General features: G+C 39.3%; 28 protein-coding genes. 24 read left to right on the top strand and 4 right to left on the bottom strand.

What is annotated here, in order from left to right; translation table 11 throughout:
* Positions 1-8 precede the first annotated feature (8 nt).
* From LVD51_RS13140 to LVD51_RS13130, 3 genes are all read right to left on the bottom strand, one after another.
* On the bottom strand, positions 9-554 hold the full coding sequence (locus tag LVD51_RS13140) for a hypothetical protein (protein ID WP_236971842.1): 546 nt from the start codon (positions 552-554) through the stop codon (positions 9-11).
* 121 nt (positions 555-675) lie between these two features.
* Positions 676-1,215, bottom strand: a complete 540-nt coding sequence (locus LVD51_RS13135) for a hypothetical protein (protein WP_236971841.1) — start codon at positions 1,213-1,215, stop codon at positions 676-678.
* A 353-nt stretch (positions 1,216-1,568) separates the two neighbouring features.
* Positions 1,569-2,282 (bottom strand): MBL fold metallo-hydrolase, encoded by a 714-nt coding sequence (locus LVD51_RS13130; RefSeq protein WP_236971840.1) that lies wholly within the window; start codon positions 2,280-2,282, stop codon positions 1,569-1,571.
* A gap of 98 nt (positions 2,283-2,380) precedes the next feature.
* Here LVD51_RS13130 and LVD51_RS13125 point away from each other — a divergent pair, with 98 nt between their 5' ends.
* From LVD51_RS13125 to LVD51_RS13080, 10 genes are all read left to right on the top strand, one after another.
* Entirely contained in the window at positions 2,381-4,018 is a 1,638-nt protein-coding gene (locus LVD51_RS13125; RefSeq protein ID WP_236971839.1) for an NAD+ synthase, read from the top strand.
* A gap of 433 nt (positions 4,019-4,451) precedes the next feature.
* Entirely contained in the window at positions 4,452-4,985 is a 534-nt protein-coding gene (locus tag LVD51_RS13120) for a phosphatase PAP2 family protein (RefSeq protein WP_236971838.1), read from the top strand.
* A 14-nt stretch (positions 4,986-4,999) separates the two neighbouring features.
* The gene (locus LVD51_RS13115; protein WP_236971837.1) at positions 5,000-6,514 is read left to right on the top strand and encodes an ArnT family glycosyltransferase; all 1,515 of its coding nucleotides are present in this window, start codon (positions 5,000-5,002) and stop codon (positions 6,512-6,514) included.
* Between the two features lie 198 nt (positions 6,515-6,712).
* A complete protein-coding gene (locus LVD51_RS13110) occupies positions 6,713-8,293 on the top strand; it encodes an aldehyde dehydrogenase (NADP(+)) (protein ID WP_236971836.1) in 1,581 nt (526 codons plus the stop codon).
* A 40-nt stretch (positions 8,294-8,333) separates the two neighbouring features.
* Positions 8,334-9,986, top strand: coding sequence for a UxaA family hydrolase (locus LVD51_RS13105; protein ID WP_236971835.1), 1,653 nt, complete (start codon positions 8,334-8,336; stop codon positions 9,984-9,986).
* Positions 9,987-9,999: 13 nt separating this feature from the next.
* Positions 10,000-10,953: a dihydrodipicolinate synthase family protein gene (locus LVD51_RS13100; RefSeq protein ID WP_236971834.1), complete on the top strand. Its 954-nt coding sequence runs from the start codon at positions 10,000-10,002 to the stop codon at positions 10,951-10,953.
* A gap of 66 nt (positions 10,954-11,019) precedes the next feature.
* Positions 11,020-12,507: a sodium:solute symporter gene (locus LVD51_RS13095; RefSeq protein WP_236971833.1), complete on the top strand. Its 1,488-nt coding sequence runs from the start codon at positions 11,020-11,022 to the stop codon at positions 12,505-12,507.
* Between the two features lie 54 nt (positions 12,508-12,561).
* Positions 12,562-13,413 (top strand): fumarylacetoacetate hydrolase family protein, encoded by an 852-nt coding sequence (locus LVD51_RS13090; RefSeq protein ID WP_236971832.1) that lies wholly within the window; start codon positions 12,562-12,564, stop codon positions 13,411-13,413.
* Between the two features lie 266 nt (positions 13,414-13,679).
* Entirely contained in the window at positions 13,680-15,143 is a 1,464-nt protein-coding gene (locus tag LVD51_RS13085) for a Gfo/Idh/MocA family protein (RefSeq protein WP_236971831.1), read from the top strand.
* Positions 15,144-15,228: 85 nt separating this feature from the next.
* Entirely contained in the window at positions 15,229-15,879 is a 651-nt protein-coding gene (locus LVD51_RS13080; protein ID WP_236971830.1) for a 3-keto-disaccharide hydrolase, read from the top strand.
* 88 nt (positions 15,880-15,967) lie between these two features.
* Here LVD51_RS13080 and LVD51_RS13075 read toward each other — a convergent pair whose 3' ends face one another.
* The gene (locus tag LVD51_RS13075) at positions 15,968-16,888 is read right to left on the bottom strand and encodes an AraC family transcriptional regulator (RefSeq protein ID WP_236971829.1); all 921 of its coding nucleotides are present in this window, start codon (positions 16,886-16,888) and stop codon (positions 15,968-15,970) included.
* 667 nt (positions 16,889-17,555) lie between these two features.
* Between LVD51_RS13075 and LVD51_RS13070 the strand changes: the two genes are divergently transcribed.
* The 14 genes from LVD51_RS13070 to LVD51_RS13005 all read left to right on the top strand — a co-directional run bounded on the left by LVD51_RS13070 (position 17,556) and on the right by LVD51_RS13005 (position 41,133).
* Positions 17,556-20,915 carry a SusC/RagA family TonB-linked outer membrane protein gene (locus LVD51_RS13070; protein WP_236971828.1) on the top strand — a complete coding sequence of 1,120 codons (3,360 nt, stop codon included), beginning with the start codon at positions 17,556-17,558 and terminating at the stop codon, positions 20,913-20,915.
* An 11-nt stretch (positions 20,916-20,926) separates the two neighbouring features.
* On the top strand, positions 20,927-22,564 hold the full coding sequence (locus tag LVD51_RS13065; protein ID WP_236971827.1) for a SusD/RagB family nutrient-binding outer membrane lipoprotein: 1,638 nt from the start codon (positions 20,927-20,929) through the stop codon (positions 22,562-22,564).
* An 82-nt stretch (positions 22,565-22,646) separates the two neighbouring features.
* Complete coding sequence (locus tag LVD51_RS13060; RefSeq protein ID WP_236971826.1) at positions 22,647-24,023, top strand: PhoPQ-activated pathogenicity-related family protein; 1,377 nt, start codon at positions 22,647-22,649, stop codon at positions 24,021-24,023.
* Between the two features lie 30 nt (positions 24,024-24,053).
* Positions 24,054-26,384, top strand: coding sequence for a hypothetical protein (locus LVD51_RS13055; RefSeq protein ID WP_236971825.1), 2,331 nt, complete (start codon positions 24,054-24,056; stop codon positions 26,382-26,384).
* Positions 26,385-26,396: 12 nt separating this feature from the next.
* The gene (locus tag LVD51_RS13050) at positions 26,397-28,559 is read left to right on the top strand and encodes a hypothetical protein (RefSeq protein ID WP_236971824.1); all 2,163 of its coding nucleotides are present in this window, start codon (positions 26,397-26,399) and stop codon (positions 28,557-28,559) included.
* A gap of 11 nt (positions 28,560-28,570) precedes the next feature.
* The gene (locus LVD51_RS13045) at positions 28,571-29,674 is read left to right on the top strand and encodes an acyltransferase family protein (RefSeq protein ID WP_236971823.1); all 1,104 of its coding nucleotides are present in this window, start codon (positions 28,571-28,573) and stop codon (positions 29,672-29,674) included.
* Between the two features lie 9 nt (positions 29,675-29,683).
* On the top strand, positions 29,684-31,327 hold the full coding sequence (gene pafA / locus LVD51_RS13040) for an alkaline phosphatase PafA (RefSeq protein WP_236971822.1): 1,644 nt from the start codon (positions 29,684-29,686) through the stop codon (positions 31,325-31,327).
* Between the two features lie 222 nt (positions 31,328-31,549).
* Positions 31,550-33,544, top strand: coding sequence for an FG-GAP repeat domain-containing protein (locus LVD51_RS13035; protein WP_236971821.1), 1,995 nt, complete (start codon positions 31,550-31,552; stop codon positions 33,542-33,544).
* Positions 33,545-33,553: 9 nt separating this feature from the next.
* Positions 33,554-34,633, top strand: a complete 1,080-nt coding sequence (locus LVD51_RS13030) for a polysaccharide deacetylase family protein (protein ID WP_236971820.1) — start codon at positions 33,554-33,556, stop codon at positions 34,631-34,633.
* 7 nt (positions 34,634-34,640) lie between these two features.
* Entirely contained in the window at positions 34,641-35,774 is a 1,134-nt protein-coding gene (locus LVD51_RS13025; protein WP_236971819.1) for a sialidase family protein, read from the top strand.
* A 1-nt stretch (position 35,775) separates the two neighbouring features.
* Positions 35,776-37,086: a hypothetical protein gene (locus LVD51_RS13020; protein WP_236971818.1), complete on the top strand. Its 1,311-nt coding sequence runs from the start codon at positions 35,776-35,778 to the stop codon at positions 37,084-37,086.
* 5 nt (positions 37,087-37,091) lie between these two features.
* Positions 37,092-38,339 carry a purple acid phosphatase family protein gene (locus tag LVD51_RS13015; protein WP_236971817.1) on the top strand — a complete coding sequence of 416 codons (1,248 nt, stop codon included), beginning with the start codon at positions 37,092-37,094 and terminating at the stop codon, positions 38,337-38,339.
* A 50-nt stretch (positions 38,340-38,389) separates the two neighbouring features.
* Positions 38,390-40,297, top strand: coding sequence for a metallophosphoesterase (locus LVD51_RS13010; protein WP_236971816.1), 1,908 nt, complete (start codon positions 38,390-38,392; stop codon positions 40,295-40,297).
* Positions 40,298-40,299: 2 nt separating this feature from the next.
* Complete coding sequence (locus LVD51_RS13005; protein WP_236971815.1) at positions 40,300-41,133, top strand: glycerophosphodiester phosphodiesterase family protein; 834 nt, start codon at positions 40,300-40,302, stop codon at positions 41,131-41,133.
* Positions 41,134-41,781 lie beyond the last annotated feature (648 nt).

Raw genomic sequence — 41,781 nt, 5'->3', positions numbered from 1 at the left:
AAATATCATTATTCTGTCTTGGTTTCTCTCTCCAACCTAGTAAATACATCAACTGGCATAATACTTTCGTATAAACCTGCATCCTCATTGGGTTGACTTTCTTCGGTGGTGTTGTGTTGGTCGATTTTAGGTCCGTACATATTGGCTATTCTGGCATAGGGATATACACTGAGGGTGTAAAACAGGGCAAATCCAAGAACCCCCATCCATTTTTTATAGGCAAAGGGGAATAGATTGTGCAAATATTTATAGTTGAGATAGAAAAATATAGAAATCCAAAGAATGGGATTACTGATAATATAGAGCCAGAATGGATTTTTTGCTATAGATACAATCATAGTCATTATGTAAATTATAGGACCTAAGAATACCAAAAGACGATGAGATTTGGGTAATTTCACTAAGACGGATTCCCGCATTAAGTCGAATGAGATGGCCGTCGCTACAAAACAGAGAAATACCAAATAGGTGTTGGTTGTGAGGTTGTCCAATAACCATAATCCCCAGAGAGGGATGAGGAGAAGACTATAGGCGATGACTTTTAGGTGATTCATGATTTAAGTATTTGTATAATAACGATTTAAATGGCATAGATGTAAGTCGTTTCTTTAGAATTACCCTGGTTTTAACAACGGTGTCCTAGGCCTTCAAACCTAGGACTAACTTTAAATATCATTATTCTGTCTTGGTTTCTCTCTCCAACCTAGTAAATACATCCACGGGCATAATACTTTCTTGTACACCTGCATCCTCATTGGGTTGACTTTCTTCGGTGGTGTTGTGTTGGTCGATTTTAGGTCCGTACATACTGGCTATTCTGGCATAGGGATATACACTGAGGGTGTAAAACAGGGCAAATCCAAGAACACCCATCCATTTCTTATAGGCAAAAGGAAATAGGTTGTGTAAATACTTATAGGTAAGAAAAAAGAATATTGAAATCCAGATAATGGGTTGGCTGAAATAAAATAACCAATTAAATGGTTGAATGACCACCAGTGTGATTAAATAGATCGCTGGGCCTAAAAACACTAGTGGTTGATGAGGCTTGGGCAATTTAATCAATACGGTATTCCGTAGGATATCAAAGGAGATGGCCGTCACAACAAAGCAGAGAAAAACCAAATAGGAATTACTGACGATATTATCCAACAACCAAGATCCCCACAATGGAATGAGGAGTAGACTATAAGCTATGACTTTTAGGTGATTCATATTATGGTAGATATTAGATGATTAAATGGATAGTCTTGCTGGCTAGTCTTTTGGGGAATCATCGTTGTAATAATGAAAAACAATCTAGTCTTTGATGGAAAGGTTGATTCGAAGATTTACTTTCTTCATATTCAAAATTTTAAGTGAGTGTTGTATAAAAATATAATTTCACTTACAATATAATGAATATTTTTTATTGTGTGATTTATTGAGCATTCAATTTTAAAATTTACGTTTTTTTAAATATTTACATTTGATTATTAAATAATGTAATAATTTAAAATTGAATATGAGTTTTGGCGAACCCAATGAATGTTTTACATAGCAAAAAGCTAAGCCTATCCATTTAAGTCTTATCTCCATTCCATTAAGGCGGCATTGAGTGCCTCTTCCACCCGAATTCGAGGACGGTGAAAGTATATCATCCCATGACCGGGCAACATAATGTCGGTATCTATTTTCGAGAATTTCAAAAGCGATAAAATGTATTTTTCCTTGTCAAAATCGATGGATCCACTCCAACCAAAGTGACCACTGAGCAAGGTGCCAATTACATCTCCGCTAAAGACCAATCTCCGCTCTTCCCATTCTAGAAAATAGGCCGTGCATCCCATCGAATGACCAGGTAGATGCATGGTCTTTATCTCTATGTCCAACAAACGCAGTACTTCGCCATCTTCAGCGATATAGTCCATCGTAGTAGGATTGAAGGTCTTGTGATAGAGGTATCCGCAACAGCGGTCATCTCCATTGGCAATGGCGTCTGCCGTATCTGGTAGTCCGATCAATTGCACCCCTCTCGATTTAAGGATGTGAGCACCGCCGGCATGGTCGAAGTGGGCGTGGGTGAAGAGGCAGTAGACTATGTCCTGAGGATCTAAACCCCAATATCTCATGTTGTCGAAAATTTGGTCCATGGTGTCGCCACAACCACAATCAAACATTATAAGACCTTTGGGAGTTGAAAGAATGTAGGAATTGCCATCGTTCCACAAGGCATCGGGCGCATCGAAGGTGATGCCGTTGAGATCGCCCCCTACTTGAAACAAGTTGTTAAGAATTTGCATAATAGAAATTTAGACTATCGTTGCTTTAAAAATTATCTGTACTGGTTCGAATATACTATTTTTGCGACGTTATCAAACAATCATTAAAAGACAGAATCGTGAATATAGCTATTGCCCAGATCAATTATCACATTGGAAATTTTGAAGGAAATTATCTCAAAATGAAGGCCGCTATTGAATCGGCGGAGAAACAAGGGGCAGATATTGTCTGTTTTAGTGAATTGGCGACTACGGGATATCCGGCACGGGACTTTTTGGATTTTGATGATTTTATAGACTTGTCCAATCAATTATTAGAAAAGTTGGTGAAATTGTCCAATAATATTGCCATTGTAGTAGGAGCGCCCACAGTAAACCCAGTTTTGGAAGGTAAGGATTTGTACAATTCTGTGTATTTCTTAAATGAAGGTAAGATTGAATATGTACAACACAAGGCTTTGCTTCCTACCTATGATATATTTGATGAAAATCGCTACTTTGAAGCGGGCAATGAATTTGGCATAGTTCATTTTAAAGGCAAAAAAATTGCGTTGTCGGTTTGTGAAGACATTTGGAATGTGGGCAATGAAAATCCGATGTACACCATCTGTCCATTGGACGAAGTCATGGATGAAAATCCAGATTTTGTAATAAATGTTTCCGCCTCGCCTTTTGATTATACCAAGGCTGAGGACAGAATTGCTGTACTCAAAGAAAATGTCGATCGATACAAGATTCCATTTTTCTATATCAATCACTGTGGAGCACAGACCGAATTGGTATTCGATGGTGGATCTTTGGTGGTTAATCAAGAAGGAAAAGTGGTAGCTGAAATGCCCTATTTTGAGGAGGCTTTATCGGTATTCAATCTTTCTGAAATTACCAGTGCACGGGAGGAAAATGTACAAGATAAAACCAAGATTACCCTTATTCACGACGCCATAGTTCTAGGGATTAAGGATTATTTCAATAAACTTGGGTTCAAAACAGCGGTGTTGGGTTTGTCTGGAGGTATTGATTCTGCGGTTACCTGTGCTCTCGCTGTGCGTGCATTGGGTGCTGAGAATGTAAGAGTGGCCTTGATGCCCAGCCAGTTTTCATCTGACCATTCGGTTAAAGATGCCATGGATTTAGTCGATAATCTGGGAATTCAATCCAATATATTGAATATTGAGTCTTCCTATCAGGCCATTTTAGAGACCCTGAATCCCGTGTTTGAAGGGCGTCCCTTTAATGTGGCAGAAGAAAATATCCAGGCTCGTATTCGAGGTCTGTTTGTAATGGCGATCTCCAATAAATTTGGCAATATATTATTGAATACTTCCAACAAGAGTGAAGCGGCTGTGGGTTACGGTACCTTGTATGGCGATATGGCTGGAGGATTGTCGGTTTTGGGCGATGTGTACAAGACCGAGGTTTTTGAACTTGCGCGATACATCAATAAAGATTCAGAAGTGATACCTGTCAATTCTATTGTTAAGCCACCATCGGCCGAATTGCGCCCTGACCAAAAGGACAGCGATTCCTTGCCAGAATACGATATACTGGATGAAATATTGTATCAATATATCGAAGAAACCATGAGTCCACAAGATATAATTGATCGTGGCTATGACGAGGCTTTGGTGGCTAGAATACTGCGATTGGTCAACATCAATGAATTTAAACGATATCAAGCGCCACCCATCATCCGCGTTAGTCGCAAGGCTTTTGGCATGGGGCGGCGAATGCCTATTGTCGGAAAGTATCTTTCTTAATTGTAATTGATGAATTGATAATGTAAATCATTTGTAAGTCGGTTTCGCTTTATGTAGTCTAATCCTAAAGGTGGATAGTTTATTAATATATTTCTTTCATTATTTACGACAGGGAAATATCATTGATGGATTTTCTTGAAGAATATAATTTTCTGTTTATAATTTATTAGCATTTTGGTAAAGATTTGATAAAGAGGTATAAAGGCTCTTTGTCTGGGGGGCGAATTAATTTAGTCCTCGAAAATTTGGAGGAAGGTTTTGGCTGTTAATGAAATGGTAGTCGTCCTATCCCCCGTTTTGTTGACTCCCAAATATTCAACTCTTTATGTTGCCTTTATTCAATCGCCTCAGACCTTTTATAATCACGGTTTTTGTATTCCTGTTTGTAAGTGTTGTATTAATAGTTTTATTTCCCAAAGCCCAACTGCATTTGATGCTCAATTCTTTGTGTGGTAGAGGTTTCGATCGATTCTTTGTGTATTTAACCTATTTAGGCGATGGTGTTGTGGTGCTGGTTTTGGCCATGTTGGCCGGTTATAGTCAGGCCAAAAGTAAGATCAGATTTCTCTTTCTAGGTTTTTCCATTTGTCTGATTGCCGGATTGTTGGCTCAATTTTTTAAAAAGGTAGTATTTAATGGAATGCCTCGACCCATGGGGTATTTTACCGAAGGAGCCTTACAATTGGTAGATGGGGTAAAAATACATTCGTGGAATACCTTTCCTTCTGGTCATACTACTTCCATAGTGACCTTAATGCTGTTTTGTGCGTATTTATATGGTAAAAAGCCTTGGATTCAGGTATTGTTTGCGGTTTTTGCATGCGGAGTCGCTTATTCAAGGGTGTATTTGTCTCAGCATTTTTTGGAAGATGTTGTAGGGGGAAGTGTGCTGTCCATTTTAGTTTTCTTTTTGTTTGCTAGAACCCTGTATACATGGTTCGAATTTGCCGATGTAAGGTGGGCATAGATTAATCGTAGAATATGTCGAATAAAAGGATACTGTACCTTGTATTAATTAGCCATTTTGCCGTCAGGCTTATCGCTGCTCTGTCGACAGAATTAAGTGTGGACGAAGCTTATTATACCATGTACGGTCTGTATCCGAGTTGGAGTTATTTTGATCATCCGCCCATGGTGGGATGGATGATTCGGTTGACTACATTAAATTATTATTGGAATACAGAATTCACGGTGCGAATATTGCCCTTAGTGGTGGGAACGGCCAATCTGTATTTAGTCTATCAAATTGGCAAGCGATTTTTCAATGAAAATATTGGTCTTATGGCCCTGGTAATGAGCGCTGGGTCTATATACAATAGTGTGGTTTTAGGATTGTTTATTCTTCCCGATACCCCACAGAGTTTTTTGTGGTTATTGGCCATGTATTTCTTTCTCAGCTATATAGAAAATCAAAAAATACATTGGTTGTGGTATTTTTCTTTTGCAGTGGGGCTTGGTTTGCTGGCCAAATATCACAACGTGTTCTTGTTGCTGGGAGCTGGATTGTATTTTATATTGAAATCTCCGCAATCACTGCGGTCCGTAGTGGTGTGGTTGGCGTTGTGTTTTCCCATGTTGTTTTTTCTACCCGTACTGTATTGGAATTATCATCACGAATGGCTGTCGTTTAATTTTCACGGCAATCGAGTAGGTAATGATAGTTTTAAAATATTGTGGGATTATTTCTTTCAAGAAATAGGAGGGCAGATTTTATATAACAATCCATTCAATTTTGTGATGGTGGTTTTGGTCGCTGTTTTTGGCTTTAATTACAGGAGGCGGGCATTTAAAAACAACAAATTGGTATTCTTGCTGGCTACAGGTCTTCCTTTGGCTCTGGTTGTAGTATTAATGTCTTTGTTCAATAAGACCTTGCCCCATTGGAGTGGGCCAGCCTATTATTCATTGTTCTTAATAGCGGCTTTGGGCTGGCATTATTTTCAATGGTCAAAGAAGGTTTTATATTGGAGCTACGGTTTTTTTGTGTTTTTCCTACTATTGGCTTTGGTCCAAATACATACTGGGTTCTTAAACCTTTCATCCACGGTCGATGATCCTCGAATGGGGCGCAATGATTTTAGTTTAGATCTATATGGATGGCATCAATTGAGCGACAAAATGGATGATTTAATAGCCTTAGATCAGGAGGCTGGATTATTGGATAGCAATGTGGTAATATATACTAGAAATTGGTTTCCCGCCGGCCAATTGGATTACTATATTGGTTACCGAAAGAACCGCACTCTTTTGGTTGATGGAAATATGAATGAAAAACACCACTACTATTTTGTCAATCAATATCGCCAGTTAGATACCTTGCCTCGATCGGCTTATTTTATTTCGTCTTCGAGATATAACTACAATATGTCCGATGAATTGAAGGAGAAATACCGTGTAATAGGTGAGCCGAGGAAGATTGTCATCACTAGACGTGGGAGGCCAGTCTATTTTTATTCAATTTACTTATTGTCAGATCTTAAGAGCGCCGAAAAATAGCTTGAAATAATATAATTTTGAGATAGTAATTTCTATTGTGTTTCAGTTCCTTGTACTCAAGTATGGAATAAGGCAGAGACTTTGTCTTAACAAAGTCAAAATAATACCAGTATTAGAAAAATATTACAAACAATGGCCCTGCCTTATTCATCACTTTTACCATAAGGTTTATTAATTTAAAAATAAAGTATAAGATACATGTCAAATATTATTGATCAACAGCGAATAGGTTATGGTGTTTCCAAGGAAGGAGACCAATTGTTTCAGTCATATGATCCTGCGAAATCCTCCAAAATTGGACCGGATTTTGCCGATGCAACTCCGTCTGAAGTCAATCGAGCTTGTGCATTGGCCAGTCAGGCTTTTGAAACATATCGCAAAACTTCAGGAAAAGACAAGGCGGCATTTTTGGATGCCATTGCCGATGAAATAGAAAATGTAAAAGAAACTTTGGTCGAAGTAGCCAATGCAGAGTCGGCTTTGGGATTGCCCCGATTAAATGGCGAATGCGGGCGGACTACTGGTCAATTGCGTTTTTTTGCTAAAATATTGAGAGAGGGATCGTGGAGACGACCCATTATCGATTGCGCCACGGCGGAACAGAGTGGAAGCCAAGGCGATATCAGACAGATTCAAATCCCTTTGGGACCGGTAGCTGTTTTTGGAGCGAGTAATTTCCCATTGGCATTTTCTACGGCTGGTGGCGATACCGCATCTGCTTTGGCAGCTGGTTGTCCCGTGGTATTCAAAGCTCATCCTGCTCATCCTCAAACATCAGCGCTGGTAGCAGAGGCCATCCTAAAAGCCGCACAAAAATTGAATATGCCAGAAGGTGTTTTCTCAATGGTATATGGCAATGCCCATCAAGTAGGAGGTACTTTGGTGGAAAATCCTCATATCACGGCCGTTGGTTTTACTGGGTCGTATAGAGGTGGTAAGGCCTTGTTTGAATTGGCCAATAGAAGAGAAGTGCCTATCCCTGTATATGCTGAGATGGGTAGTGTAAATCCGATTTTCTTTTTGCCCAATGCCATTGCTAAAAACAGTGCAGAGATGGCCAAAAATTTTGCTGGATCAATTAACTTGGGAGTAGGACAATTTTGTACTAATCCAGGGGTGTTTGTCACTTTTAAATCCGCCGAATCTACTGAGTTTGTCAATCAATTGGTAGAGGTGTTAGAAGCACAGCCAGAAGGGGTAATGTTGACAGAAGGAATAGCCAAGGCATATTGTTCCGGTGTAAAATCGCTAGAAAATGTAGCAGGAGTAGAAAAATTGTTGTCGGTAGACTACAGTGAAAGTATTAGAGTGAAGCCGGGATTATTTCAGGTAGACCTCGCTACCTTAAAAGCGAATCCATCGGTGTTGACCGAGGTTTTCGGTCCTACAACCCTCCACATAAGTATTGAAGAGTCAGAATTGCCCGAGTTATTGTCATTGCTTGAAGGTCAAATCACTGCCACTATTTTTGCCGAGGAAGGCGATGAAGCTACCGCAGCTAGTTTGGCAGAGAAATTAGAGCAATTGGCCGGCCGAACTATATTCAATGGCTTCCCGACCGGTGTCGCTGTCAATTATAGTATGGTTCACGGTGGGCCCTATCCCGCTACCACCCAACCTGGAACAACTTCAGTAGGAGGTACAGCTATTTTGAGATTTACCAGACCAGTTGCCTATCAGGCCTATCCTGAAGCATTGCTGCCCGATGAATTGAAAAATGAAAATGTATTGGGTGTTTGGCGATTGCTAAATGGTGAATGGTCAAAAAATAATTTATAATTCCCTTGAACCTCATTAAGTTCAATACTAAATAATAACAATGAAGAGTGTTTTGCAAATACATCCCTCTGATAATGTATGGGTAGCCTTACAGGATTTGAAGGAAGGACAAGTAGTGGAATATAACGGAAGTTCTATCACTTTAAAAAACGATATCCAGGCTAAGCATAAATTGGCCACTAGAGATTTTAAAGTATCGGAAGAAGTGTGGATGTATGGATTGAAGGTGGGAGAAGTAACTGCCGATATTCAAAAAGGAGAGTTGATCCACACCGGTAATCTCCGACATGCAGTATCCGGATATGAAGTCAATGACGATGCAGGTCAGTATCAATGGACACCACCTAATGTGGATAAGTGGAAGAACAGGCAATTCATGGGGTTTCACCGCGAAAACGGTCGAGTGGGAACTGCCAATTATTGGTTGGTTATTCCATTGGTGTTTTGTGAAAATCGCAATGTTTCGGTTCTGGAAAAAGCATTTAAAGATGTTTTTGGAGCTGGAAAGGAGAATTTCTACACCAATTATTTAAGCAATCTTTGTGCTTCTCATGAAGCGGGTCAATCCCTTAACGGCAATGGTGCTGATGTATTGGAAGAAGTGGCTCTGCCCAAATATCACAACTATTTTAAAAACATATCTGGTGTGCGATTCTTGCAACATCAGATGGGCTGCGGTGGTACTCGTGAAGATGCGGCGACATTGACTGGGTTGTTGGCTGGATATATCGCTCATCCCAATGTGGCTGGTGCTACTATATTGAGTTTGGGGTGCCAAAACGTCCAAGAGGAAATGATGGTGGCTGAAGTGGAAAAAAGAATTCCCAATACCAATAAGCCCTATTATTTCTTTGAACAGCAGAGATATGATTCTACCGAACAAATGTTGTTGGATGCTATACGTCAAACTTTTGATGGTATGGCTGAAGCCAATAAACAAGATCGACAGCCTGCTGGTTTAGATCAACTTATTTTAGGGGTTGAGTGTGGTGGTTCTGATGGATTTTCCGGTATTTCGGCCAATCCATTAGTAGGCAAGGTGTCTGATCGTCTTGTGGGTTTGAATGGCAGTGTGATTTTGTCTGAATTTCCCGAATTGTCAGGGGTGGAGCAATCCTTGATCAACCGATGTGTGGACAAAACTGTGGCCACCAAATTTAAAGAACTCATCTATGCATACGAGAGAAGTGCTGAGGCTGTAGGTTCTGGATTTGATTCCAATCCCTCAGCTGGAAATATCAAGGATGGATTGATTACCGATGCGATTAAATCCGCTGGTGCCGCATTAAAAGGGGGCCATTCCCCGGTTCAAGATGTATTGGATTATCCTGAAATGGTTAGTAAAAAAGGTCTGACCCTACTTTGTTCTCCTGGGAATGATGTAGAATCCACTACAGCTATGGCTGGTTCTGGAGCCAATTTGATATTGTTTACCACTGGTTTGGGAACTCCTACTGGAAACCCTGTAACTCCAGTTATAAAAATATCTAGTAATACACATATTTACAATAAATTACGTGATTTTATCGATTTCAACGCCGGTGAAATTATTACAGGAACCAAGGATTCCGAAATATTAGCCGATGAACTTTTAGAAATGATTATTGCCACTGCTTCTGGTGAATATACCCCTAAGGCAGTAGCGCTAGAACAAAACGATTTTATCCCTTGGAAACGAGGTGTATCTCTATAAAAAACTATAAAAAATGAATTCAAATAATAATATAATTACTATCCCTCAGGGAATTTGGCCAGTAATGGTTACTCCATTGACTGAAGATTTAAAAATTAACTACCCTGGTTTGAAAGCTTTGATTCAATGGTATGAGTCAGCTGGTGTTCACGGTTTATTTGCCAATTGTTTGTCCAGTGAGATGTATGAGTTGGATGAAAATGAGCGTTTGGATCTAACTCAAGCCGTGGTCGATACGAGTATTGTACCCGTATTGACTACAGGTACCTTCTATACTGATGCCCATGAGAATGCGGCATTTATCAACAAGATAAGTGAAACCGGAGTGGACGGTGTGGTCTTAATTACCGGTTTGTTGGCTGGAGAAGATGAAGATGATTCTGTTTTGGAGGAATCGATTCGGGTTATTTTGGAGGAAACAGAGGATATTCCGTTGGGATTGTACGAGTGTCCAGTGCCTTATAAAAGATTATTGTCGCCTGCTTTAATAGGAAAATTGGCGAAGGAGAATAGATTTATTTATTCCAAAGATACTTCTTGTGTGGCAGAAGTAGTGGTTGAGAAAATTGAAGCCGCCAAAGGTAGTTCCCTGGCCATATACAATGCCCATACTCCTGATGCATTGGATTCAATCCGCAATGGAGGAGCGGGTATATCGCCAATTGGAGCTAATTTTTATCCCGAATTGTACACCTATTTATGGGAAAATGGCAGAGGAGAAGATATTTCAGATGATTTGGTGGCCGTAGAGCAATTTTTAGTGGAAAACGATGGAATAGTTCATCACAAGTATCCTTTGTCTGCTAAATACTTTTTGCAACTTAGAGGTTTGCCGATGGCGGTAAATACTCGGAAAGATGTACCTGAATTGGAAGCTGCTGATATTACAGAGATCGAAGCATTGTATCAACGGTTTTTAACTCTGTGCGATCGAATCGGGATTCAGCAAGCAGAGGTAGTGGCATAAGCCATTGGGCTTTTTTTGTGAATAGGAATAGGATTTTTTTAATTTTGAATATATAAAAGCAATCATATGAATTGGTTAGACCTTGTTGTATTTTTTGTGTACCTAGCAGGTATAACACTTTTTGGGGCATCATTTTACAAACACAATAAGTCTTCTGAGGCCTATACTACAGGTAGACATAATTTTCCAGCATGGGCAGTGACCATGTCCATCTTTGCTACTTTTGTCAGTAGTATTAGCTATTTGGCATTGCCTGGCAACGCCTATCAAACCAATTGGAATGCCTTTGTATTTAGTCTTTCTCTTCCTATAGCTGCCTTGATTGCAGTAAAGTATTTCGTTCCTCTTTACAGAAAAATCAACAGTCCTTCAGCTTATACCTTCTTGGAGGCACGATTTGGGGTCTGGGCTAGAGTTTATGTGTCTGCCTGCTATTTGATGACTCAAGTTATGCGAGTGGGTACTATATTGTATCTTTTGGCCATCACCATCAACACCATTACGGGCTGGAGTATAGCCGTCATTATATTGATCACCGGTATTACGGTATTGATATACTCCATGCTAGGAGGTATTCAAGCTGTGATCTGGACCGATGCTATTCAAGGTATTGTGTTGATCGGAGGTGCTTTGATATGTACGGTTTATTTGTTGTTTGCTATACCTGGAGGTATGACTACCGTGGTAGAAGTAGGTAGTGAGGCCGGCAAGTTTAGTCTGGGTAGTTTTGGATTCGAATTGGATAAGGCCACTTTCTGGGTCGTACTGATATACGGGGTGTTTATCAATCTTCAAAACTATGGTATTGACCAAAACTATGTACAGCGGTATATTGCCTCATCTTCGGATAAGGAAGCGGGAAGTTCTGCACTTTGGGGTGGATTGCTCTATATCCCGGTTTCATTGTTGTTTATGTTTTTGGGGACATTGTTGTATGTGTATTATCAATCAGATGCAGGAGTGCTTCCTCCAGAATTGCAGAGTATGGACCAAGCGGATAAAGTATTTCCCTTCTTTATTGTCAATCAATTGCCTTCTGGGATCACTGGACTTTTAATAGCTTCCATTTTTGCAGCTGGAATGAGTACGGTATCTACATCATTCAATAGTGGAGCCACTGTGATATACACCGATTATTATCAGCGATTTTTTAATAAAAATGGCAATCACAAACCCATTGTAGTGTTGTATATAGCCTCAGCAGCCATTGGGGTATTGGGTGTAATTGTTGGATTGGCCATGATCAATGTGGAAAGTGTATTGGATGTGTGGTGGAAACTCGCTTCGGTATTTAGTGGTGGTATGTTGGGATTGTTTTTATTGGGAGCCTTTACTCAGACTGCAGTCAAAACAGGAGCCATTGTCGGTGTGTTGGCCGGTATCGGAGTTATTATATGGTTAAGTGTTGTTCCTTTTCTTATGGGGACGAGTGACGACCCCGTTCTGCACAGTTATTTGACCATAGTCATTGCAACAGCTGTTATCTTCTTGTTGGGTTTTGTGGTCTCTATGTTCTTGGGTAAGAAAGATGAGTCTAATTTGAAAATAGATTAAAATATATAATCCTGAAATTTTAAATGATTTTTTGCAATTGTAAAAATTAAACCAATGAAAATATATAATACAAAAGAGGAAGGCATTATCGTATTCTTCAAAGACCAATACTATTCACTTAAAGAATATGGATGGGATGATTTGGTCAATCAAGTGCATCTACGAGCGAAGGTCAAACTTATCCTCGATGATCGATTGCCTTTGGTCAATTTTGATATAAGTAAGTTGACTTTGTTGCCACCGATTGGACAGCAAGAAGTTTGGGCTTCTGGGGTTACTTATTTACGCAGTAAGAACGCTAGGATGGCAGAATCTCAATCCAAGGAAGGAGGAGATTTTTACGATAAAGTATATGTTGCAGAGCGACCGGAACTGTTTTTTAAGTCTACCGCAGCGCGGGTAGTTGGTCCATTGGGCGAAGTCAATATTAGACCGGATTCTACTTGGGATGTACCCGAGCCTGAATTGACTTTATTTATTACCAGTGAAGGAAGTATAGAGGGATATACTGCTGGCAATGACATGAGTTCGAGAAGTATAGAAGGACAAAATCCCCTCTATCTACCACAGGCTAAGATGTATGAAAAAAGTGCAGCATTAGGACCATGCCTTTATGTGCCTAAGGAGTCGGTGTTTAAGGCCAATACTCAAATTCGACTAAAAATCAGTCGAGGAGGAGAAGTATGTTTTGATGAGTCCATCGGCATAGATCAGATGAAGCGCAATGAAGTGGAATTAAAAGACTATTTAATGTATGGTTATACTTTTCCAGTAGGTGTGTATTTGATGACAGGTACTGGGATTGTTCCCCCAGATAGTTTTACTTTGGCTGCTGGAGATGTGGTGTCTATTAGTATAGACGGTATTGGTGAATTGGTAAATACTGTGGCAGTATTACAGAAGTAAAGCAGGGTTTGAAGTTTTGTTTTTTATCATAGGATAAAATAGTATCGTTTTAGGCTATTTTAGTCTAATAAAGCATTGGCGTAATCTATTAAATTTGGGTAAATTGGTGAGTAAGGTAATATGAATAGGTGGATTGGCGTATATTTATTTTATGATTTGCCTACTTATTAAATAATCCAATTAAATACAAATTCTTGTCGGATTGTTTGCTCATGAATAATGGAGTGAATAATGGACTGAAATTGATCACTTTAAATGTTATTAAAATGAAAAATGAAAATGTAGAATCCCACGACCAACATAAGCGGCGTGAATTTTTAAAATCAGCTGCAGTGTCGGCGGCTGGATTCATGATCGTGCCCCGTCACATCCTAGGAGGTAAAGGATATTTGGCTCCCAGTGATAAATTAATGGTTGCAGGTATTGGAGTAGGTGGCAAAGGTCGGTCTGATTTGCGTCATTTTTACGAAAGTGGCAAAGCGGAGATTGCCTATTTATGTGATGTAGATGATAGACAAAGTGTAGAGTCAAGAGAGCGATTTCCCAAAGCCAAGTATTATACGGATTGGCGTGAAATGTTGGAAAAAGAGCATAAGCACATCGATGCAGTTTCGGTGTCCACTCCTGATCATACTCATGCCGTGAGTGCATTGGCTGCCATGCAGCTGGGCAAACACGTCTATGTTCAAAAGCCCATGACTCATGATATCTTCGAAGCTAGAGTATTGACTGAAGCCGCTAAAAAGTATAAGGTGGTGACTCAAATGGGGAACCAGGGTGCTTCTGGTGATGGTGTTCGACAATTGGTTGAATGGTATGATGCCGGTGTGATCGGTGATGTACATACAGTTAAATGTTGGACGAATAGACCGGTTTGGCCTCAAGGTATTCCTTGGTCTACAGAAAAGCCACCAGTGCCCAAGGGACTTAATTGGGATCTTTGGTTGGGTACGGCACCATATAAAGATTATGTAGACAATTTGATCCCAGGTAGCTGGCGAGGTTGGTGGGATTATGGAACTGGGGCATTGGGTGACCTGGGTTGTCATTTGATGGAGGCTCCATTTAGAGTTTTGGATCTTCAGTATGCCACCGATGTTCAAGCCAGTGTGGGAAGTGTGTATGTAGCTTTTGGCAAACGAGGATTTTTCCCTGATAGTTGCCCGCCTTCAAGTAGCGCAACATTGACCTTCCCCAAAACCAAGAAGACTAAGGGGCCTATCCAATTTCATTGGATGGACGGAGGTATTAAGCCGGAAAGACCTGAAGAATTAGGAGCCAACGAGCTCTTTGGAGATGGCAATAGCGGTATCTTGTTTGAAGGGACTAAAGGTAAGATGATGGCCAGCGAATATGCTGCCAATCCTAGATTACTTCCATTGTCTAGAAATGAGGAAGTGAAAGTAAAACAAAAATTGGATCGTGTTCCCGGTGGAGCTGACGGCCACTATGCTCAGTGGGTAGAAGGGTGTATCGCGGGATATGGCAATAAAGAATTGTCTGCTTCATTTGACAAATCTGGACCGTTGACCGAAGCGGTTCTAATGGCCAATTTGGCGATTAGGGTTGCTGATATTCCTAAGCCTAGAACCAATCGACGTGGATTTGATTACCCTGGTGCTAATACCAAATTGGAATGGGATTACAAAGATATGAAAGTAACCAACTACGATGAGGCCAATCAATACGTAAAACGAGAATATCGTTCGGGTTGGTCCTTAGGTGTATAAATTTTAATAGAATATATTTAAAAACTCCCCTAATTTTATTTAATATTAGGGGAGTTTTGATTTTTTAAGAATATAAAAATGGAATATGTATAGATTTAGTTTGCTCATTCTCATTGTGTTGAGTATGGGATGTAATCGCTCGATGACCCAAAATGCTATGGACAGCGACAAGGGCTGGATTTCATTGTTTGACGGTCAGACCTTAAATGGTTGGAAGGTCGGTACCAATGCGTCTAGTTTCTCCATAGAGGATGGTTGTATTAAGGTCAATGGACCCAAAGCTCATTTGTATTACGTAGGAGATGTGGAAAATCATAACTTTAAGAATTTTGAATTCAAGACTAAGGTGAAGACTATGTCAAACTCAAATTCAGGGATATACATTCATACCAAATACCAAGAGACTTCTTGGCCCAAGATAGGGTACGAGGTCCAGGTCAATAATACCCACGGCGATTGGAAAAAGACGGGAAGTTTGTATGATGTAATTGAGGTGGCTGAGCGATATGTAGGAGATGATGAGTGGTTTACAGAGTACATTAAAGTAGAGGGGAAGAGAATCATTATCAAGATCAATGATACCGTGGTAGTGGACTATACTGAGCCAGATAATCCGAAAAGAGAGGAGGGGGATAGACAGTTTAGGGTGTTGACCAGTGGTACATTTGCTTTTCAGGCACACGATCCCAAAAGTATCGTCTATTTTAAAGACGTTATGGTAAGGCCTTTGCCTTAGTCAATTATAAAATGTAATTCGTTTAATTTGCGAATGTTACAATAAAAGTGAAGCAGTTCTCAGTGAAATGAGGACTGCTTTTTTGGTATTAGTTGTGTTCTAGATCTCTGATTACATTGGGGTGAAGGTTGGAGATGCTGTTGTTTTTGGAGTATTCTTTGTAGTAATCGCTGGGTGCCTGTCCGGTCAATTCCTTGAATTTGCGATTGAAGTTGGATAAGTTGTTGAATCCACTTTCATAGCAAATCTGAGAAATACTGAGATTGCCATCGAGTATGAGTTTACAGGCATGACCTACCCTTAGTTCGGTAACGAATTCAATAAAGGTCTTAGAGGTTCTTTTTTTGAAATACCGGCAAAAGTAATTGGGGGATATGTGTACGTGTTGAGCCACTTCGTCAATGCTAATGCCATTTTTAAAATTAGAAAGGGTGTATTGGTATATTTCGTTAATCTTATCATTGGGATCCATTTTGTAGTCGTCGATAAATCCCTGACTCGACAGTGGTTCCAATTCTTCTGATAAAGCGAGGATGTCTAGTATTTGCAATAACTGTAAGATGCGTTTAGTGCCTTTAACCTGCAAGATGGTTTCCATTTGCTGAGAGATAATGGCATGGGTCTTGCCTTTTATTTTTAATCCTCGTTTAGATTTTCTAATTAATTCTTTAATGTGTTTGTTTTCCGGTAAGTCCAAAAATGTACTTCCCCAAAAGTCTTCTCTAAAATGAATGGCTACGGCTTCAATATGTTGGTCTGACGACTTTTCAAAATACACATCGTCGTTTCGCCACATATGGGGGAGATTGGGGCCGAGAAGGATTAAATCACCATCGCTAAATCGATCGATACTGTCTCCGGCCAGTCGAGTTCCCGAACTTTTTCTAATATAAGTAAGTTCGACTTCGGGATGATAATGCCAGTAATTATATAGAAAAGGATATACATTTTCTCTGACACTAAAAGAGTGTTCTGCATTGGAATCTACTTTTCTTAAAATCGGTTTCATATAGTATTTTTACCCATTAAAGTGGATGAATATAGCAATTTTAAAATGTAAAGTCAAAATAGTATTGTAGTAATTTTTGTGTGCATCTACTTTTGTCTCTGAATTTTTGTGTGAGATTAATGGTAATTAGAGGAAGGATTTGTGTTGGAATAATATTGTGATGTGAATATATAGTGAAATTATATTTTTTTATTTTATGTGTTTGAGTAGTGTTATTGTGTGTTTGGTGTTATTATTGAAAAAATCTATATTTAGATTTTGTTTAAGTTGATTTTTTTTAAAATTATAAACAAATGTTAATTAAGGTAAATTAAATATAAAATATTCTTATTTCTCAATCTCAGCTATTTAAAGTATTTTTACTGTAGGCAATAAAGTATCAAAAGATAGAATAGTATGTGTTTTGGATAGTATCTACAAATGACCTAGGTGTTAACAAATTTAACTTTGGAGGGTGAAAAATATTGACTTAGGTTCAAAAAAAATGGGTATTTGAAATTTGGATACTGTGATTTTTTTTTAGGTCAGGTGTTTTTTGCCAATAAAGGAATGGGTTATGTTAAGTTAACAATACCATTGCATTAAATTATGGATATGAGTTTGCGATATTTCGCATTTCATAGTATATAGGGCTTTTTTTTTAACTAACACGAAAAAACAATTATTGATGAAACTAAGTGTACAAAAAATGGGTGTCGTATTGTCCCTGTTGTTTTGTTTGTTGCTTAATCCAAATTTATCCTATGCGGATATTGGTGCAATAGACGAATTGACTGGTACTGTGGTCGACGAAAACAATGAGCCTCTAATTGGGGTGAATGTGCTGGTAAAGGGTACCGCCAATGGTACTTCAACCGATTTTGATGGGAATTTTGCATTGAAGGATGTGGCCTCTGATGCTGTTTTATTGGTGTCTTATATAGGATACTTATCACAAGAAGTGCCTGTAAATGGTAGAGCTTCCATTCAAATTCAATTGGAAGTGAATTCTGCTACTTTGGATGAAGTAGTGGTAACGGCTTTGGGTATTTCGCGAGAGAAAAAATCTTTGGGTTATGCTGTTGAAGAAATCGATGGTGGCTCATTGAATGAAGTAATACAGGAGAATGTGTTGAATGCATTGTCTGGTAAGGCTCCTGGTGTAACTATTAATAGTTCAGGAGGAAATGCTGGATCTTCAGTAAGTATGATCATTCGTGGAGCAACTTCATTGTCTGGAGACAATCAACCTTTGTTTGTGATTGATGGAGTGCCTGTCCAAAATTCATTTGCAGGGAATACTTCAGAGGTAGGGAGTAGAAATATCGTGGATTATGGGAATGCTATTTCTGATTTAAATGCCTCAGATATTGAAAATGTATCTATCTTAAAAGGTGCAGGTGCATCTGCCTTATACGGTTCAAGAGCAGGTAATGGAGTTGTATTGATTACCACTAAAACTGGTCAGAAAAATCAAAAGATGAAAGTTTCTTTGAATAGTAGTGTGGTCTTCGATCGACCATATGAGTATTTGAAGTATCATAGTTTGTTTGCAACAGGTGTGACTCCATTTACTGAAGAACAATGGGGACAATTGACCGGTGGACCATTGGTTATTGAAGAAGGTAGTGCAGCTAGATTAGGACCACAATTGGATATAGGACAAAGTGCCATCCAGTTTAACAGTCCTTTGGATGCTGATGGAAATCCCGTTCCTTCTTTGTTGAAATCTTATCCTAATAATGTAGAAAACTTCTTGCAAACTGGTATTACCAATACCAATAATATAGCCATTAGTGGTGGTAGTGCGACTAGTTCTTTTAGAGCCTCATATACTAATATGAACAATGAAGGAATTATCCCAGGGTCTGATTTGTACAGAAATTCATTGAATTTAAGTGCTAATTATGATATTAATAAGAGATTGTCTTTTAATACCAATATCAATGTGGGGAGAACACACTCTAACAATGTACCTTCAGGTAATAGAGGAACGAATCCATTGCAATGGGCTTATGCGGTATCACCTCATATAGACATCACTACTCTTCAAGATTATTGGGCTGTAGAAGATATTCAACAATATCAAGTGCCTGATCACAACAATCCTTATTTCTTGGCTTATGAAGTGGATAATTCATTCAATAGAGATCGAGTTTATGGAAACATTGGCTTGGATTATAAATTAACTGATGATTTAACAGCGACTTTTACCTATGCCTTGGATCGATTGAGTGAGGAAAGAGAATCTATTATACCTTATAGCTATGGTAGAAATCAACAAGGAGCTTACGGTATTTCAAAAATAGCACGATCAGAAAGTAATGCTTCATTGTTGTTGACCTATAGAAAATACGTGAGTGACTTTTCATTCTCAGCTTCTGCAGGGGGTAACTTAATGTATCAAAAAGCGTCTTCTTCTTCTCAAGAAGGTAGTAGCTTGACCTTGCCTGGTCTATATAATGTATCTAATATTCTACCGTCTAACTTGGAATATAGAAGTTCTTGGAGCCAAAAAGCCATTAATAGTGTATATGGATTGGCAAGTATTGGTTATAAAGACATGGTTTACGTAGATTTATCAGCTAGAAATGATTGGTCGAGTACATTGCCTGAAGCGAATCGATCATATTTTTATCCATCAGCTACAGTAAGTGCATTGTTGAACAATATATTTAATATGGGCAATAATGTAGATATGGTGAAATTAAGAGCTGGTTGGGCACAAGTGGGTAATGATACAGGTCCTTATAGATTGTTGGCTACATTGGGTAATGCTGGTGCATGGGGTGATGTTTCTCGATTGTCTACTTCAGGTACTTTGTTGACGCCAGACTTGAAACCAGAAATCGTTACTTCACTTGAGTTTGGTGGAGATTTGATTCTTTTTCAAGACAAAATTCGATTTAGCACCACTTATTATAATTCAGACAATGAAAATCAAATCTTGCCATTATCCTTGCCGCAATCATCTGGTTATTCTACTAAGTTGATCAATGCTGGATTGGTGTCTAGTAGAGGTTTGGAATTGTCTATAGGATCAACATTGATTTCAACAAAAGATATAGGGTTTGATGTAGATCTTAATTACAGTTTCAATAGAACTCGAATTGAAGAATTAGCTGACGGTATCGATTTTTATAATTTTTGGACCGATGCCAAAGGAGGAGCTTATACTTGGGTAGGTGATGATATAGGAAATATCTACGACAGAAAATTAGTAACAGTAGAGGATGAAAGTTCACCTTACTACGGTTGGCCAATATTAGACGATGGTGGATCTTGGAATAGTAAAAGTGGGGTTAACGATTTAGTGAAAATCGGTAACTACAATCCAGATTTCATTATTGGGCTACAATCTTCATTTAGATATAAAAATTTCACCCTTTCTGCAAGTTTAGATTGGAGACAAGGTGGACAATTTGTTTCTCAAACATACAGATACTCTGAGTCTGATTTTGCTACACAACGTCAATTGGATGAAATTATTAATCCTAACGATGTTAATGGGAATATTGCAGATTACTTGAAAGCCAATGCCGATGAGTTAATTGTTAATCAAACAGCTAGAGTTGGTGGACCAACTCCTGAATTAGGTGGATATGAGTTTTTCTACGAAGACTTAGGATTGACATTGGGAAGTGGGGTGTTTAACCCTGGTGTGATTCCGGAATATGATGCTGATGGTAATTTCTTGGGTTACTTTGAAAACTTAGGTGGAGAAGGAACGAAAATGATTCCTTTAGCGGACAACTATCCTTGGGACTTTACTAAAGCTGCGATGTTTGATGCTTCTTTTGTGAAATTGCGTGAAATTTCATTGACCTATCAATTTCCAAAAGCTTGGATGTCTAACGTGAAAATGGATAATCTTGCATTGTCTGTATATAGTAGAAATATCATTTTGTGGACCAAAGCTGATGTAGGTATTGATCCAGAGAGAGCATTCCAGCCAGAAGGGAATGGTTCATTTAAGCAAGGGATTGAGAGATATAATGTAACTCCATTTGTATTGCCGATTGGAATCAAATTATCTGCAAACTTCTAAAAAAAATAATAATGAGAAATAGTAAAAATATATTTGTATTAGTTCTATTCTTAGGATTGACATTGTCTCTTCAGTCTTGTAAAGATTTGACAGAGTTGAATATCAATCCCAATGGAATAGCTATAGAAAAAGCAAATGCCAATTTGATTTTGGCGACAGTGTTGACTGAAACGGCCAAAACCTATAACAGTATGGGCTATGGTACAGGAGCAGGAATTATGCAACACACTCAAAAGGATGCTTGGTTTGGTAGTCACAATAGTTATGACTGGGGTCCTCAAGACTGGGGAGGTTATTACAACATCCTTAGAAATAATAAAGCGGTATACGACAAAGCTGTAGAAGGAGATTTGAAATTTCATCAAGGTGTATCTTTGGTGATGAAAGCCTTCTTATTTGGTCAAATTGCTGACCTTTGGGGAGATGCACCATATCTTAATGCTTTGAATGGTATAGACGGTGGTAATGAAAATTTGTTGCCTGAATACGATTCACAAGAAGTGATATACAAAGGTGTAATTGCCGATTTGAAAGAAGCAGCTCAGTTGTTGTCTTCGCCTAAAGATTCTTATAAAGAGATCTTGCCGAGTGCAGATGTTTATTACAACGGAGATCCTGTAAAATGGCAAAAATTTGCCAATTCATTGCTGTTGAGATATTTGATGAGAGTGTCCAATAAAATGGATGTACAAAGTGATTTTGTAAGTGTTGCACAAAGTGGTGATATTTTTCAAAGTAACGACGACAGTGCCCTTATGCCATTCTTAGGGCAATCAGATAGTGACGCTTGGCCTGCCAATGCTGATCCAAGATTTGATGATACTAATGGATCTAACTATAGAAGAATTCGACCCGCAGCTACTTTAGTAGAGTCTTTGAGATCTAAGAACGATCCTAGAATTGCGGTTTGGTTTGAAAAAGTGGAAATCCCTACGCAATTTATCACAGAAGAACAAAAAGGTACTATTGAACACAATACCATTATTGATGGCATAAGATATTTTGAGCAAGATTCTGTGTCGTTGGTTGCGGTTAGTACTAATCAAGATTATGTTGGTTTACCTACTCATTTAGGATTGCCTTCTGGTTTTAATTATAATCCAACTCCAGGTCAGACTTCAGAGAACAAATTTGTATCTTATCTTAATGAAATGTATCGAGATGCAAGTGGTGATCTTTTGAATGCTCGATTGATGACATACACAGAAGTGAATTTCCTTTTGGCAGAAGCCGCACATAAAGGATGGTTGAGTGGTGCTGAAGGCTATTACAATGAAGCAGTGACTGCTTCTTTGGAAGAGTGGGGTGTTGGTGATGCAGCCGCAGACTATTTAGCTCAAGCCAATGTAGCTTATGATGGTAGTTTGGAGCAGATTATTGAGCAAAAATGGATCGCTAGTTGGACAGCTGCTCAAGAAGCATGGTTTGACTATAGAAGAACTGGTTTACCTGATCTTCAAACAGGTTCAGTTGCCGCTCGTTCTGTATTGCCATTGCGATATATCTATGGAAGTAATGAATTGAACTTTAATTCATCAAATGCAAGTACAGCAATTGAGAGATTAGAGACCACTAACTTTTCTCAAAATGAGAAAAACAGTGCTTGGTCTAAAACTTGGTTAATTGCCGGTACTGGTAAACCATACTAATGGTTTGAAGTAATCATTTATATTAATTTTATATAAGATCCGGCTCTGTCAAAGAGCCGGATTTTTTCTTAAAACTACAATTATGAAATCACTACCTATTTTATGTCTTTCCTTTCTATGCTTGGGGTTCTTATTATCCTGCCAAGAAAACCCTGCAGCTACTGCTCCTGTAGAAGCCACCAACGCCGACAACGCTCTAAGGCATTACTTACAGCATGAAGACAGTACCTATGAGTGGGTAGCTGAAAATGTAATCAAAGAAAATGGAGTCAGTATCCATCAAGTAAAATTGACCTCTCAAAAATGGCATGACATCGTATGGGAACATTCCCTGACCATTATCGTGCCCGATGATGTCGTAGAATCCGAAGCGCTATTGCTAATAACCGGAGGAAATAACAAAAAATTAAGTCATCCTAGCTTAGATGACAAACACGTAAAAGGCGCGTTGAAAATCGCCACAGATAACAAAGCCATTACAGCGGTGATTAAACAAGTGCCCAACCAACCCCTCTTTGACAACTTGACCGAGGATGCGCTTATCTCATTTACCCTACATAATTATAAAAATGATGGCGACTTTACCTGGCCATTACTATTCCCCATGGTCAAAAGTGTGGTCAAAGGGATGGATGCTATGCAAGAATATTGTAATGAAAAAATAGGAATTCAAATCGATGAGTTTCTTTTGACTGGATTCTCGAAAAGAGGTTGGACAACTTGGTTGACTGGAGCCAACGATGATCGAGTAAAGGCTATAGCTCCTGGTGTGATCGATGTATTGAATATGCCAGTGAACGTAGATTATCAAGTCGCCTCATGGGGTGATTACAGTATAGAGATACAAGATTATGTAAGATTGGGCGTCGCTCAAGATATTGCATCAGAATCTGGACAAGAACTGGTGAAAATGATCGATCCCTATTCCTATAGAGCTCAGCTAGACAAGCCAAAATTGTTGCTTATAGGAACCAATGATGCCTATTGGCCAGTAGATGCAGTTAAAAACTATATTGACGAAATACCAGGGGATAATTATATTTTTTATACGCCTAATGCTGGACACGATTTAGCTGGGGGACAAGAAGCATTTGAAGTGCTGTCTGAGTTTTTTCACGATCGTGTAATTGAAGATGAAACCCCTACCATTGAATACCAACACAAAGGTCACGACAGTGGTTTTAATTGGTCGGTGACTTCAGACGAGCCAGTGGCTTATATTGAAAAATGGACGGCAACATCCAGCGATCGCGATTTTAGAGATGAAGAATGGGCGGTTGAAAAAATAAATCTCAACAATGCTAATAGCTTTGAGACCAATGTGGACAAACCCAAAGAAGGGTTCACAGCGACATATTGGAATTTGGTTTATTCTGGAGATGTAGAAAAAGAATACTCTTTAAGTAGTCGAATGTACGTCATTGGAAAAGATGATTTATATTTGGAGAAACAACAATAATTTATTCTAGCTTATAAAACCCCTCTAATCTTGAGAAAAATTTTATTATTTCTTGCCTTTCTGTGTTTTGTGAATATAACCTTTGCTCAGCAATCCACAGTTCTAAAGTCGATTTATCAAACCACTCCGGTATTTAATGAAATGAAAAATACTGGTATTGATTTTCTACAGGAAGAATTGTTCATTCGCGGTGTAGATAGTTTGAACCTTGTATCCAAAGCTGATGCTGCTGATCTGTTAATCGTCGATGCAAATTTTAAAGATTGGCCTAAGGGAATGAAACCTCTATTGACCAAATATCCATTGCCTGGTAAGGCCGATAGTTATCGGGTATTGTCTCACGATGGTCAAGTATATATTCAGGGTAGGGATTTTAGAGGGACTTTGTTTGGGATAGGTTTCTTTTTAAGAAAGGTGAATTTTACCCAAGGCTTGGAATGGAAAGGTCATTCGACTTCAGTACAGCCATACAAGGATATCAGAGGTCATCAGTTGGGATATCGAAATACCGCCAATTCTTATGATGCTTGGACGGTTGACGAATATGAACAATACATTAAAGACCTTATTGTATTTGGTTCTAATGCTGTAGAGATCATTCCTTTTCACGAAGATAGCCCTATTCATTTTACCCTGTCCAATTGGGATATGAATATTGAAATTAGTAAAATATGTAACAAATACAATCTCGATTATTGGATGTGGGCACCGATTCAGTTTGACTTGAATGACGGGGAAAAGAGCGAAGCTTATTTGCAAAAAGCGGATTCTTTCTATAGAGAATTGCCGAGATTAGATGCCATATTTGTACCTGGAGGAGACCCTGGCAGCAATCCACCAGAATTGGTATTGCCAATGATGAAAAAAATGGCAGATCTTGCTCAAAAGTACCATCCTCATGCCAAATTATGGTTGTCAATGCAGGGATTCAAGCCCGAAGAGACTCAATATGTATATGATTTCTTAGACGAAGATCATACGGCTTGGATGGATGGTTTGGTCGCAGGGCCGAGTAGCCCCCCTATGTCGGAAACCAGAGCTGCCATTGCTTCGGAGTATAAATTGAGACACTATCCCGATATTACCCATACGGTGAGATGTCAATACCCTAACTGGTGGTGGGATCCCGTCTTTAATTTCACCTTGGGGCGTGAACCGGTGAATCCCCAACCTTTGCGATATCAAAACATATTCTTACACACCGCTGATTATACCGATGGATTTATCACTTATTCCGATGGTATGCACGACGACTTAAACAAGATGATTTGGTCTGGATTGGGCATGGAAAGAGAGAGTGATATATTGGAACTGGTCAGAGATTATGCCAATTACTTTATCGATTCACAGCAATCCGATGATATTGCCGATGCTCTGATGGCCTTGGAGACGAATTGGGACGGAGCGGCCAAGTACAATGGAAGTATTAATTCAACTTTGGCCTTGTTTGAAGCCATCAATGAAAGGGGGCAATTGGATGAAGTATGGGAAGCTTGGCGATGGAAGATGTACTTGATGCGCGCCTATTACGATGCCTTTCAACGCAAGCGATTTATATATGAAGAAAAATTGGAAGGGCAAGCCAATGAGGTGATGATGAAGAGTGGTACATTGTCATCTGAGGTCGTAATAGATTCTGTGTATCACATATTGGAGAAGTCTAAAAAGAAATTTAAAAAAGATCCATGGCGAAATAAAATTTATCACTTAGGCGACGATTTGTTTGAAGTCATTGGCTACCAACCTAGTGTGCCATTGTATCAAGCTCGAAATCCAGAGCGTAGTGGAGTGATTGAGTTTATTGATCGTCCGTTGAATAACAAATGGTGGATAGAAGATGAATTTGAGAAAATGGCTGAATGGAAGGAAGCCGATAAAATAGCGCGATTAAAAACCATAGGTAGCTGGGAGAACCCCGGTCCTGGTAGTTTTTATGACGATATAGGGAATATATATAAAAGCAATCATGTCGTAAAGATTACAGCACCGCAAAACGATGCTTTGTTAGAGTTAAGTGAAAATCCAGGATTTGACTGGTGGGAATCTGGCTATAGCAAGGCTCGATTGGCATGGATGATTAATATGAATTGGCCTAAGGCCATGAAATATGGTGGATTGGATATCAATGCCCAGTATTCTATTAGGATGACAGGGGTAGGACAAATCCAGACCATTGCAGATGGTGAAGAGTTGAAATTTATAGAGGAGCGAATTAAGACCGGTGAAGTTGTTGAAATTTCTGTTCCCAAAAAATTGACGGCCGATGGCAAACTTACAATAACATGGAAGGAATTGGAGGAAAGTCATTTAAACTGGAGGTATCAATCTAGGTTAAATGAAGTTTGGTTGATTAAAAATTAAAAACAGAAGATTATGTTGAAATTGAAAAGTTTAATGTTCGGTATGTTGATGTTTTGTGTCTCGGTGGCGATGGCACAAAGTTTCAAAGATCTACCTTACTTACAACCTATTTCAAAAAAGTATGGGCTTAAATTGGCCGATTCCGAATTGAAGATCAGTAAGATTGTAAGTGATAGAGATCGCAATGTATTTGCATTGACCAATAAAGGGGTATATATAATACTCGAAGATCTGTTGGTCAAGGATAGGCGGTATAGTCCATTGGAAAATCTTATCCCCCAAGATATAACGGTTCAGAGTGGTACTGGTATTTTGTATTATCTCTACGATGATCATTATTTGTCCAATGCTCATGCGGGGACAATATATCAAAAATTAGATGCCAATGTGTATGAACAAATGGCGGTATCGGAGAGTGGTAAAGTACTTTTGACTGGAGGAAAACAGTTTGCTATGTTTACTGCTGACGGTTCTACCGTAGGCAGAGAGGCCGAAAAAATTATTGATATTCTCGCTGAAGGCGATGACTTTTATATCCATACAGAATATGGAATATCCAAATACAAAGATGGTCGTTTTGAACCATTGGTGAGCAGTGATGATATTCTTAGTTGGACGGTAGGAGATGGACAGCTATACGTAGGATCTAGCCAAGGTATTTATTCGGTAGGTGTGGAATCGGGTGATGAAGTACAGGCCCTAACCGGTAAATTACCTGTAGTCGAAGTACATTCTATGACCTATGCCCAAGGTGTATTATGGGCTGGAACAGATATGGGAATGTTTTCCACTACTGATTTAAAGGAATTTGACTATTATGCCTCCAAGCGATGGTTGGTCGAAGATAAAGTGGCAGATCTTTGTGTAGACAGAGATGGCAATGCCTATGCCTTGACTGGAAATTCTATATCTGAGGTTTATTTCAAATCGATGACATTGGAAGAGAAAGCTGAATATTTTTATAAAAAAATAAGAAAGAGACATCTTCGTATGGGGTTAATCGGAGAAGTAAAGTTTTCAACTCCGGGAGACATAACCACGGCGCAGATGGTGGATACGGACAACGATGGCTTGTGGACGGCCTTTTATTTGGGAAGTGAAGTATTTCGATATGCTACCACGCGTTCCCCTGAGGCCAAAAAGAATGCCATGGAATCATTCGAGTCTTTTGAGCGATTGCTTTCTATCAATCCATTAAAGGGTTTCCCTTCTAGAACTTTTGAACGCAAGGGATTTAAAGTGTCTGATCCCGAAAGATGGAGAGATAGTCAAGAAGAAGAGTGGGAGTGGAAAGGTCATACGAGTAGTGATGAGTTTGTCGCTTACATCTGGGTAGCAGGGATATTGGATAAGCATTTAGATCTCAATCTAAGTGAAAAGAAAAGAGTGGCCGATTTTATTGATCAGATAATGAGTCATATTATCGACAATGATTACTATTTTGTAGATGCCGATGGCAAGCCCACCTTGTGGGGACGATGGAATCCAGAATATTTAAACTGGTATCCAGAATCTGTTGTCGATCGCAAACTGGGTAGTATTACCATAACTGCAGGTTTGCAATTGGCCTATGCATTGACAGGTGATGAAAAATACAAATCGGAGGCTTTTAGATTGTTTGAGGAACACGGGTATTTGGACAACATAAAAATTCCATTGTCCAAGATAGCTTCTACTCCAGGCTATGTATATGCAGGTCATAATATGGGCGAAGGTGGATGGAATCATTCAGACGATGAAATGGCATTTCCATCCTACTGGATATTGTACCACTACGCTTTCAATCAAGAATTACAAGATAATTATTCCGAAGTGATTACCGACCACTTCACCATCGAAAAACCAGAGCGCAATGCATTGTGGAGTACTATAGCATATGGAACTACTGGAGATGTTGACTTGCCTTCGGTAAAATGGCATTTAAGGGAATTTCAAATGGATATGGTGAGATGGCGGATAAACAATTCACATCGAAAGGATTTAGAGCTTCTTCCCGACAATTTTAGGGAGCAAACGACTGAGACCTTACTATCACCAGCAGAGCGAGCAACCATTAGGCACAATGCCAATCCATTTGATTTGGATGGTGGCAATGGAGGCCGAAGTGAATTGGCCGGAGATGAGTATTTACTGCCTTATTGGATGGCGCGTTATTTAAATCTTATTCAACCTTAAACCCCATTATCATGAGTGAAAATAAAACATCAAAGCGGTTAATCTCTCTCGACTTTTTCAGAGGATTGACTATAGCAGGCATGATAGTCGTCAACACTTCTGGGTCCGACGAATATGTGTACGGGCCATTGGAACATGCTGCGTGGAATGGCATCACTCCTACTGATTTTGTCTTTCCATTTTTCGTTTTTATCGTAGGTGTGTCTATTGTTTTGGCTTTTTCTAACCAATTGGCCAAAGGCAAGCAGATCAAGGATATGGTACCCAAATTAATCAGACGATCCATTACCATCTTTTTGTTGGGGGTGTTTTTAAATTTGTTTCCTGAATTTGATTTTGGTTCCGTGAGGATTGCTGGTGTACTGCAGCGAATTGCCATTGTATTTCTAGCATGTTCACTACTGTATCTATACACTTCAGAGAAAACACAGTGGAAGGTAGGTATCGGACTGTTGGTCGTCTATTATCTAATCATGGTTTTGGTCCCTCATCCCGCTTATGGAGAGGTGTTGTTGGAACCAGGTAAAAATATTGCCGCGTGGATTGACAGTATCCTTATGCCGGGATCGATGTATCAAGGGACATGGGATCCTGAAGGTATTTTGAGTACTTTGCCCGCTATTGGAACAGGGGTGACAGGGCTTCTTATTGGTCATTTATTAAAGAGTGATAGAAGTCAACAAGACAAAGTTATTTGGATGATGTTGGGTGGTTTTATCGCCTTTACTTTAGGGAGTATTTGGAATTGGTTTTTTCCGATTAATAAAAATTTATGGACGAGTTCCTATGTTTTGTATACATCGGGTTTGGCGGCCATGACTTTGGGAGCTTCTTATTATATCATCGATATGTTGGGTAAACGACAATTTACCTTCTTTGGAATTGTATTTGGTTCCAATGCCATTACTGCTTATGTATTGTCTGGTGTATTGCCAGTGTTAACTCATACTTCCATCTTTGGTGGTGAAAGCATGAGGTCTCTGTTTATGAGTGGATTAACAGGTATTGGTCTTGACGTGTATTTTGTTTCACTTCTATGGGCGTTAATGTTTTGTTTTTTATGTTACATCCCCATTTATTATCTCTATAAAAACAAGATCTTTATAAAAATATAAATAATGAAAATGAAAACTTTATACACAGCTCTATTATTGATTTTTATAGCCTTTATTCAACCATCGAAAACCGAGGCTCAGCAGGTGAATCCTGAAGCGTCGAAGCCTAAACTTATTGTAGGGGTAGTCGTGGATCAAATGAGATGGGATTTCTTATATAGGTATCAAGATCGATATGTTGACGGAGGATTTAAAAGAATGTTACGGGAGGGATTTACCTGTGAAAATGCGCAGATCGATTATGCCCAAACAGTAACTGCATGTGGACATACTTGTGTATATACTGGTAGCGTGCCAGCTATTCACGGTATTGCGGGAAATGATTGGTATGACGATGTACTCAAACGCACGGTTTATTGTGCAGAGGACACCGTTGCTCAAACCATTGGTGGTGGTAAGAGCAGTGGATACTCTAGATCTCCTGTAAATCTTTGGACGACAACCATTGGAGATGAGTTGAAATTGGCCAATAATTTTAGAAGTAAAGTAGTTGGTGTTTCTTTTAAGGATCGCGGTGCGATTTTCCCTTCAGGGCATCTTTCTGACGGAGCTTACTGGTTTGATAATGGTTCTGGTAATTTTGTTTCAAGTACTTATTATTTTGAAAACTTGCCTAAGTGGGTTCAAGATTTTAATAATAGGAGGTTAGCGGATAAATATTTAAATCAAACGTGGAATACTTTATATCCCATCGATACTTACGTACAAAGTGCGAAAGACAACAACGATTATGAGAATATCTTAGGAGGAAAAGAAGCTCCAGTATTCCCTTATGATTTGTCAAAATTGAGAGGAGATAGCTATGGTCTTTTGAAAAATGTACCCTTTGGAAATTCCATTACCTTTGATATTGCTAAAGCAGCGATTGAGGGTGAAAATCTGGGACAAGGTGAATTCACCGATATGTTGACCGTTAGTTTTTCTACCCCTGATGGATTGGGTCATACTGTTGGGCCAAATGCCATCGAAATAGAAGATACTTACTTGCGAATGGATAAAGAATTTGCTGAGTTTTTTGCGTATTTAGATGAAAAATATGGCAGAGATGGTTATTTATTCTTTATTACCGCAGATCACGGTGTTGCACAATCTCCAGGATTTTTAGAAGAAAATAAATTGCCTACGGGTACTTTTGACAAGGAGTTTATCAAAGAGCTTAATAAAGCAGTAAGTGATAAATTCAATATCGATAAAGTAATTGAGGCAAGTGCTGGTTACCACCTATATTTGGATTGGGACAAAGTGTTTAAATCTGGTGCTGATGTAGATAAATTGTATGACTTTATGATTTATAAATTGCGTCAACATCCCGGTATTGTGGATGCTTTGGTCAATGATAAATTAGGGGAAGCAGCTGTACCTGAAATTTTAAAATCAAAATTAGTTAATGGTTACAATGTTAAGCGCAATGGTGATATTACATTAATCTTTATGCCTCAGTGGAAAGGCGGCAGTAGAAATGGAGCTACTCACGGAGCATGGTATCCTTATGATGCACACATTCCTTTGGTATGGATGGGGTGGAATATTGAACATGGTCAGACCAGTCGACAAGTGGGCATGGCTGACATTGCACCGACATTGGCTGCGATGTTGAAAATTCAGATGCCTAGTGGCAACATAGGACATCCCATTAAGGAGATAGTCGACTAAATAGATATTAATTATTACTTTTTACCCTAAACACTTACTGCGATGCCAATATACTATTGGTTATGGCAAGAATAAGTAAAAGGAAATAGTGAGATTTTAACCATTTTTAAGGATTATATCCGCCTGAATATCATCTATTATTGCAATTGTGAAATGCAGAATGATAATAATTGATGTGGGCGGACATGATCCTTTTTTATTTGAATCTATACTATCTTGACTATGAATATGAAATACAATCTGTTTTTTTTTGCACTGATATATTTGGCTTCCTATAGTTGTACTTCAACAGAAGAACCAGCGGCTGAACAAGTGAATACTTTTGGCAGCAAAGGAGACCTAAAGACTATATTATACAACAATGATGAGGTGACTGCCGATCTTGGTGTGGGGTTATGGGCTTGGCCATTGCCCATGGATTATGATGATGATGGCGATATCGATATGGTGGTATCTTGTCCCGATACTCCTTTTAAGGGGACTTACCTTTTTGAAAATACCAGCCCAGATGAAGAATATCCCGTATTTGAACCACCTGTAAGGATAGGTAACGGGAGTAAAAATATTCAGGTTTCTTATGTAGATGGACAACCCAGGGTCATGTTGCCCGGAGTGGAAATCGTTAATTTTAAAACCGATAATTGGGAAAAGAAAGAAATCTTTTCCATGGATCGCATTCACGGTGAATTGCCTAAGAAGCCTCGTTTTGATCAATGTACTTATGTGGATTATGATGGTGATGGTGATGCCGATATTATTATTGGTGTTGACAATTGGTTTGATTATGGTTGGGACAATGCCTACAACGATGAAGGTGTCTGGACCAATGGACCTTTGCACGGTTATGTGTACTGGATGGAGAACGTAGATGGATCTTATGTTCACAAAGGAAGAATCCAAGTCGAGGGCAAAGATTTGGATGTTTATGGAGCGCCATCACCCAGTTTTGCTGACTTTGACGGTGATGGGGATTTAGACTTAATCTGTGGAGAATTTGTAGATAAGTTTACTTATTTTGAAAATATAGGCAGCCGTAATAATCCGGTTTATAAAAAAGGTCAATATCTAAAAAACAAGGGCGGCATTATCCATATGGATTTGGAAATGATATTGCCAGTTGCCTTAGATTGGAACAAAGATGGCCATGTGGACCTCATTGTAGGTGACGAAGATGGTCGTGTGGCATATGTAAAACACAGTGGTCAATTTGAAGATGGAATGCCGATATTTGAAGATCCTTACTATTTCCAACAGAAGTCTGATTTATTGAAATTTGGCGCTTTGGTCACTCCAGTCAGTGTGGATTGGGATGGCGACGGCGACGAAGACATTATTGCTGGTAATTCTGCTGGGTATATTTCCTTTATAGAAAATCTAGATGGTCAATATCCACCAAAGTGGGCCAATCCAAAACGTTTGGAAGCCGGAGATGAAATTTTGCGTATTCAGGCTGGAGACAATGGATCTATTCAAGGGCCCTGCGAAGCCAAATGGGGGTATACTACTCTTTCTGTAGCCGACTGGGATATGGATGGATTGTTGGATTTAGTGGTCAATTCTATTTGGGGAAAAATCCTTTGGTATAAAAATATTGGCAGTGCTACTGCGCCTAAATTGGCAGCGGCTCAACCTGTTAAGGTGGATTGGGGTGATTCTGAACCTCAATTAGTAGATTGGAATTGGTGGACACCGGGACCCAATGAATTATCCACTCAATGGCGAACAACCCCTTATGCAATCGATTGGAATGAAGATGGTATGACGGATTTGATTATGTTGGATCACGAGGGCTACCTCAGTTATTTTGAAAGATTTAAAAAAGGAGATCAATATATGTTGGCTCCTGGACAGCGCATTTTTTATGCTAATGATATCTCTAAGTACGATTCCAAAAATAGAGTGCGGGATAGTATTCCTGGTCTTTTGCAATTGAATGTTAGAGAACATGGAGGAAGTGGACGAGTTAAACTAATGGTTGTGGATTATGATGGAGATGGAGCAAAAGATCTATTGGTGAATAGTGAAAATGTTAATTTCTTGAAGAATATCAAAACTGAAAATGGCAAGGTCTATTTCGAAAACATGGGGCCACTTTCCGATACCAAATTAGCCGGTCATACAACCAGTCCAACTACGGTAGATTGGAATAAGGATGGACGTCTGGATTTGTTAATCGGTGCTGAAGATGGTCATTTTTATTACAAGGAGAACAAATAAGTAAATACGATGATAAACAATGTAATCAATTCTATAATACCACAGCGAATGCTGGCTTTTTTGATATGTACCATCTGGGGGGGTATAGCCATAGGTCAAGAGACTTATGCTGAAAAATTGGGCTATCCAAAAGATGCCAAAGTAATTATACTTCACGTAGACGATGCGGGAATGTCATGGGATAGCAACGAAGGGACGATCAATGCTGTGGACCATGGAGTGGCCAGTTCATTTAGTGTGATGATGCCCTGTCCTTGGGTGCCAGCTATTGTAAAATATATCAAGGCCAATCCGACAGTGGATGCTGGACTCCATTTAACGCTTACATCGGAATGGAAAAACTATCGATGGGGACCACTCATGGGCAAGCCCTCAGTGCCTGGGTTGGTAGATGAAGAAGGTGCCATGTGGCGAAATGTAGAGCAAGTCATCCAACACAGCTCGGGTGATGAAGTAGAAGCAGAAATTAGAGCACAAATAGATCGTGCCCTGACTATGGGCTTCAAGCCCACTCACCTCGATTCACATATGGGAACATTGTTTGCCGATGAAGAATTTCTTAAGCGCTATATTAAAATAGGGGCTGAATACCAGATTCCAATTATGTTTCCAGGAGGACATAATTCCATTTTGAAAGAGGAATATCGATTGCGCGCCAAGGGTGAATTGATTAAAAGTGGAAAATGGAAGGAAGGTATGGATGTACCAGTGCCCGAAGTAGTAAACAAAGCACCATTGGTTGGGGCACAAGTATGGTCTTTGGGGTTGCCAGTGATGGACGATTTACATAATATGAGTTATGGTTGGGATTTTCCAAAGGACATGGAAAGAACTGAGGCGAATATTCAATCATTTTATACAGATAAATTTATTGCGACATTTGAATTGTTACAACCGGGATTGACCATGGTCTTGATGCATTGTACTGATCCATCAGAAATTTTTGGTGAAATCTCAGCTTCTGGAGTGCGAAGACAAGGGGATATGTTGGCTATGATGGATGAAAAATTAAGATCTTATCTCGAATCAGAGGGTATAATTGTCACCACCTATCGTGACGTAATGGAAAGGCGAAAAAAAGTAAAATAAATATATTATGAAAAGGGAAACACCATCTAATTTAAAAACTATGAAGCGAAACCTATTGTATTATTGTATGATATTGTTGGTCTTCTTTGGCTGTCAAAGCAATACCGAAAGTCAACAATCTAAAGAGGAAGAGGAGGTAACTGAAGTTGTGGTTGGACCAGAAAAAGATTTTGTTTTCGAACAAAATAAGTCTTTTGCGCAGTGTCATGCTTCTACCCTTGCTCGTATGGATAATGGTCAATATATTGTTTCTTGGTTTGGAGGAACGGAGGAAAAGAATGACGATGTGGGAATTTGGATTTCCATCGGAGAGCCCGGACAGTGGTCTGATCCCTTGGAGGTAATGAAGATTAGAGAAGATCCCCATTGGAATCCTGTATTGTTTACCAAACCCGATGGAAGTATTATTTTGTATTTTAAAGTGGGTAAGGAAATTCCAACTTGGGAGACTTGGTATACTGTGAGCAAAGATCATGGTAAAACTTGGTCGGAAGCGAAGGAATTGGTACCTGGTGATCGCGGAGGGCGAGGTCCTGTAAAAAATAAAATTATTGTTTTGTCAAATGGCGATTGGTTGGCTCCTGCCTCACATGAGGAAGGTCAATGGGATTCTTTTGTCGATATTAGCAAGGACGAAGGTGAAACTTGGACCATGACACCATACATTGAAATGGATAGAGAAATATTCAAATGGAAAGGATCAATTCAGCCTACTTTATGGGAATCTTCACCTGGGCAAGTACATATGTTGGTTCGTACTGGTGATGGTGTAATAGGTCGTGCAGACTCTAAAGATTATGGCGCTACTTGGACGCCGATTTATAAAACGGATTTGCCTAATCCCAATAGTGGTATCGATTTGGTGAAAGTAGAAGATGGACGATTGGTGTTGTTGTACAATCCCGATGACAAAAACTGGGGCGATAGAGCTCCATTGACAATGGCGGTTTCTGAAGACAATGGAAAAACATGGCCACATAAATGGAATATTGAGACTGGTGTTCCCGATGATGAATTTTCTTATCCTTCCATCGTCGCATGGGGAAACAATGTAGCGGCAGTATATACCTGGCAGCGTGAAAAAGTGGCTTTTTGGCATGGATCTGTAGATGATATTATAGAAGCTTCAAAATCTAATTAAATTGAAAACATCGAAAGGCAAATGGACGGCGATATTGATCGTGATGATGACTTTGGGCACTGCATGGGCAATCAGAGGACGATTTGGTCACGAATACGGTGCAGCTTGGGCTGGAGCCATTGGTGTTTTGAGTTTAGTCCTTGCATCTGGTCGTAAGGATTGGATTAGAAATTGGCCAGTCATCATGGCCATCGGAGCCATTGGTTGGGGAATGACGGGCATGATTAGTTATGGCAGAGTCATTGGATATGGCCGAGGGATAGACTTGCTCAATGTGAGTTTTGGATTATATGGCCTCCTCGTCATTGGAGGATTGTTTGGATTTTTAGGTGGAGGATTTACCGGCCTTATTTTGGAAACTTCAAAGGATAAAAAGCCTAATTGGGCGGAGTTAATTACCCAAATGGTGGCCGGTGCTATTATATCTTGGGGGGCGTTAATATATCAATTTGAATTGTTGATGACACCGCCAAGATCAGAACTATGGGCAGCCTGTCTTGGTGCTGCTGTGGCATTGGCTTGGTATATGAGACGCAATGGTTATACCAATGCTTTATTTGTAGCTCTATACGGTATGGCTGGGGCTGGATTTGGATTTGCCTTTGGGAATTTTATTCAAACCATGGGCCATGTAAGTGGAATCTCTTTTAATTGGTGGAATGTTATGGAATATTCCATTGGATTCTGCGGTGGATTGGGTATGGCATATGCAGTGTATAGCCGGTCATGGCCAGAAATGCCATTGGCCTCGCGAATGGCTCATCAATGGTCAGGGGTATTGGTCTTTTTGTTTATACCTTTTTTGGTAATAGTCAATACTTTTCACTGGAAAAAGATGGCAGAAATGGCAGAGCGATTGTCTATGACAGATGTACTGTCTTATGTACAGTCGCAGTGGATTCAGGTCGCAGTATTATGTCTTATTGCCTTAGTAGTCATCGGACTACAGTTTAGAAAGACGACGACTGATAAAGTGAGTTATCTTTCGGCCTATTGGGCATTTGCGGCATTTTGGTTGTGGTATTTTTTCTTGAGGACGATATCGTCAGGCACTCTTTACGCCTATAAATTTACTTCTGACGATTTGGCAATCCCCAATTTGATTGCAGTCTTATTTCTATTATATGCGGCAAGACCCAAAGAGGTATTTAATAAAATGGTTGAGGAAGCACAGCTTAATATTATATTAAAGCGGTTTTTAGCTGGGATTGTCATTACACTTTTTATTTTAGCCGTAATTTCCATCAATAGCCATGATGAGGTACCTGGTTTGAGAAAGAGATTTGGAAATGCGGTGGAACATACAGAATAATTATTATGCGTTTATATTTTTTCTTAATTACTATTTTATTTTGTGGATTGAATGGAACTCAGGCTTATGGCCAGAGCGATCAAAGTCCATCACGTATTATGCTCAATCCTTTGGAAGAAGGCCATACAGGTGTTTCCGTAACATGGCGGGTTCCTATGGCAGTGAATGAGGGAGTCATTCAATATGGACCGGCCATCCCAAATCCCGTTGTCGATCTTTCAATTTTTGAAAGTAAAGAAGCCGATATGCGTATTGATACTGTAGAGTATAACGGAGTAACCTTAATCACTAAAAATTTTCGAGTTAAAATTGACGGCTTGACTCCGGGGATAAAATATATGTATCGAGTGGGAAACCCCGAGGATGGATGGAGTGAATGGATTCAATTTGATCTGGCTGTTGATCATCCCGATTCAAGTTTTACCTTCATTTATTTGGGTGATCCCCAAAATGATTTACACAGTCAATGGTCGAGGGTGCTTAGACAAGCTTATGCCACCGTACCTCATGCAAAGTTCTTATTGTATGCCGGAGATTTGGTGAATAAGGGGTACAATGATGTAGAATGGGGTGATTGGTACAAAGCCGGTGGGTTTATCCATCGGACCGTCCCATCGATTATGACGCCAGGTAATCATGAATATACCAATGTTATTCTCTCTCCATTATGGCGAACTCACTTTACCTTGCCTGAAAATGGGCCTGAAGGTGAGGAGGCTTTATATGGTGCTTGCTATTATATCGATTACCCTTCGGTAAGAGTGATCTCCTTGGACGGTGAACAAATCGATGAAGATCCAGAACTGAGACTGGCACAGGTGGAATGGTTGGAAGCAGTGTTAGAGGAAACCAAACAGCCATGGACCATCCTTACTTTGCATTATCCATTTTATAGTACCAAACCCAATCGTGATAATCCCAAATTGAGAAAGGCTTTCAAGCCTATATTGGATAAATACAATGTGGATTTGGTTTTACAAGGCCACGATCACGGTTATGGTAGAGGAATGCTCGATGAGAAGGGGCCAGGTAATGAAGGTACGATGTATGTGGTCTCTGTAAGTGGTCCCAAAATGTATGATGTTGGGGACTTAGATTGGATGCAGAAAGGGGGAAGTAATCTTCAACTCTATCAAGTATTGACCACAGATAATGATGTATTACAATACCGAAGTTATACAGCTGATGGAAAGTTGTACGATGCGTTCGACTTACAGAAATCATCAGAGGGTAATATTTTAATAGAGAAATAGAATATTGCACTAGGTATTTTTAAATGATAACACTTTTATATTAATATAGAATGAAATTCCAAAAGCTGATTCTACTGTTTCTCCTTGTTTTTCCTTTTTTTTCTCATGGTCAGAAATTATCTGATAGTGAAGTTGGATTTTTAATAAAACCCTACCTCCAGTACGCCACTCAAACTGAGATAACAGTGATGTGGGAGACCAATTCGCCGAGCCAGTCCTTGGTAGAGTTTGGAGCTGCTAGGTATAATGTGGATGCGGCTGTATTGGATCGACGTCTAGAAAACAAGGATTTTACATTGTTGCACGAAGTGACTTTGCCTAATTTGGAAGTGGAGACTAATTATTTTTATCGAGTGACTTCGATTACTGAATTTGGAGACACCATTCGTACTGGGGTGTTGCCTTTTAAAACTGCGGTCAAAAAGGATTCTCCTTATGCTTTTACCGTATTTAGTGATTCGCAAAGCAATCCGGATATATGGGGTAAAGTGACGAAGCAAGCATTGAGAGATCGACCAGATTTTGCCGTTCACGGAGGGGACTTGGTTGGTTTGGGCTATCGAAAGGAAGAGTGGGTGCACGACTTTTTTGCCCCTTCGCATGGATTTATGAAACAAATCCCGATGTTTACCATTTTGGGTAATCACGAACACGATGCGGCTTATTATTATGAGTATTTTAAAAATCCTGAACCTGAGCATTTTTACCAATTTACCTATGGAAATGCAGAATTTTTCATGATTGATACCGATCAATATCAGGAGCCTGGTACGGTGATGTACCATTGGCTGGAGCATGCATTGGCTCGTTCTACTGCTAAGTGGAAATTCATTGTACACCATCACCCGCCGTATTCTACTGAGGAAAATGATTTTGGCGATACCAACTATGAAAAATCCACCCAAGGTGATGACGAATTGAAAATGTTGGTTCCTCTGTATGAAAAATATGGAGTGGATATTGTGTTTTATGGTCATATTCATATGTATGAAAGAACATGGCCACTGTTGGACAACAAGGTGGATGTGAAAAATGGCATTCACTATATCAATGTAGGAGGTTCAGGTGGACGATTAGAAGAAGCTTCTCCTACGCGATCATGGTTTACCAATAAGGTTCGAACCACCTTTCACTATGCCTATGTCGCCGTCAATGACGAGACCCTTCAATACCAAGCCATCGATGAAAATGGTTTGTTATTTGATCAGTTTACTTTAGACAAAAGCAGAGATAAGACCCCATTTGCTCAATTACCTCCAGTAACACCTCGTCCGATTCGCGAAACGAGGATTTTTACGGATACCTTGCAAGTACAATTGAATACGGTAAATCCCGCCGATAATATTTATTATACTACCGATGGTTCAATACCCAGTGCTCAGAATGGGAAAAGAGTCAACGGTAAGATTATTTTAAATAAAACCACCCAATTAAAAGCCATTGCCATCAATGATAACGGACAGAGTCCCATGGCTGATTTAAGCTTTGAAAAAGTAAATTATCTGAAAGCAGAGAAAAAAACCAATGCTTTCGAAGCCGGATTAAGATATGATTATTACACCGGAAAAATGCAAGATGAGAAAAAACATATTTCCACTCAGTTAAAGCTGGACAAAGAAGGAGTAGTGAGGGGGTTGGATTTTGAAGAACTGCCCAATAAAGGCAAAGATTGGGGAGTATCTTATCAAGGATATATGGACATTCCCCAATCGGGATATTATAGATTCTATGGGCACGGATACCATATATTCCGCTTTTACCTTCACGATGAATTAAAGATGGAGGAGTATAATCGCGAAGTGGATGTGACTACGGAAGTCTATCTCGAAAAAGGCTTGCATCCTTTTGAGTTGGAATATCAAACCCATCGATATTACCAGTATATCAGATGGGATTATAAGGGGCCGAACGGGGAAAGACATCCGGTGTCCGATTTGAAATTTTACTATAAAAAATAATTATGAGATCATTTAGATTAGTGAATGGCCTGTTCTTAGGTCTAATTGCGGCATTTGTTTTAGGTTGTTCAACACCTAAATTGGCTTATAACGACTTCGCTCAAGATGAAATCTTGGTGGCTGCGCACAGAGGTTATCACGTCCATGTACCTGAGAATTCAATTGCATGTATCGACGAAGCCATTGTGAATGGGATTGATATAGTGGAAATAGATATTCGGATTAGCGCCGATGGTATTCCGGTATTGATGCACGATAGCAAAGTAGATCGCACTACGAATTCCAAAGGGGAATTGTCTTCTTTTACCTTGGCTCAACTAAAGGCCATGAGATTGTTGCACAAAGGTCAGGAAACAGAGCATACTGTGCCGACGTTGGCAGAGGCATTGACATTTGGGAAAAATAAAGTCTTGTTTGATCTCGATATTAAGACGGAGCAAATAGAGAAAATTATTAAAGTGATTGAGGAGACGAAAACCGGGAATAGTGTTTTCTTTTTTGACAGTGATTGGGAAGTGTTAGACAAAGTCTATGCCTTACATCCTGAATGGAAAATTATGCCTCGAGCTTACGACGACAAGATGGCCAAGGATGCGTATGAGAGATACAAGCCTTGGGCTGTCCATGTAGATCCTTCTTTTGCCAGTCCAGAATTGGCAGATTATTTACATGATCGAAACTGTCATGTATGGATCAATGCTTTGGGGGATGTAGATAGGGATTTAGCAAAGAAAAAGTATGGTTCATTTGAGAAATTGCTATTGACTAAATCCAATATTATTCAAACGGATTGGCCGGTATTGGTCAATGAATTGACGGAGAAAGTGAGTAATTAACTAGATCGAGGGAATAGGTTTATTTTTGCATCAGAATAACACATATTTACACAGATAGGGGTATATGCTTTCAATTTGTCGATTGGACAGTATCGCTTGGGAAGTTCTTAATCGTATTGACGAGTTTGATGCGACTATACACATTTGGATAGAAAAAAATGCTATCATTCCACCCCCTACCCCCCGCCAGCGGGGGACATAAGATATCTTGATATTTTATTTGAAATAAATAAGCGAAATAGCCTGTTCAACTTTTGCAATTTATTTTCCAGACAATTAAACAAACATTTGTGGATGTTTTAAATTTTTATTCGAATTCATTCATAGATCTAGAATTTTATTTTTTTATTCTAAATCGATAATGTCCCCCGCTGGCGGGGGTACCTGAAAGGTGGGGGTGGACGAATGAAAGTGACTCGTCCTAAAAAAAGCTTACTGTTTTAATTAATAATCCTGTATTAGATTGACTAGTTGATTTTAACCCTATTACTAATTTATAGATCGCTTATAATCAATAGAGATCTACTTTAAAAAAAACTTGGTTTTACAACTCTGCGTTTTTCAGCTTGGGAGGTAGTGTTCAGAAAAGTGTGTATTTATAGTTCTAGTGAATTCATGGTGCTAAAATAAAAATTTTTTAAAGTAACG

This window comes from Membranihabitans marinus, assembly GCF_021729155.1.
GTDB classification, from domain to species: domain Bacteria; phylum Bacteroidota; class Bacteroidia; order Chitinophagales; family Saprospiraceae; genus Membranihabitans; species Membranihabitans marinus.
This window is presented reverse-complemented; position numbering and strand designations above follow the sequence as displayed.

Bases quoted from the DNA above. Each gene is read 5' to 3' on its own strand.
- LVD51_RS13140 (WP_236971842.1), bottom strand. From the start codon at position 554: ATGAATCACCTAAAAGTCATCGCCTATAGTCTTCTCCTCATCCCTCTC.
- LVD51_RS13135 (WP_236971841.1), bottom strand. From the start codon at position 1,215: ATGAATCACCTAAAAGTCATAGCTTATAGTCTACTCCTCATTCCATTG.
- LVD51_RS13130 (WP_236971840.1), bottom strand. From the start codon at position 2,282: ATGCAAATTCTTAACAACTTGTTTCAAGTAGGGGGCGATCTCAACGGC.
- LVD51_RS13120 (WP_236971838.1), top strand. From the start codon at position 4,452: ATGCTCAATTCTTTGTGTGGTAGAGGTTTCGATCGATTCTTTGTGTAT.
- LVD51_RS13115 (WP_236971837.1), top strand. From the start codon at position 5,000: ATGTCGAATAAAAGGATACTGTACCTTGTATTAATTAGCCATTTTGCC.
- LVD51_RS13110 (WP_236971836.1), top strand. From the start codon at position 6,713: ATGTCAAATATTATTGATCAACAGCGAATAGGTTATGGTGTTTCCAAG.
- LVD51_RS13105 (WP_236971835.1), top strand. From the start codon at position 8,334: ATGAAGAGTGTTTTGCAAATACATCCCTCTGATAATGTATGGGTAGCC.
- LVD51_RS13100 (WP_236971834.1), top strand. From the start codon at position 10,000: ATGAATTCAAATAATAATATAATTACTATCCCTCAGGGAATTTGGCCA.
- LVD51_RS13095 (WP_236971833.1), top strand. From the start codon at position 11,020: ATGAATTGGTTAGACCTTGTTGTATTTTTTGTGTACCTAGCAGGTATA.
- LVD51_RS13090 (WP_236971832.1), top strand. From the start codon at position 12,562: ATGAAAATATATAATACAAAAGAGGAAGGCATTATCGTATTCTTCAAA.
- LVD51_RS13085 (WP_236971831.1), top strand. From the start codon at position 13,680: ATGAAAAATGAAAATGTAGAATCCCACGACCAACATAAGCGGCGTGAA.
- LVD51_RS13080 (WP_236971830.1), top strand. From the start codon at position 15,229: ATGTATAGATTTAGTTTGCTCATTCTCATTGTGTTGAGTATGGGATGT.
- LVD51_RS13075 (WP_236971829.1), bottom strand. From the start codon at position 16,888: ATGAAACCGATTTTAAGAAAAGTAGATTCCAATGCAGAACACTCTTTT.
- LVD51_RS13070 (WP_236971828.1), top strand. From the start codon at position 17,556: ATGAAACTAAGTGTACAAAAAATGGGTGTCGTATTGTCCCTGTTGTTT.
- LVD51_RS13065 (WP_236971827.1), top strand. From the start codon at position 20,927: ATGAGAAATAGTAAAAATATATTTGTATTAGTTCTATTCTTAGGATTG.
- LVD51_RS13060 (WP_236971826.1), top strand. From the start codon at position 22,647: ATGAAATCACTACCTATTTTATGTCTTTCCTTTCTATGCTTGGGGTTC.
- LVD51_RS13050 (WP_236971824.1), top strand. From the start codon at position 26,397: ATGTTGAAATTGAAAAGTTTAATGTTCGGTATGTTGATGTTTTGTGTC.
- LVD51_RS13045 (WP_236971823.1), top strand. From the start codon at position 28,571: ATGAGTGAAAATAAAACATCAAAGCGGTTAATCTCTCTCGACTTTTTC.
- pafA (WP_236971822.1), top strand. From the start codon at position 29,684: ATGAAAACTTTATACACAGCTCTATTATTGATTTTTATAGCCTTTATT.
- LVD51_RS13035 (WP_236971821.1), top strand. From the start codon at position 31,550: ATGAATATGAAATACAATCTGTTTTTTTTTGCACTGATATATTTGGCT.
- LVD51_RS13030 (WP_236971820.1), top strand. From the start codon at position 33,554: ATGATAAACAATGTAATCAATTCTATAATACCACAGCGAATGCTGGCT.
- LVD51_RS13025 (WP_236971819.1), top strand. From the start codon at position 34,641: ATGAAAAGGGAAACACCATCTAATTTAAAAACTATGAAGCGAAACCTA.
- LVD51_RS13015 (WP_236971817.1), top strand. From the start codon at position 37,092: ATGCGTTTATATTTTTTCTTAATTACTATTTTATTTTGTGGATTGAAT.
- LVD51_RS13010 (WP_236971816.1), top strand. From the start codon at position 38,390: ATGAAATTCCAAAAGCTGATTCTACTGTTTCTCCTTGTTTTTCCTTTT.
- LVD51_RS13005 (WP_236971815.1), top strand. From the start codon at position 40,300: ATGAGATCATTTAGATTAGTGAATGGCCTGTTCTTAGGTCTAATTGCG.